Origin of the sequence: Streptomyces sp. NPDC001985 (assembly GCF_040296845.1) — a bacterium.
GTDB lineage: Bacteria > Actinomycetota > Actinomycetes > Streptomycetales > Streptomycetaceae > Streptomyces.
Window position 1 is genome coordinate 1 of the sequence record NZ_JBEOYB010000008.1, and the last position, 57,671, is coordinate 57,671.

Annotated in this window: 39 protein-coding genes and 1 pseudogene (1 of these 40 running past the window's edge); 16 read left to right on the plus strand and 24 right to left on the minus strand. The window is 75.2% G+C overall.

Annotation, left to right across the window (positions count from 1 at the left end):
* From ABT122_RS05090 to ABT122_RS05100, 3 genes are all read left to right on the plus strand, one after another.
* On the plus strand, positions 1–4,237 hold a 4,237-nt coding region (locus ABT122_RS05090), incomplete at its 5' end, for a non-ribosomal peptide synthetase (RefSeq protein WP_351545512.1).
* Positions 4,238–4,257: 20 nt separating this feature from the next.
* Positions 4,258–11,445 (plus strand): amino acid adenylation domain-containing protein, encoded by a 7,188-nt coding sequence (locus ABT122_RS05095; protein ID WP_502976100.1) that lies wholly within the window; start codon positions 4,258–4,260, stop codon positions 11,443–11,445.
* 119 nt (positions 11,446–11,564) lie between these two features.
* On the plus strand, positions 11,565–12,401 hold the full coding sequence (locus ABT122_RS05100) for a siderophore-interacting protein (RefSeq protein WP_351545518.1): 837 nt from the start codon (positions 11,565–11,567) through the stop codon (positions 12,399–12,401).
* A 77-nt stretch (positions 12,402–12,478) separates the two neighbouring features.
* On the opposite strand, the gene ABT122_RS05105 is transcribed toward ABT122_RS05100, so the two are convergent.
* Together ABT122_RS05105 and ABT122_RS05110 are read right to left on the minus strand one after the other, a co-directional pair.
* A complete protein-coding gene (locus ABT122_RS05105) occupies positions 12,479–13,657 on the minus strand; it encodes a FecCD family ABC transporter permease (protein ID WP_351545521.1) in 1,179 nt (392 codons plus the stop codon).
* Complete coding sequence (locus ABT122_RS05110; protein WP_351545524.1) at positions 13,654–14,658, minus strand: FecCD family ABC transporter permease; 1,005 nt, start codon at positions 14,656–14,658, stop codon at positions 13,654–13,656. Before ABT122_RS05110 ends, ABT122_RS05105 begins: the two co-directional genes overlap by 4 nt.
* A 386-nt stretch (positions 14,659–15,044) precedes the next feature.
* Here ABT122_RS05110 and ABT122_RS05115 point away from each other — a divergent pair, with 386 nt between their 5' ends.
* The 4 genes from ABT122_RS05115 (at position 15,045) to ABT122_RS05130 (ending at position 19,653) form a co-directional block, all read left to right on the plus strand.
* Complete coding sequence (locus ABT122_RS05115) at positions 15,045–15,866, plus strand: 2,3-dihydro-2,3-dihydroxybenzoate dehydrogenase (RefSeq protein WP_351545527.1); 822 nt, start codon at positions 15,045–15,047, stop codon at positions 15,864–15,866.
* 153 nt (positions 15,867–16,019) lie between these two features.
* Complete coding sequence (locus ABT122_RS05120) at positions 16,020–17,174, plus strand: isochorismate synthase (RefSeq protein ID WP_451066606.1); 1,155 nt, start codon at positions 16,020–16,022, stop codon at positions 17,172–17,174.
* Positions 17,171–18,907 (plus strand): (2,3-dihydroxybenzoyl)adenylate synthase, encoded by a 1,737-nt coding sequence (locus ABT122_RS05125; RefSeq protein WP_351545533.1) that lies wholly within the window; start codon positions 17,171–17,173, stop codon positions 18,905–18,907. Before ABT122_RS05120 ends, ABT122_RS05125 begins: the two co-directional genes overlap by 4 nt.
* Positions 18,908–19,029: 122 nt before the next feature.
* On the plus strand, positions 19,030–19,653 hold the full coding sequence (locus tag ABT122_RS05130) for an isochorismatase family protein (RefSeq protein ID WP_351545536.1): 624 nt from the start codon (positions 19,030–19,032) through the stop codon (positions 19,651–19,653).
* Positions 19,654–19,930: 277 nt separating this feature from the next.
* Here the strand turns inward: ABT122_RS05130 and ABT122_RS05135 are convergent, their stop codons facing one another.
* On the minus strand, positions 19,931–20,599 hold the full coding sequence (locus ABT122_RS05135; protein ID WP_351545539.1) for a hypothetical protein: 669 nt from the start codon (positions 20,597–20,599) through the stop codon (positions 19,931–19,933).
* A 719-nt stretch (positions 20,600–21,318) separates the two neighbouring features.
* Between ABT122_RS05135 and ABT122_RS05140 the strand changes: the two genes are divergently transcribed.
* Positions 21,319–22,050, plus strand: a complete 732-nt coding sequence (locus ABT122_RS05140) for a class I SAM-dependent methyltransferase (RefSeq protein WP_351545542.1) — start codon at positions 21,319–21,321, stop codon at positions 22,048–22,050.
* Positions 22,051–22,140: 90 nt separating this feature from the next.
* Here ABT122_RS05140 and ABT122_RS05145 read toward each other — a convergent pair whose 3' ends face one another.
* The 4 genes from ABT122_RS05145 to ABT122_RS05160 are packed head-to-tail and all read right to left on the minus strand — an operon-like array spanning position 22,141 to position 27,166.
* Entirely contained in the window at positions 22,141–23,295 is a 1,155-nt protein-coding gene (locus ABT122_RS05145) for an XdhC family protein (RefSeq protein ID WP_351545545.1), read from the minus strand.
* Between the two features lie 36 nt (positions 23,296–23,331).
* Entirely contained in the window at positions 23,332–25,716 is a 2,385-nt protein-coding gene (locus tag ABT122_RS05150; protein ID WP_351545548.1) for a xanthine dehydrogenase family protein molybdopterin-binding subunit, read from the minus strand.
* Positions 25,713–26,267: a (2Fe-2S)-binding protein gene (locus tag ABT122_RS05155; RefSeq protein ID WP_351545549.1), complete on the minus strand. Its 555-nt coding sequence runs from the start codon at positions 26,265–26,267 to the stop codon at positions 25,713–25,715. The genes ABT122_RS05150 and ABT122_RS05155 overlap by 4 nt, the downstream gene beginning before the upstream one ends.
* A complete protein-coding gene (locus ABT122_RS05160) occupies positions 26,258–27,166 on the minus strand; it encodes an FAD binding domain-containing protein (RefSeq protein ID WP_351545551.1) in 909 nt (302 codons plus the stop codon). The genes ABT122_RS05155 and ABT122_RS05160 overlap by 10 nt, the downstream gene beginning before the upstream one ends.
* A 269-nt stretch (positions 27,167–27,435) precedes the next feature.
* Between ABT122_RS05160 and ABT122_RS05165 the strand changes: the two genes are divergently transcribed.
* Positions 27,436–29,118, plus strand: coding sequence for a PucR family transcriptional regulator (locus tag ABT122_RS05165; protein WP_351545846.1), 1,683 nt, complete (start codon positions 27,436–27,438; stop codon positions 29,116–29,118).
* 223 nt (positions 29,119–29,341) lie between these two features.
* On the opposite strand, the gene ABT122_RS05170 is transcribed toward ABT122_RS05165, so the two are convergent.
* The 11 genes and pseudogenes from ABT122_RS05170 to ABT122_RS05220 all read right to left on the minus strand — a co-directional run bounded on the left by ABT122_RS05170 (position 29,342) and on the right by ABT122_RS05220 (position 42,100).
* Positions 29,342–30,991: an ABC transporter ATP-binding protein gene (locus ABT122_RS05170; protein WP_351545849.1), complete on the minus strand. Its 1,650-nt coding sequence runs from the start codon at positions 30,989–30,991 to the stop codon at positions 29,342–29,344.
* 77 nt (positions 30,992–31,068) lie between these two features.
* The gene (locus tag ABT122_RS05175) at positions 31,069–32,790 is read right to left on the minus strand and encodes an ABC transporter ATP-binding protein/permease (RefSeq protein ID WP_351545553.1); all 1,722 of its coding nucleotides are present in this window, start codon (positions 32,788–32,790) and stop codon (positions 31,069–31,071) included.
* Complete coding sequence (locus tag ABT122_RS05180) at positions 32,787–34,037, minus strand: nitroreductase (RefSeq protein ID WP_351545556.1); 1,251 nt, start codon at positions 34,035–34,037, stop codon at positions 32,787–32,789. The genes ABT122_RS05175 and ABT122_RS05180 overlap by 4 nt, the downstream gene beginning before the upstream one ends.
* Before the next feature lie 15 nt (positions 34,038–34,052).
* On the minus strand, positions 34,053–35,426 hold the full coding sequence (locus ABT122_RS05185) for a YcaO-like family protein (protein ID WP_351545559.1): 1,374 nt from the start codon (positions 35,424–35,426) through the stop codon (positions 34,053–34,055).
* Positions 35,423–36,925: a CocE/NonD family hydrolase gene (locus tag ABT122_RS05190; protein ID WP_351545561.1), complete on the minus strand. Its 1,503-nt coding sequence runs from the start codon at positions 36,923–36,925 to the stop codon at positions 35,423–35,425. The genes ABT122_RS05185 and ABT122_RS05190 overlap by 4 nt, the downstream gene beginning before the upstream one ends.
* Positions 36,922–37,941, minus strand: a complete 1,020-nt coding sequence (locus tag ABT122_RS05195) for a hypothetical protein (RefSeq protein WP_351545564.1) — start codon at positions 37,939–37,941, stop codon at positions 36,922–36,924. The genes ABT122_RS05190 and ABT122_RS05195 overlap by 4 nt, the downstream gene beginning before the upstream one ends.
* 131 nt (positions 37,942–38,072) lie before the next feature.
* Positions 38,073–38,216: a streptamidine family RiPP gene (gene amiA, locus ABT122_RS05200; RefSeq protein WP_351545567.1), complete on the minus strand. Its 144-nt coding sequence runs from the start codon at positions 38,214–38,216 to the stop codon at positions 38,073–38,075.
* An 88-nt stretch (positions 38,217–38,304) separates the two neighbouring features.
* Positions 38,305–39,121, minus strand: a pseudogene (locus ABT122_RS05205) (ABC transporter ATP-binding protein).
* On the minus strand, positions 39,118–40,188 hold the full coding sequence (locus tag ABT122_RS05210) for a FecCD family ABC transporter permease (RefSeq protein ID WP_351545570.1): 1,071 nt from the start codon (positions 40,186–40,188) through the stop codon (positions 39,118–39,120). The pseudogene ABT122_RS05205 and the gene ABT122_RS05210 overlap by 4 nt, the downstream one beginning before the upstream one ends.
* Complete coding sequence (locus tag ABT122_RS05215) at positions 40,188–41,135, minus strand: FecCD family ABC transporter permease (protein WP_502976097.1); 948 nt, start codon at positions 41,133–41,135, stop codon at positions 40,188–40,190. Before ABT122_RS05215 ends, ABT122_RS05210 begins: the two co-directional genes overlap by 1 nt.
* Complete coding sequence (locus ABT122_RS05220) at positions 41,132–42,100, minus strand: ABC transporter substrate-binding protein (protein WP_502976101.1); 969 nt, start codon at positions 42,098–42,100, stop codon at positions 41,132–41,134. Before ABT122_RS05220 ends, ABT122_RS05215 begins: the two co-directional genes overlap by 4 nt.
* 112 nt (positions 42,101–42,212) lie before the next feature.
* Here ABT122_RS05220 and ABT122_RS05225 point away from each other — a divergent pair, with 112 nt between their 5' ends.
* Together ABT122_RS05225 and ABT122_RS05230 are read left to right on the plus strand one after the other, a co-directional pair.
* Positions 42,213–43,493 carry a hypothetical protein gene (locus tag ABT122_RS05225; RefSeq protein WP_351545576.1) on the plus strand — a complete coding sequence of 427 codons (1,281 nt, stop codon included), beginning with the start codon at positions 42,213–42,215 and terminating at the stop codon, positions 43,491–43,493.
* Positions 43,494–43,609: 116 nt separating this feature from the next.
* Positions 43,610–44,383: a hypothetical protein gene (locus tag ABT122_RS05230; RefSeq protein ID WP_351545578.1), complete on the plus strand. Its 774-nt coding sequence runs from the start codon at positions 43,610–43,612 to the stop codon at positions 44,381–44,383.
* Between the two features lie 486 nt (positions 44,384–44,869).
* On the opposite strand, the gene ABT122_RS05235 is transcribed toward ABT122_RS05230, so the two are convergent.
* Positions 44,870–45,643, minus strand: coding sequence for a GntR family transcriptional regulator (locus ABT122_RS05235; RefSeq protein ID WP_351545581.1), 774 nt, complete (start codon positions 45,641–45,643; stop codon positions 44,870–44,872).
* Positions 45,644–45,792: 149 nt separating this feature from the next.
* On the opposite strand from ABT122_RS05235, the gene ABT122_RS05240 reads away from it, so the two are divergent.
* Both ABT122_RS05240 and ABT122_RS05245 read left to right on the plus strand, forming a co-directional pair.
* Positions 45,793–46,641, plus strand: a complete 849-nt coding sequence (locus ABT122_RS05240) for a (2Fe-2S)-binding protein (RefSeq protein ID WP_351545584.1) — start codon at positions 45,793–45,795, stop codon at positions 46,639–46,641.
* A 232-nt stretch (positions 46,642–46,873) separates the two neighbouring features.
* Entirely contained in the window at positions 46,874–47,968 is a 1,095-nt protein-coding gene (locus ABT122_RS05245; RefSeq protein ID WP_351545587.1) for a DUF2637 domain-containing protein, read from the plus strand.
* Positions 47,969–48,032: 64 nt separating this feature from the next.
* Here the strand turns inward: ABT122_RS05245 and ABT122_RS05250 are convergent, their stop codons facing one another.
* The 3 genes from ABT122_RS05250 to ABT122_RS05260 all read right to left on the minus strand — a co-directional run bounded on the left by ABT122_RS05250 (position 48,033) and on the right by ABT122_RS05260 (position 51,800).
* A complete protein-coding gene (locus tag ABT122_RS05250) occupies positions 48,033–48,494 on the minus strand; it encodes an ATP-binding protein (RefSeq protein ID WP_351545590.1) in 462 nt (153 codons plus the stop codon).
* A 203-nt stretch (positions 48,495–48,697) separates the two neighbouring features.
* Positions 48,698–50,440, minus strand: a complete 1,743-nt coding sequence (locus tag ABT122_RS05255; protein ID WP_351545593.1) for a pyruvate dehydrogenase — start codon at positions 50,438–50,440, stop codon at positions 48,698–48,700.
* A 115-nt stretch (positions 50,441–50,555) separates the two neighbouring features.
* The gene (locus ABT122_RS05260; protein ID WP_351545596.1) at positions 50,556–51,800 is read right to left on the minus strand and encodes a protein phosphatase 2C domain-containing protein; all 1,245 of its coding nucleotides are present in this window, start codon (positions 51,798–51,800) and stop codon (positions 50,556–50,558) included.
* Positions 51,801–51,961: 161 nt separating this feature from the next.
* Between ABT122_RS05260 and ABT122_RS05265 the strand changes: the two genes are divergently transcribed.
* Both ABT122_RS05265 and ABT122_RS05270 read left to right on the plus strand, forming a co-directional pair.
* Positions 51,962–52,900 (plus strand): helix-turn-helix domain-containing protein, encoded by a 939-nt coding sequence (locus ABT122_RS05265; protein WP_351545599.1) that lies wholly within the window; start codon positions 51,962–51,964, stop codon positions 52,898–52,900.
* Positions 52,901–52,948: 48 nt separating this feature from the next.
* Positions 52,949–53,431, plus strand: coding sequence for a DUF456 domain-containing protein (locus ABT122_RS05270; RefSeq protein WP_351545602.1), 483 nt, complete (start codon positions 52,949–52,951; stop codon positions 53,429–53,431).
* A 37-nt stretch (positions 53,432–53,468) separates the two neighbouring features.
* Here the strand turns inward: ABT122_RS05270 and ABT122_RS05275 are convergent, their stop codons facing one another.
* Together ABT122_RS05275 and rsgA are read right to left on the minus strand one after the other, a co-directional pair.
* Positions 53,469–54,758 carry an SGNH/GDSL hydrolase family protein gene (locus ABT122_RS05275; RefSeq protein ID WP_351545604.1) on the minus strand — a complete coding sequence of 430 codons (1,290 nt, stop codon included), beginning with the start codon at positions 54,756–54,758 and terminating at the stop codon, positions 53,469–53,471.
* 382 nt (positions 54,759–55,140) lie between these two features.
* Positions 55,141–56,256 carry a ribosome small subunit-dependent GTPase A gene (gene rsgA, locus ABT122_RS05280; RefSeq protein WP_351545606.1) on the minus strand — a complete coding sequence of 372 codons (1,116 nt, stop codon included), beginning with the start codon at positions 56,254–56,256 and terminating at the stop codon, positions 55,141–55,143.
* Positions 56,257–56,728: 472 nt separating this feature from the next.
* Between rsgA and ABT122_RS05285 the strand changes: the two genes are divergently transcribed.
* Positions 56,729–57,671, plus strand: partial view of a flavin-containing monooxygenase gene (locus tag ABT122_RS05285; protein WP_351545609.1) — the 5' portion only. 356 nt of this gene lie beyond the right edge of the window; 943 of the gene's 1,299 nt are visible here — the first part of the coding sequence; the start codon lies at positions 56,729–56,731; the stop codon falls past the right edge of the window.

Here is a 57,671-nt window from a genome sequence, read left to right on the forward strand (position 1 = left end):
CAACGGCCGGACACCCCACTACACCCCCCTCCCCGTCCAGTACACCGACTACGCCCTCTGGCAGCACCACCTCCTCCACAACACCCAACTCACCACCCGCCAGACCCACCACTGGCACACCACCCTCACCGGCCTCCCCGACGAACTCACCCTCCCCACCGACCGACCACGCCCCGCCCTCCCCAGTGGCGCCGGCGATGTGGTGACGTTCGCGGTGCCGGAGGCGACGGCGGAGGGTCTCGCGCGGATCGCCCGGGAGAGCGGCGCGACCATGTTCATGGTGGTGCACGCGGCGGTCGCGGCCCTGCTGCACCGGCTCGGCGCGGGCGACGACATCCCCCTCGGCAGCCCGGTGTCGGGGCGGAGCGACGAGGCGCTGGACGGTCTGGTCGGCTTCTTCCTCAACACGCTGGTGCTGCGGGCCGATGTGTCCGGGGACCCGACCTTCACCGCGCTGGTGACACGGGTCAGGGACGCCGGTCTCGCCGCGTTCTCCCATGCGGATCTGCCGCTGGAGAGCGTGGTGGAGGCGGTGGGCCCGGCGCGCTCGCAGTCCCGGAATCCGTTGTTCCAGACGATGGTGACGTATTACGCGACCGGTGAGGGGAGACGGGAGCTGCTGGGTCTGCCGGCGGTGGAACTGCCGCTGGAGACCGGCGGCGCCAAGCTGGACCTGGAGGTGGCGTTCGCCGCGTCCGGGGACGGGGCGCTCTCCGGCGGGGTCCGGTACGCCATGGATCTCTTCGACCGGGCCACGGCGGAGCGGCTCACCGGCCGGCTGCTGCGGCTGCTCGACGCGGTCGCCGCCGATCCGGGCGTCCCGGTGTCGGAGGCGGCGCTGATGGACGAGGAGGAGCGCGAGCGGATTCTGTACGGCTGGAACGACACCGCCAGGGAGCTGGACGGGCCGGAGACCCTGGCCGGCCTGGTGGCGTCCGGTGCGGCGCGCGGGCCGTCGTCCGACGCGCTGGTGCACGAGGGCGAGGTGGTCTCGCGGGCGGCGTTCGACAAGCGGGTGAACCGGCTGGCGCGGCTGCTGATCGTGCGGGGCGTGGGCCCCGGGTCGGTCGTGGGGGTGGCGCTGCCCCGCTCGGTCGCGCTGCTGGTGGCGGTGCACGCGGTGGTGCGGGCCGGTGGCGCCTATCTGCCGCTGGATCCGGCACTGCCCGGGGACCGGCTGGCGTACATGGCGGAGACGGCGGGGCCGGTCTGCGTTCTTACCAACAGTGCGTCGGTATCCTCGCTGCCGCCGGGGATCACCGCCGAACGGGTCGTGCTGGACGACCCGGTGACGGTGGAGCGGCTGGCCGCGCTGCCCGGCTCCGAGGTCACCGACGGGGACCGGCGGGAGGCCCTGCTGCCCCGCCACCCCGCGTATGTGATCTTCACTTCCGGCTCCACCGGACGGCCCAAGGGCGTGGTGGTGGAGCACGCGGCCATCGTCAACCGGCTCCGGTGGATGCAGGGCGCCTACCGCCTCACGGCGGCCGACCGGGTGCTGCACAAGACTCCGGCGAGCTTCGACGTGTCGGTGTGGGAGCTGTTCTGGCCGCTGGCGGAGGGGGTGCCGCTGGTGATCGCCCGGCCGGACGGGCACCGCGACCCCGAGTATCTGGCGTCGCTGATCCGCGCCGAGCGCGTCAGCGTGCTGCACTTCGTGCCCTCGATGCTGGCGGCGTTCCTCGGCGAGGTCGCGGTGGCGTCCTGCCCGAGCCTGCGGCTGGTGGTGTGCAGCGGTGAGGCGCTCCCGGGTGAGCTGGTGACGCGGTTCCACGCCTCCGCCGGCTCCCGCGCGGTCGCGCTGGAGAATCTGTACGGGCCGACCGAGGCGGCCGTCGATGTCACCGCCGCCTCCTGCCCGCCGGGCACCGGCGCCACCGCCGCCCCCATCGGCTCACCGGTGTGGAACACCCGGGTGTATGTGCTGGACCGCGCGCTGCGGCCGGTGCCGGAGGGGGTCGCGGGAGAGCTGTATCTCGCCGGGGCGCAGCTGGCCCGGGGGTACGCGGCCCGGCCGGGGCTGACGGCGGAGCGGTTCACCGCCGACCCGTACGGGCCGCCCGGGGCGCGGATGTACCGCACCGGCGATCTGGCCCGGCTGCGGAACGGCCGGCTGGACTATCGGGGCCGCTCGGACGACCAGGTGAAGATCCGGGGCTTCCGGATCGAGCCGGGTGAGATCGAGGCGGTGCTCGCGGCGGCGCCGGAGGTGGCGCGGGCCGTGGTCGTGGTGCGCGAGGACCAGCCGGGCGTACGGCGGCTGGTGGCCTACGCGGTGCCCGCCGCCGGTGCGGCGGTGGACGCGGCGCGGCTGCGGGCGCTGGCGGCCGAACGGCTGCCGGAGTACATGGTGCCGTCGGTCTTCCTGGAGCTGGAGCGGGTGCCGCTGTCGCCCAACGGCAAGCTGGACCGGCGGGCGCTGCCCGTCCCGGAACCGGCCCCGGCCCCGGCACCGGCCGCCCCGGCGGCCCCGGCGGCCCCGGCGGCCGGACCCGCCCCGGGTGAGAGCCCGGTGGAGGTGCTGGCCCGGCTGATGGCCCGGGTGCTGGGCCGGCCCTCGGTCGGCGCGGACGACAACTTCTTCGAGCTGGGCGGGGACAGCATCGTCTCCATCCGGCTGGTGAGCCTGGTCCGCAAGGAGGGGCTGACCATCACGGCCCGGCAGATCTTCCAGCAGCCGACCCCGGCGGGTCTCGCCTCGGTCGCCAAGGGGGCGGCCGCGGCTGTGGTCCGGCCGGTGGACGACGGGGTGGGCCCGCTGCCGCTGCCGCCGATCGCGCGCTGGCTGGCCGGGCGCGGCGGACCGTTCCAGCGGTTCTGCCAGGCCCGGCTGGTGCGGCTGCCCGCCGGGGTGCGGGACGAGGATCTCGTACCGGCGCTCCAGGCCCTGTTCGACCACCACGACGGGCTGCGGCAGTCGCTGACGGTGGCCCGGCCGGGGGTGTGGGCGGCCCAGGTGCGGCCGCGCGGGGCGATCGGCGCGGGCGCTGTGCTGCGGACCGTCGACGCCGCCGGGCTGAGCGGCGCCGCGCTGCGGGAGCTGGTCGGGCGGGAGTCCGCGCGGGCGGCCGGGGAACTGGACCCGGTCGCCGGGGAGACCGTGCGTGCCGTGCGGTTCGACGGCGGCCCCGGGCGGGCCGGGCGGCTGCTGCTGGTCGCGCACCATCTGGTGGTCGACGAGGTGTCCTGGCAGATCCTGCTGCCGGATCTGCGGGCCGCGTGGGAGGCGGTGGCCGCGGGACGGCCGCCGGTGCTCGATCCGGTGGGGACCTCGCTGCGGACCTGGACCACCCATCTGCTGGCGGAGGCGGAGAGCGGGCGCAGGCTCGCCGAGCTGGACCGCTGGCTGGAGGCCGAGGTGCCCGGCCGGGTGCTCACCGCCCGCCCGCTGGACCCGGCGCGCGACACGGTGGCGACGGCGCGGGAGCTGACCGTGCGGCTCTCCGCCGAACGGACCGCGCCGCTGCTGGAGGCGGTGCCGCAGGCGTTCCACGGCACCGTCAACGACACCCTGCTGACCGCGCTGGCGCTGGCGCTGGGCGACTGGGCCGCCCGTGCCGGGCAGGTGGTGCCGGGCGGTTTCGCGGTGGAGCTGGAGGGCCACGGCCGGGAGCAGGAGCTGCTGCCGGGCGCGGATCTCTCCCGTACGGTCGGCTGGCTGACCAGCCTGTATCCGCTGCGGCTCAGGGGCCGTCACGATCCGGTGGCGGTGCTCGCCGGGGAGCAGGACGCCGGCGGGGCGCTCAAGGAGGTCAAGGAGCTGCTGCGGGCCGTCCCCGACGGCGGGGTGGGCGCGGGGCTGCTGCGGTACGCCAACGCGGCCACGGCTCCGCTGTTCGATCCGGCGGCCCGGCCCGAGGTCCTCTGGAACTATCTCGGCCGCCACACCGCCGACGCGGTCTCGGCGGAGTGGGGCCCGGCCGCCGAGGCGGACGCCCTGGCCGTGGCGCCCGATCCGGCGACTCCGCTCTCGCATCCGCTGGAGATCAACGCGGAGATCGAGAACGGCCCGGAGGGACCGCGTCTCACGGCCTCCTTCGTCTGGGCGGGCGAGGCCCTGAACCAGGCCACCGTCGGCGACCTGGCCGACGGCTGGCTCGCCGCGCTGGACGCGCTCGCCGCCTGGGCGGACGCGCCGGCCGGCACCGGGGGCCACACGCCCTCGGACCTCGACCTGGTCGATCTCGACCAGGACCAGATCAGCATGGTCGAAGCAATGTGGAGGGATCAGCAGTGACGCAGGCTCGAATCGAGGACATGCTCCCGCTGTCCCCGCTGCAGCAGGGCATGCTCTTCCACTCCGTGTACGACGCCGAGGCCACCGATGTGTACACGGTGCAGGTGTCCGTGGCGCTGACCGGCCCGGTGGACGCCGGGCGGCTGGAGCGGGCGGCGGGCGCGCTGCTGCGGCGGCACGCCAATCTGCGGGCCGGGTTCTGGCACGAGGGGGTGCCGCAGCCGGTGCAGTTCGTCCCCGCCGAGGTGCGCGTTCCGGTGGGCCGGGTGGATCTGACGGCCGGGGCGGGCGGTTACGGCGGGGCGGTGCCGGAGGAGCTGCGGCGGGTGGAGCGGGCCGAGCTGGCCCGCCGGTTCGAGCTGCACCGGCCGCCGCTGCTGCGGCTGCTGCTGGTGCGCCTCGGGGAGAACGATCACCGCCTGGTCGTCACGGTCCATCACATCCTGGTCGACGGCTGGTCGATGCCGCTGCTGGTGGGGGATCTGCTGGCGCTGTACGAGAGCGGCGGCGACGCCTCCGGGCTGCCGGCCGTGCGCCCGTACCGGGAGTATCTGAAGTGGCTGAGGCAGCAGGACGGGCCGGCCGCCGAGGCCGCGTGGCGGGGTGCGCTGGCCGGGGTCGAGGGGGCGACGCTGGTCGCCCCGGCCGATCCGGCGCGTACCCCGGTGCGGCCCGGGACGGTGGCGGCCGAGCTGTCCGTCGAGGCGTCCGGGCGGCTGGTCGCCACCGCGCGCCGGCTCGGCACCACGCCGTCGACGCTGATCCAGTGCGCGTGGGGCCTGCTCATCGGCGCGCTGACCGGGCGTCAGGACGTGGTGTTCGGTCTGACGGTGTCGGGGCGGCCGGACGAGCTGCCGGGCGTCGAGTCGATGGTGGGGCTCTTCATCACCACCGTGCCGGTGCGGGTGGCGCCGCGTCCCGGCGAGAGCGCGGAGGACTTGCTGCGGCGGTTCCGGGACGAGCAGAACGGGCTGCTGGCCCACCACCACCTGGGGCTGCGGCTGATCCAGAAGCAGGCGGGCGGCGGGGAGCTGTTCGACACCCTGGTGGTCATCGAGAACTATCCGGTGGACCCGGACGCCGGGCCGTCGCTCTCCGGCGGGCTGAGTGTCGCCGGGGTGGAGGCCCGGGACGCCACGCACTATCCGCTGACCCTGGCGGTGGCGCTGGAGGAGCGGGTCCGGCTGGAAGTGGAGTACCGGCCCGATCTCTTCGACGCCCGGCGGGCGGAGCTGATCGCGGACCGGCTGGTGGCGGTGGTGGAGCAGTTGGCCACCGCCCCGGGCACGGCGGTGGGAGCGCTGGCGCTGCTGCCCCCGGCGGAGCGGGACCGGCTGCTGGCCGGGGCGCGGGGCCCGGGTCTGGAGGTCCCCTCGGGTACGGTCGCCGACCGGTTCGCCGAGCGGGCGGCCGGGTCCGGGGCCGAGCGGGCGGTGGTCTCCGGCGCCGCTGAGCTGAGCTTCGCGGAGCTGGACGCCCGGGCCGCGCGGCTGGCGGCGCTGCTGGCGGCGCGCGGGGTGGGCCCCGAGTCGGTGGTGGCGCTGGCGGTGCCGCGCTCGGCGGATTCGGTGGTGGCGATCCTGGCGGTGCTGCGGGCGGGCGGCGCGTATCTGCCGCTCGATCTGGACTATCCGGCGGACCGGATCGGGTACATGATCGAGGACGCCTCGCCGGTGTGTGTGCTGACCACGACGGCGGCGGCGGGGCTGCTGCCGGAGGGCGGCGGCCCGGAGCGGATCGTCCTGGACAGCGAGTGGACGGCGGCGCAGCTCGCCGCCTTCGGGACGGGGTTCGACGCGCCGGCGGTGCGGCCGGACCACCCCGCGTATGTCATCTACACCTCCGGCTCCACCGGACGGCCCAAGGGGGTGGTGCTCACCCACGGCGGGCTGGCGAATCTCTACGCCAACCATCTGGGCGCGGTCCTCGGCCCCGTGGTGTCCGCCGCCGGGGGGCGGCGGCTGCGGGCGCTGCACACCGCGTCGTTCAGCTTCGACACCTCGTGGGAGCAGCTGTTCTGGCTGATCGCCGGGCATGAGCTGCATGTGCTGGACGAGGTGGCGCGGCGGGACGCCGAGTTCGTCGTCCGCTATGTGCGCGAGCGGCGGATCGACGCCATGGATGTGACACCGGCCTACGCGGGTCAGCTCGTGGAGTGGGGGCTGCTGGACGGCGCCGCGCACCGGCCGGCGCTGCTGCTGCTGGGCGGGGAGGCGGTGCCGGACGCGCTGTGGGAGCGGGTGCGGGCGGCGGCCGGGGTCATGTCGGTAAATCTGTACGGGCCGACCGAGTACACCGTGGACGCGCTCGCCGCCGATCTGTCGCGGAGCGCGACGGCGGTGGTGGGCCGGCCGATCGGCAACACCTCGGCGTATGTGCTGGACGCGGCGCTGCGGCCCGCTCCGGCGGGCACGGCCGGTGAGCTGTATCTCGCGGGCCGGGGCCTGGCGCGCGGCTATCTGGGCCGGTGCGCGCTGACCGCCGAGCGGTTCGTCGCCGACCCGTACGGCCCGCCGGGGACCCGGATGTACCGTACGGGCGATCTGGTGCGGCTGCGGGCGGACGGCGAGCTGGAGTATCTGGGCCGGGCCGACGACCAGGTGAAGATCCGGGGCTTCAGGATCGAGCCGGGCGAGATCGAGTCGGCGCTCACCGCGCTCGCGGGGGTGGGCTCCGCCGCCGTGGTGGTGCGCGAGGACACTCCGGGCGTGCGGCGTCTCGTCGCCTACACCACCGGTGCGGCGGAGCCGGAAGCGGTGCGCGCGGAACTCGCCGCGACTCTGCCGGAGTACATGGTTCCGGCGGCGGTGGTGGTCCTGGACGCGCTGCCGCTGAATGTCAACGGCAAGCTGGACCGGGGAGCGCTGCCCGCCCCCGTGCTGGGCGGCGGGGAGGTCTCGCGGGCGCCGCGCGGACCGGTGGAGGAGACACTCTGCCGGGTCTTCGCCGAGGTGCTGGGGCTGGCGTCGGCCGGGGCCGACGATGACTTCTTCGCGCTGGGCGGGGACAGCATCGTCTCGATCCGGCTCGTCTCCCGGGCGCGCAAGGAAAAGCTGACGCTCACCCCGCGCCAGGTGTTCGAGCAGCGGACGCCGGCGAGGCTGGCCGCCGTCGCGGGCGCGGGGCCGGTGGCCCGGGCGGCCGTGGCCGAGGGCCCGCTGGTGGTCCTCGACGACGCCGGCCGGGCGGTGATCGGGCGGGCGTTCCCGTCCGCCGGGGAGGTGCTGCCGCTCTCCCCGCTCCAGGAGGGGCTGTACTTCCACGCGGTGTACGACGACCGCGCGCTCGATGTGTATCTGATGCAGAACTTCCTGGAGCTGCTGCACGCGGTGGATGTCCGGGCGCTGCGGGCGGCGTTCGGCGCGCTGCTGCGCCGGCACCCCCATCTGCGGGCCGGTTTCTGGCACGAGGGCCTGGACGGGCCGGTGCAGGTGGTGCCGGAGCGCTGGGAGCTGCCGTGGCGGGAGCTGGATCTGACCGGGCTGGACCGGGCGGCGCAGGACGAGGCGCTGCGGGAGTTCTCCCTCGCGGACGCGGCGGCCCGGTTCGACCTCGCGGCGCCGCCGCTGATCCGGGTCACGCTGATCAGGTTCGCCGCCGAGCGGTGGATGCTCTGTGTGACCCAGCACCACATCCTCACCGACGGCTGGTCGGAGTCGCTCTTCTTCGAGGAGCTGTTCGCGCTGTACGGGCGGGGCGGCGAGGTCGACGGGCTGCCGCCGGTCACCCCGTACCGCGAGTATCTGCGGCTGCTCGCCGGTACGGACACGGAGGCGTCGGCGCGGGCGTGGCGGGACCATCTGTCGGGCCTGGACCAGGCGACGCTGGTGGCCCCGGCCGACCCCCTCCGGCAGCCGGTGACGGCCGAGGTGGTCGAGATGGTGCTCGACGAGAGCACCAGCGACCGGCTGCGCGCCTTCGCCCGGGGGTGCGGTGTCACGCTGAACACGGTGCTGAGTTCGGCGTGGGCGCTGGCGCTCTCGGGGCTGACGGGCCGGGACGATGTGGTGTTCGGGGCGACGGTGTCGGGGCGTCCGGGGGAGCTGCCCGGTGTCGATCAGATGATCGGCATGTTCATGAACACCCTGCCGTTCCGGGTGACGCTGCGGCCCGGGGAGCCGCTGCGGGAGCTGCTGGTGCGGGTGCAGCGGGAACACGCGGAGCTGCTGCCGCACCACGCTGTGGGCCTGGGCCGGGTTCAGCAGGTCAGCGGGGTGGGGCAGCTCTTCGACACGCTGTACGTCTTCCGCAACACCCCGCTGGACGACGCGGCCCGGGAGGAGGCCGAGGCCCGCTACCGGATCGGCTGGACGCACAGTGTCGACGGCACCCACTATCCGCTCACGCTGGCGGTGACCCCGGAGCGGGAGCTGGAACTGAGCCTGGCGTACCGGCCCGATCTGTACGACCGGGAGACGGCGGAGCGGATCGCCGGGCGGCTGCGGCTGCTGGTGGAGCAGCTCGCCGACGGCGGGGCCGAGCCGGTGGGCCGGCTGCGCACCCTGGCGGACCGGGAGCGGGCCGGACTGCTCGCCCGCGGCGACGACCTGGGCCATCCGGTGCCGGACACCACGGTGGTGGAGCTCTTCGGCGAGCAGGCCCGGCGCACCCCGGACACCACGGCGCTGGTCTTCGACGGGGAGCGGCTGAGCTACGCGGAGCTGGACGGGCGGGCCAACCGGCTGGCGCGGGCGCTGATCGCCCGGGGGGCCGGTCCGGAGCGGGTGGTGGCGCTGGGGCTGCCGCGCTCGGCGGAGTTCGTGGTGGCGCTGTTCGCGGTGCTGAAGACGGGCGCGGCCTATCTGCCGCTGGATCTCGGCCATCCGGTGGAGCGGCTGGCGGCGATGACCGGCGACGCGTCGCCGCTGACGCTGGTGACCTCGTCGGCGGTGGCCGGGCGGGTGCCGGACGGCTGCGACCGGCTGGTGCTGGACGCCCCCGGGACCGTCGCCGAGCTGGCGGCGCTCCCCGCGGGGCCGGTCGCGGACGCGGAGCTGACGGCCGCGCGCGACGGCCGCCACCCGGCGTATCTGATCTACACCTCGGGCTCGACCGGCCGCCCCAAGGGGGTGGTGGTGCCGTACGCGGGGCTCACGAACATGCTGCTGAACCACCGGGAGCGGATCTTCGCCCCGGCGGTTCGGCTGGCGGGCGGGCGCCGGCTGCGGGTGGCGCACACCGTGTCGTTCGCCTTCGACATGTCGTGGGAGGAGTTCTTCTGGCTGGTGGACGGGCACGAGGTGCATGTCATCGGCGAGGAGCTGCGGCTCGACCCGGCGGCGCTGACCGCGCACTACGACCGGGTGGGCGTCGATGTCGTCAATGTGACCCCGTCGTACGGGCAGCAGTTGATCGACGCCGGGCTGCTGGCGCCGGAGCGGCACCGGCCGGTGCTGGTGCTGCTGGGCGGTGAGGCGGTGCCGGACTCGCTCTGGTCGCTGCTGCGGGAGACCGAGGGGACGCTCGGCTACAACCTGTACGGTCCGACCGAGTACACGATCAACGCGCTGGGCGCGGATGTCGGCGGCAGCGCCGGCTCCTGTGTCGGGCGCCCGATCCACAACACCCGCGCCTATGTGCTGGACAGCGCGCTGCGGCCGGTTCCGGCCGGGGTGCCGGGCGAGCTGTATCTCGCGGGGGCGGGTCTCGCGCGGGGCTACTTCGAGCGGCCCGCGCTGACCGCCGGGCGGTTCGTCGCCGATCCCTTCGGCGCGCCGGGGACGCTGATGTACCGCACCGGCGATCTGGTGCGCTGGCGCGGCGACGACGCGGGGATCGACTATCTGGGCCGGACCGACCAGCAGGTGAAGATCCGGGGCTACCGGATCGAGCTGGGCGAGATCGAGTCGGCGGTGGCCGCCCTGCCGGGGATCGCCGCCGCGGCGGTCGTCGTCCACACCGGCCCGTCCGGTGTGCGGCGGCTGGTGGCCCACACGGTGCCCGCGGCGGGGACCGCGGGCGCCGACCCGGTGCGGCTGCGCTCCGAGCTGTCGGCCGTGCTGCCCGAGTACATGGTGCCCTCGGCGTTCGTGGAGCTGGCGGCGCTGCCGCTGACCGTGAACGGCAAGGTGGACCGGGCGGCGCTGCCCGCGCCGGACTTCGGTGACGCGGGCGGCGGGCGCCCGCCGAAGGACGCCCGGGAGGAGCTGCTCTGCCGGGTCTTCGCCGAGGTGCTGGGCGTGGAGCGGGTCGGCGCCGAGGACAACTTCTTCGAGCTGGGCGGGCATTCGCTGCTCGCGATGCGCCTGGTCGGCCGCATCCGGGCCGAGCTGGGGATTCCGGTGCAGGTGGGGACGGTGATGTCGGCCCCGACGGTCGCGGATGTCGCGGCCCGGATCGGCACCGACGCCCGGCGGGACGCCCTGCGGGTGCTGCTGCCGCTGCGGGAGCGCGGGGGCCGCGCGCCGCTGTTCTGCTTCCACCCGGCGTCCGGGTTCGGCTGGCAGTACACGGGTCTGCTCCGCCATCTCGACCCGGAGCGGCCGGTGTACGCGCTCCAGTCGCCGGGTCTGACCGGTGAGCTGCCGGATGTGGCGGATGTGGCGGCGCTCGCCGAGCTGTATCTGGCGGAGATCCGCGCCGTGCAGCCCGAGGGGCCCTACCACTTCCTGGGCTACTCCTTCGGCGGCACCGTCGCGCAGACGCTGGCGGCGCTGCTCCAGGAGCGGGGCGAGGAGGTGGCGTTCCTGGGGCTGCTGGACGCCTATCCGCCGGAGAACGACGACTGGTCGTATGCCGACGCGCCGGACTGGCGGGAGCGGCTGGAGCGGGAGGAGAGCGGCTTCCTGCTCGCGGTCGCGGGGGTCACCGCCCGGGGCGGGGAGCGGATGTCCGACGGCGGGGAGCCGCTCCCCGGGGGCGGGCCGAGCCGGGAGGAGGCCGTCGCCGCGATCCGGGACAGCCAGGGTCTGCTGGCCGGGTTCGACGACGCGCTGCTCGCCGCGATCGTGGAGACCAATGTGCACTGTGTGCGGCTGCTCTCGCGCAGCCGGACCCGGCGCCACCGGGGCGATGTGCTGTTCTTCACGGCCGCCCGCAGCACCGAACCCGAGGACGAACCGCTGAAGGTGTGGCCGGAGTTCGTGGACGGCCGGATCACCGAGCACGTGCTCGACTGCTCGCACGACGAGCTGATGGACGCGGGCCGGCTCGCGGAGATCGGGCCGCTGCTGGACGCGGCCCTGACCGCCGCGGGCCGCCGGTCCTGACGGCCGGGCCCCTCCCGCCGGTCCGTGTGCCGGGGCCACCGCCCCGGCACACGGACCGGCCTCCATGTTATGCAAGGCTTACCTAAGTTCATCCTCTTGTCGGAAGTGAGAACACCACCGTGGAAACCAGGAAGCTGCCGGAGATCGAGGTCGTCTACCACGACATCACGGTCCGTACGCTCGACGTGCTGCGGGTCACCCGGCCCACCCCCCGGATGGTCCGGGTGACCCTGGGCGGCCCCGAGCTGGCGGGCTTCGTGGACCGCTCCCCCGCCGACCATGTGAAGTGCTTCTTCCCTGAGCCGGGTGCCGAACTTCCGGTCCTGCCGAGGGTCGCCGACGACGGGGACGGTCTCGAATTCCCCACCGAGCCGCCGTTCCCGGTCTCCCGGGACTACACCACGCGCCGCTACGACGCCGAGGCCGGCGAACTGGACCTGGACTTCGTCCTGCACGGCAAGGGGGTCGCGTCCGTCTGGGCGGAGCAGGCCGCCCCGGGCCAGAAGCTCGGGGTCGCGGGCCCGCGCGGCTCCATCCTGGTCCCGTGGGAGTTCGACTGGTATCTCTTCGCGGGCGACGAGACCGCGATCCCGGCGATCTGCCGGATGCTGGAGGATCTGCCCGAGGGCGTGCCGGTGAAGGCGTTCCTCCTGGTCGACGACGCCGCCGAGGAACACCCGATCGACACCCGTGCCGACGCCGAGATCGTCTGGCTGCACCGGAACGGGCTGGCGCACGGCGAGGGCGATCTGATGGAACGGGCGGTCAAGGGCGTGGAGTTCCTGCCCGGGAGCCCCTTCATCTGGATCGCCGGTGAGGCGGGCGAGCTGAAGCCGATCCGCCGCCACCTCCACAAGGACCTCGGCCTGGACCGCGACTACACGGACGTGGACGGGTTCTGGAAGCGCGGAATCGTCAATCTGGACCACCACGAGCCCCAGGACGAGGACGACTGATCCCCGTACCGCCGCGAAAACGGCCCCGGCTCCCGCGAGGGGAGCCGGGGCCGGGCCGTTGGCGGCCGTACGGCGGCTCAGCGGCGGCCCGCCCGCCACTCGTGGGTCAGCAGCCACATCAGATAGAGGCCGCCGATCGCGGCGGTCATGATCCCGACGGGGAGCTGGACCGGGGCCAGCACCCGCTGGGCCGCGAAGTCGCTCACCGTCAGCAGCAGGGCGCCCATCAGCGCGGCCGGCACCAGGGTGACGCCCGCGCTGCGGGTGAGCCGGCGGGCCAGCTGCGGCGCGGCGAGCGCCACGAAGGCGATCGGTCCCGCGGCGGCGGTCGCGGTGGCGCAGAGCAGCACCGCCAGCACCACCAGGGCCAGCCGGGAGCGCTCCACCGGCACCCCGAGGGACTTGGCGGAGGCGTCGCCCGCCTCCATCATCCGCAGGTGCGGGCCGAGCAGCAGCGCCGCCGGGAAGAGGAGGGCGACGGCGACCAGCGCGGGCACCAACTGGTCCCAGCCCCGGCCGTTGAGCGAGCCGGTGAGCCAGACGGCGGCGGCGTGCGCCTCGTCCAGCGACGCCTTGATCATCAGATAGGAGTTGACCGAACTGAGCAGCGCGCCCGCCGCGATGCCGACCAGGATCAGCCGGTAGCCCCGCACGCCGCCCCGCTTGAAGGAGAGCGCGTACACCACCAGGGCGGTGGCGAGACCGCCCAGCACCGCGCTGACGGCGACGGCGCCCGCGCCGCCGCCGAAGACCAGGATCTGGAAGAGCGCGCCGGTCGCGGCGCCGGTCTCGAAGCCGATGATGTCGGGGCTGCCGAGGGGGTTGCGGGCCAGGCTCTGGAAGATGGCGCCGCTGACCCCGAGGGCCGCTCCGACGACGACACCGACGAGCAGGCGCGGCAGCCGCAGGGTGTTGACGACGTAGTCGGTCGCGGTGGTGCCGGCCCCGGCCAGGGCGCGCAGCACATCGGGGGGCGAGACGGTGAAGTCGCCGGTGCCCAGCGCCAGGACGGCGACCGTGAGCAGGGCGGCGAGCAGCACGGTGCCGACGGCCAGGGGCCGTCCGGCCAGCCGGAGGGCGATCCGGCCGCCCGCGAGCCGGACGCGCAGCCCGGGGACGACCTGTTCGGCGGAGGGGCGCTTCCGCGGCTCCGGCCCGCCGCCGGGTGCGGCGGCCCCGGGCGCTCCGGGCGCATCGGGTGCTCCGGGCGCATCGGGTGCTCCGGCGGGGGCGATGGTCGGGGAGTCAGCGCTCATAGCTGGGGCACCTTGCGCGTACGGACGAGGGCGACGAGGACCGGGGCGCCGATGGCGGCGGTGACGATGCCGACGGCCAGCTCGTCGGGGCGCACCACGAGACGGCCGAGGACATCGGCCCCGAGGAGCAGGACCGGGGCGAGGACGACGCAGTAGGCGAGAATCCAGCGGTGGTCGGGGCCGGTGATGAGCCGGGCCGCATGGGGCACGATCAGCCCGACGAAGCCGACGGGCCCCATGGCGGCCGTGGCGGCGCCGCAGAGCAGCGTCACCGAGAGCACGCCGAGGACCCGGGTGCGCACCACACGGGCGCCGAGCGCCTTCCCCGTCTCGTCGCCGAGGGCCAGGGCGTTGAGGGAGCCGCTGAGCGAGAGCGCGATCACCGCCCCGAGGACCAGGAACGGCGCGACCTGCCCCAGGACGGCGCCCTCACGACCCGCGAGCGTGCCGACGGCCCACATCCGCAGCTCGCCGAAGGCCTCCTGGTCGAGGAAGGTGACGGCGGTGATCGCGGCGATCAGGGAGGCGTTGACGGCCGTTCCGGCGAGGATCAGCCGCACGGGTGTCGCCGCGCCCCGGCCGGAGGTGCCGAGGACGTAGACGACGACGGCGACCACGACGGCTCCGGCGAAGGCGAACCAGACATAGCCCAGCAGGGAGGTGATCCCGAAGCCGCCGATGGCGATGACGACGGCGGCGGACGCCCCGGACTCGATGCCGAGGAGCCCGGGGTCGGCGAGCGGATTGCGGGTGAGGGCCTGCATCACGGCCCCGGAGAGGCCGAGTCCGACGCCGACGGCGATACCGAGCAGGGTGCGGGTGAGCCGGTAGTCCTGGACGATGACGGCGTTCTCGGAGCCGTCGGGGTCGAGCAGCCCCTGGACGACATCGCCGAAGGGGATGGACTTGGCGCCCAGGGAGATGCTGAGGACGACGACGAGCGCGAGGGCGGCGCCGGCGGCGAGCAGCCCGGCGAGCCGCACGGCGAGGGAACGCCGCACGGGCGAACGCGCCCCGCGCTCCCTCCCGGTCGCCGCCCCGGGCGCGGAGCCCGGGGGGCGGAAGGCACCGGCGGTGCCGCCGGTCCGGGCGGTGCCGCCGGTTCGCCGGGGGGCCGGGGATTCCCCGGGGCCCGGGGGGTCCTGGGGTGCCCGGGGGTCGGTCGCGCCGATGCGCGGGGGGACCGTGGCCACGTCACCTACTCCCACTGATGCCAGGGAAACGCTCACGGCCCCACCTGGCGAAGAACTAAGGTAAGCCTATCTTAAGTAGATAAAGGGAAATCTCCGCGACCTCAACGGAGTTCACCGGCGGAACCACCGCCGGGACAAGGGTGGGCCCCTCAGGAAAGTTAGGTTAGGCTCACCTAAGAATGAGGAGGTTGCTCATGCCTGACCCCAGTGCGTCCGCCGGGGAGTTCGCCGGACGCGTGGCACTCGTCACCGGTGCCGGACAGGGCATCGGCGCGGCCGTGACCGAGGCGCTCACCGCGCTCGGCGCCACGGTCGCGGCCACCGACCGCGCCGCGGGCCCGGTCTCCGCCGTCGCCTCCGCGCTCACCGGGAAGTTCGCCGGCGACCCCGGGGCCGGGCGGGTGCGGGCCTACCCGCTGGACGTCACCGACGCCCGCGCGGTCGAGGACACCGTCGCCCGGGTCGAGGACGAACTCGGCCCCGTCGGCGTCCTCGTCAATGTCGCCGGTGTGCTGCGCACCGCCCCCGTGGTGGAGATGACCGACCGGGACTGGGCCGACACCTTCGCCGTCAACACCACCGGCGTCTTCCACCTCTCCCGCGCCGTGGTCGCCCGGATGACACCGCGCCGCTCGGGCTGCGTGGTGACGGTGGCCTCCAACGCCGCCGGCATCCCCCGTCCCCGGATGGCCGCCTACGCCGCCTCCAAGGCCGCGGCCGTGATGTTCACCAAGTGTCTGGGGCTGGAGAGCGCCCGCGACGGCATCCGCTGCAATGTGGTGGCCCCCGGCTCCACCGACACCCCCATGCAGCGCTCGCTGTGGACCGACGCGTCGGGCCCCGCCCGGGTCATCGACGGCGACCCCTCCCCGGCGGCGTACCGCACCGGCATCCCGCTCGGCCGGATCGCCGAACCGGCCGACATCGCGGACGCCGTGGTCTTCCTCGCCTCCGACCGGGCCCGGCAGATCACCATGCACGATCTGTACGTGGACGGCGGCGCGACCCTGCGCTGACCGGCCCCCGGCTCGCACGGGGCGTTCGCCCGCCCGCCGCCCGGCCCGCACCACCTCGACCGCCCCGGAACGCGATCCGTATCCGCCACCCCCACTTCGAACAGAGGAGTCACCGTGTCGACGGCTGCCCATGAAGTCGCCACACACCGCACGATGGACGAACCGGCGCACCCCGCCGTGGGAGCCGCCACCGCACTTCTCGACGACTACCGGCCGGACACCCGCTTCCTCGCGACGCCCACCCGCACCCTGCTGGCCGGCGGGGTACGCCACGAGATATCCCCGGGCGACGGCCCCGTCGCCCGGCGCGTGGCCGCCGCCCTCGCCCGGCACCCCGGCTCCACGGTGATCGGCGCCATCCCCTTCGACCCGTCCGCCGCCCCGGCGCTGGTGATCCCGGAAACCCTGCGCAGCGCGCCCGCGCTGACCGCCGATCCGCTGATCGCTCTCCCGGCCGCCAGTCCGCCGCCCGGGCGCTGGGAGATCAGACCCGAGCCCGAACCCGAGGTGTACGCGCGGGGTGTGCGGTCCGCCGTCGACCGGATGTGGCAGGGCGAGTTCAGCAAGGTCGTCCTCGCCCGGACGCTCGCGCTGACCGGGCGGGACCCCCTCGACATCCCCGCCATGCTCCAGCGGCTCGCCCGCCGCGACCCGGCCGGCTACACCTTCGCGCTGCCGACCCGCCCCGGCCGCACCCTGCTGGGCGCCAGCCCCGAACTGCTGGTCTCGCGCCGGGGGAACCTGCTCGTCTCCAACCCGCTCGCGGGCTCCACCCCGCGCAGCCCCGACCTCGCCGAGGACGTACGGCGCGCCGCCGCCCTCCTCCAGTCCGCCAAGGACCTGCACGAGCACGCCGTCGTCGTGGACGCGGTGCACCAGGGCATGGCACTCCACTGCTCCACGATCGAGGTGCCGGCCCGGCCCACGCTCATCCGCACCGCCGCCATGTGGCATCTGTCGACCACCGTCACCGGGGTGCTGAAGAGCCCCGAGGTGTCCGCGCTGGAACTCGCCTGCTCGCTCCACCCCACCCCCGCCGTCTGCGGCACCCCCACCGCACTGGCCCGCTCCGTCATCCGGGAGACCGAACCCTTCGACCGGGGCTTCTTCACCGGAGTCGTCGGCTGGGGGAACGCCGACGGCGACGGCGAGTGGGTCGTCACCATCCGCTGCGCCGAGGCCGAGGGGCGGACCCTGCGGCTGTACGCGGGCGCCGGGGTGGTCTCCGCGTCCGAACCCGGGGCGGAGACCGCGGAGACCGCCGCGAAGTTCCGCACCTTCCTCAACGCCGTGGGAGCGGAACTGTGACCACCGAGACCCCTCGCGCACGGACCACAGGGACCCCCGGGCCCCCCGGTGTCCCGCGTGTTCACGATGGCCCGCGTGTTCACGATGGCCCCGACGGCGCTCCGCCGGCCGCCGCCGAGGCGCCCACCTGGCCCGCCGAGTTCGCCGCCCGCTACCGCGCCGCCGGCCACTGGCGCGGCGAGACCTTCGGCGAGATGCTGCGCGACCGGGCCGCGGCCCACCCCGGCCGGATCGCCGTCGTCGACCCGGCGGGCGGCCCCGGCGGCGGCCGGCGCGCCTGGAGCTACGGAGAACTCGACGAGCGCGCCGACCGGCTGGCCGCCGGATTCGCCGCCCGGGGCATCGGCAAGGGCGACAAGGTCGTCGTCCAGCTCCCCAACATCGCCGAGTTCTTCGAGGTCATCTTCGCGCTCTTCCGGATCGGCGCCCTGCCCGTCTTCGCGCTGCCCGCCCACCGCAAGACCGAGATCATCCACTTCTGCGCCTTCACCCGCGCGGTCGCCTACGTGGTCCCCGCCGTCCACGACGGCTTCGACTACCGCGAACTCGCCACCACGGCCCGCGCCCACTGCCCCGCGCTCCGGCATGTCTTCGTCGTCGGCGGCGACGCCGGGTACTTCGAGAACCTGGCGGACGTGCCGGCCGAGCCGGCCGCCGCGCTGCCCGGACCCGCCGCGCACGAACTGGCCTTCCTCCAGCTCTCCGGCGGCAGCACCGGTGTGCCCAAGCTCATCCCGCGCACCCACGACGACTACCTCTACTCCCTGCGCGGCTCCAACGAGCTGTGCGCGGTCGACGAGAACAGCGTCTACCTCTGCGTACTGCCCGCCGGGCACAACTTCCCGCTCTCCTCCCCGGGCACCCTCGGTGCGCTCTGCGCGGGCGCGCGGGTGGTGCTCTGCCCGAGCCCCGCGCCCGATGAGGCCTTCCGGCTCATCGAGAGCGAGGGCGTCACCATCACCGGGGTGGTTCCGCCGCTGGCGCTGGTGTGGACGGAGGCCGCGCCCCGCAGCGCGTACGACCTCAGCAGCCTCTCCGTGCTGCTGGTCGGCGGGGCGAAGTTCAGCGAGGAGACGGCCCGCCGGGTGCGCCCGGCGCTGGGGTGCGCGCTCCAGCAGGTCTTCGGGATGGCGGAGGGGCTGGTGAACTACACCCGGCTCGACGATCCGCAGGAGACCGTGGTCACCACCCAGGGACGGCCGATCTCCCCCGACGACGAGATCCGGGTCGTCGACGACGAGGACAACGACCTGCCGGTGGGCGAGACCGGGCATCTGCTGACCCGGGGTCCGTACACCATCCGCGGCTACTGGAACGCGCCCGAGCACAACGCCCGTTCCTTCACCGAGGACGGCTTCTACCGCACCGGCGATGTCGTCCGGCTCACCGCGAGCGGCCATCTGGTGGTCGAGGGCCGGGCGAAGGACCAGATCAACCGGGGCGGCGAGAAGATCGCGGCCGAGGAGGTGGAGAACCACATCCTGGCCCACCCCGCCGTCCACGACGCCAATGTGGTCGCCGAGCCCGATCCGTATCTGGGCGAGCGCACCTGTGCGTACGTCATCCTGCGGCCGGACGCCGAGCCGCTGCGGGCGCCCGCCGTGAAGACGTTCGTACGGGAACGGGGGCTTGCCGCCTACAAGGTGCCGGACCGGGTGGTGTTCGTGGACGCCTTCCCGAAGACCGGGGTCGGGAAGGTGTCGAAGAAGGACCTCCGCGCCACCGCGCCGTAACCCTCTCCCGCCCCTCGCCCGCACCCGCACGGCCGGCCCTCCCGCGCTTCCCGCGTACGCGGGGGGCCGCCCCGCCCGCGCCGCCGCTCCGCACCCGCACCCCGCTCTGAAACGGAACTCCCATGGCCCTGCCCGCCATTGCGCCCTATCCGATGCCCCGGCCGGACGAACTGCCCGCCGGGCGGGTCGACTGGGAGGTGGACCCGGCCCGCGCGGTGCTGCTCGTCCACGATCTCCAGAACTACTTCCTGTCGGCCTTCGACCAGGGGGCGGAGCCGGTGGCCACCCTGCTGCACCAGGTCTCCCGGTTGCGCGAGGAGGCCGAGCGGCTCGGGGTGCCGGTGGTCTACACCGCCCAGCCGGGTGGCCAGAGCGCCGCCGAGCGCGGCCTCCAGCAGGACTTCTGGGGGCCGGGGCTGCCCGCCGGCCCCTGGGCGGCGGCGATCCCCGAGCCGGTGGCGCCCGGGCCCGGGGACACCGTGCTGACCAAGTGGAAGTACAGCGCGTTCGTCCGGACCGATCTGCTGGAGCGGCTGCGGGCCCTGGGACGCGACCAGGTGATCGTCACCGGTGTGTACGCCCATATCGGGGTGCTGATGACGGCCTGTGACGCCTGGATGCGGGACGTCCAGGCCTTCGTGGTCGCGGACGCCGTCGCGGACTTCTCCGAGCGGGACCACCGGATGGCGCTGGAGTGGGCGGCGGGCCGCTGTGCGCGGGTGCTGCCGACGGACCGGGTGTTCTGAGAAAAGGGAATTCCTCCGGTGCCGGCGGACCATGCCGCCGGCCATCGATGGATTCCTCGGGGATTCCTGGGTGATTCCTCGGGGATTCCACGCGGCTCCGCCGGAATCCGCTCGGCTCCGCTCGCCTCCGGCGGATTCCGCCGCATGCCCGCATTCCACTGGATTCCCCGGGGGCCGGCCGCCGGAATCGATCTCCCCGGGCTCCCGGCTCCGCCGGACCGGGTGAACGGAGGAGAACGCTTTTCCGGTGGCCCGCTCGCCCGTGGCGCGGCGCGCTCTACAGTGCGCGCGCCGCGACCAGCCGTTCGGCGACTCCCAGCCGGTTCGCCCATTCCAGCGCGGTGGGCAGCCGGGACTCCCTCGGCAGGGAGCCCGGGTCGGTGGCCGCCGAGTCCATCAGGTCCATGAGGGCCGCCTCGTTGACGGTGCCGGCCTCGACCCGGGCGATGAAGCGCGCGGCGGCCGCCCGGTCCCGGTAGCCGGCGTCGGCGAGGCTGTCGGCGAGCGACTGGTCGTCGAAGATGCCCGCGTAGCCGTCGCAGGAGGCGACCAGGCCGTCGTCCGCGATATGCGCGGGATAGGGCGCCCGGTCCCAGCGACCCCCTTCCCACCAGTACAGATAGCCCAGCTCACAGCCGTCGTTCAGCTCCCTGAGCCGGTTGAGCGGCAGCCAGTCCGGCGCGTTCACCAGCAGGTCGACCGGCTTGTCCCCCAGGTAGCTGGTGTCGCTGCAGTCGACGTCCTGGCCGTAGAAGGCGGCTCTGCCCTCCGGCCCCAGGACCAGATTCCAGCCGCCGTTGGAGTGCGAGCACGACAGCTCGCGGTCGCCCAGCCGGAAGGCCGGCCGCGCGGTTCTGGTGACGGCGATCAGTACGAGGACAACGGCGCGTTCCCACATCCGCTCGGGCCTGCCCAGCTGTGGTGGAATTGCCGGCTCGTTGGTCATTTCTGTCCCTGCTGTCAACGCTACGTATTGCTGACCGAACATTCAGCGCTACCGAACCATACGACCGGAGCGAGTGGTGACGCCAATGCGCGGCACGGCGATCACGGTGAGCACCGATCTCGTCCTGGGTTGTGCTGATTCACTGTCATGGATAGGCATGCGAAGCACCAAGGGAAGATTGTTCTGCGACGGGCGGTCGGGGAATTCCAGGCACGTCCGGCCGGTGGCACGCGTCAGCGCGTCACGGGCGCCGGCGGAGGCGGGGAGGTGAGCCCGGCGACACTGCCGGGAGCCCGGTGGTGCGGACCCGGCGACACGACCCGGGGACGGCCGGGCGCACCGCGCCACGGCCCGTACGGAGGCGAGGAACCTCAGTCGGACTCATGGAGGTGAACGTATCCCCAGTCGTCGATCCAGTGTTCGCATTTGCTTATCGTTTACCGAGTCCTCATATGACGACTGGCCGGAATGATGCCCCGGGGAGCCAACGGAAGCTGTCCTTCCGGTCATCCGCCGCTCTGGCTCACCAGGCCGGTGGCCCGCGCCGCCGTGGGCCCGGCCCCCGGCGCACACCGGCGCGCACACCCGACCGGGAAGGTTGCGTGAATGCTTCGACTCATCCGGAGAAAGGCCGGATACATAGATCGCCCCGGAGTTGTTGGTGCAATCCGCAACGATTTTCCGGGAGCCGGCCGGGCCCCGAGAGTACTGTGAAGCCGATGTTCTCCTCATCCGGCCCCACCGTCCGCGAACTCACCGTGCAGGCGCTCTCCTCGGTCGAGCGCGGATACGACCTGCTGGCCCCCTCCTTCGACGCGACCCCGTTCCGCACCCCGGACCGGCTGCTCGGTCCGGTGACCCGCGCGCTGCGGCCCCTGGGACCCTTCCGTTCGGGGCTCGACGTCTGCTGCGGCACCGGGGCGGGGGTGGAGGTGCTGCGGGGACTCTGCGAGGAGCGGGTGACCGGCGTCGACTTCAGCGCGGGCATGCTGGAGCGGGCCCGGTCGGCCCTCCCGGGGGCGGCGGGCGCCCCCGGTGTCCACTGGGTGCGCGCGGACGCCCGGGCGCTGCCCTTCGCCCCGGCCTTCGATCTGGTGACCAGCTTCGGCGCGTTCGGCCACTTCCTGCCCGGGGAGCGCCCGGCGCTCTTCTCCGGTGTGCGCCGGTCCCTGCGCCCCGGGGGCGTGTTCGCCTTTCCGCTGCCCGCGCCGCCGCCGGTGGGCTCGCGGCTCTACTGGTCGCTGTGGGCGTTCGACGCGGCGATGCGGGTCCGGAACGCGGTGTGGCGGCCCTCCTTCGTCATGTACTACCGGACCTTCCGGCTCACCGGGGTGCTGGACGACCTCGCGGGCGCGGGCTTCTCGGTGGAGCTGCGCGCGCTGGAGGAGCTGGGCCGGCGCCCGGACGGCAGCCCGCGCTGCCGTCTGGTGGTGGCCCGCCGCCCCGTCTGACCCCGGCCCGGCCGCCGCCCCGGCTCCCGGGCGGCCGGCCTCCCCGGCACCCGGCCTCACGGGCTCCCAAGCTCCCAGGCTCCTAGGCTCCTAGGCGACCGAGCCGATGCGGCCGGGTGCCGGGCGCGGGCCGTCGTGGTGGATGGGGACCCGCGCCCCGGTCAGGGGGACACCGCTGCCACCGCGCCGCTCGGCGACGATCTCGGCGGCGACGGAGAGGGCCGTCTCCTGCGGTGTGCGGGCCCCGAGGTCGAGCCCGATGGGGCCGCGCAGCCTGGCCAGCGCCTCCTCGGGGACTCCGGCCTCGCGCAGCCGTCGCCGGCGGTCCTCGTGGGTGCGGCGGGAGCCCATGGCGCCGATGTAGGCGACGGGCAGCGTCAGCGCGCGGGTGAGCAGCGGGATGTCGAACTTCGGGTCGTGGGTGAGCACGCACAGGACGGAGCGGGCGTCGGTGCGGGTGGCTGCGAGATACCGGTGCGGCCAGTCGACGACGACCTCGTCCGCGTCGGGGAAGCGGGCCCGGGTCGCGAAGACGGGCCGGGCGTCGCAGACGGTGACCCGGTAGCCGAGGAAGCGGCCGGCCGAGGTGAGCGCCGCCGCGAAGTCGACCGCGCCGAAGACGATCATCCGGGGGGCGGGCAGGGCGGTCTCCACCAGCAGGACGGAGCGGGAGCCGCGGCGGTCGCCGTCCGCGCCGACGGCGACCGTACCGGTGCGGCCGGCGTCCAGCATCGCCCCCGCCTCCCGCGCGGCGCGGGCGTCGAGCCCGGCGGACCCGCCGAGGGTGCCCTCGTACCCGCCGCCGGGCCGGACCAGCAGGGCGCCACCGGCCGGTGCCGCGGCCCCCTCGGCGACACGGACCAGGGCCAGGGCCTCGCCCCGGGCGGCCGAGGCGAGGGCGCGCGCGAGGAGTTCCCTCGTACCGCCGCCGGCCGCGGGCACCGGGGTGACGAGGATGTCGATGGCACCGCCGCAGGTCAGCCCGGCCGCCAGGGCGCTGTCGTCGCTCCGGCCGAAGCTCTCGCGCAGGGGTTCGCCGTCGCGCAGGGCCTGTCGGCACAGTTCGTACACCGCGCCCTCGACACAGCCGCCGGAGACCGAACCGATGACCTCGCCGCCGGCGTCCACCGCGAGGGCGGCGCCCGGCCGGCGCGGGGCGCTGCCGGTGACGGCGGCCACGGTGGCGACGGCGAAGGCACGGCCCTGCCGGACCCACCGGCTCAGCTCGTCGGCGATGTCCAGCATGGCGGTCTCCTCGGGGTGCGGCCGGCGCTGCGGTGCTCAGGTGCCGGTGAGGTGCTCGGGCCGGACCGGGGTCCGGTTGAGTTCCAGTCCGGTGGCGTCGCGGATCGCCGCGAGGACGGCCGGGGTGGAGGACAGGGTCGGGGCCTCGCCGACGCCGCGCAGCCCGTAGGGGCTGTGGCTGTCGGCGAGTTCGAGGATGTCGACGGGGATGGCCGGGGTGTCGAGGATGGTGGGGATCAGATAGTCGGTGAAGGACGGGTTGCGGACCCGCGCGGTCTCCGGGTCGATCAGGATCTCCTCCATGACCGCCATTCCGACGCCCTGGGTGGTGCCGCCCTGGATCTGGCCGGCGACGGCGAGCGGGTTGAGCGCCTTGCCGACGTCCTGGGCGCAGGCCAGTTCGACCACCTTCACCAGGCCGAGTTCGGTGTCGACCTCGACGACCGCGCGGTGGGCGGCGAAGGAGTGCTGCACATGGCCGTGGCCCTGTCCGGTGACCCGGTCGAAGGGCTCCGTGGGCCGGTGCCGCCACTCCACCTCCGCCTCGACCACCGCGTCGGCGAGGACCTCGGCGAGATCGGCGAGCGGTTCGCCGCCGTCGGTGACGACCCGGCCGCCCTCCAGGCGCAGTCCGGCGGTGGCCCAGGCGGGGTGGGCGGCGCCGAATCTGCGCCGGCCCAGCTCCAGGACCTGCTCCCGGACCCGCTCGCAGGCGTGCCGGACGGCCCCGCCGGTGACATAGGTCTGGCGGGAGGCGGAGGTGCCGCCGGCCGATCCGATACGGGTGTCGGCGGGCTCGATGGTGACCTGGGCGATGCCCAGTTCGGTGCGGGCGATCTGGGCGTGGACGGTGACTCCGCCCTGACCGACCTCGGCCATCGCGGTGTGGACGGTCGCCGCGGGCACCCCGCCGACCGCGGCGACGCGGACCCGGGCGGTGGAGTAGTCGTCGAAGCCCTCGGAGAAGCCGACGTTCTTGATGCCCACCGCGTAGCCGACGCCCCGGACGACGCCCTCGCCGTGGGTGGTGTTGGAGAGGCCGCCGGGCAGGGCGCGGACATCCGGGGCTCCGCCGGCGACCTCCCACGGGCGCTCGGGCGGCAGCGGGCGGGCCTTGACCCGGCGGAGCAGTTCGGCGACGGGCGCCGGGGAGTCCACGGGCTGTCCGGTGGGCAGCAGGGTGCCCTGTTCCATGGCGTTGAGCCGGCGGAACTCCACCGGGTCCAGGCCCAGTCTCGCCGCGACCCGGTCCATCTGGGCCTCGTACGCGAAGCAGGCCTGGACCGCGCCGAAGCCGCGCATGGCCCCGCAGGGCGGGTTGTTGGTGTAGAGGGCGAGGGCCTCGATGTCGACGTGGTCGACGGCGTAGGGGCCGATGGAGAGGGAGGCGGCGTTGCCGGTGACGGCGGGGGACGAGGAGGCGTAGGCGCCGCCGTCGAGGACGATCCGGCAGCGGACGTGGGTGAGCCGGCCGTCGCGGGTCGCGCCGTGTTCGTAGCTGAGGCGGGCGGGGTGCCGGTGGACATGCCCGAAGAAGGACTCGAACCGGTTGTAGACCATTTTGATGGGTCTTCCGGTGCGCAGGGCGAGCAGACAGGCGTGGATCTGCATCGACAGATCCTCCCGGCCGCCGAAGGCGCCGCCGACGCCGGAGAGGGTCATCCGCACCTTCTCCTCGGGCAGTCCGAGGACGGGGGCGATCTGGGCGAGGTCGGAGTGGAGCCACTGGGTGGCGATGTACAGCTCCACGCCGCCGTCGTCGGCGGGGACGGCGAGCCCGGACTCGGGGCCCAGGAACGCCTGGTCCTGCATGCCGAAGACGTACTCGCCGCGCACGATCACATCGGCGCGGAGCGCGGCGGCCCCGGCGTCGCCCCGGACGATGGGCTGGCGGTGGACGACATTGGGGTGCGGCACATGCGGGGCGTGGTGGTCGGTGCGGTGCTCGTGGACGAGGGGCGCGCCGGGCGCGGTGGCGGACGCCTCGTCGGTGACCAGCGGCAGCGGGGCGTACTCGACTCTGATCCTCGCGGCGGCCCGGCGGGCGGTCTCGGGGTGGTCGGCGGCGACGAGGGCGACGGGTTCGCCGTGGTGGCGGACCTTGCCGTGGGCGAGTACGGGGGTGTCCCGGATCTCCAGTCCGTAGTGCTTGACCGGTGCGGGCAGGTCGTCGTGGGTGAGGACGGCGTGCACCCCGGGGGTGGCGAGGGCCTCGGAGGTGTCGATGGCGCGGATGGCGGCGTGGGCGGTGGTGGAGCGCAGGGTGTGGCCCCAGAGCATGGACTCGTGCCACATGTCGGAGGCGTAGGCGAACTCGCCGGTGACCTTGAGCAGGCCGTCGGGGCGGAGGGTGGACTCGCCGATGCCGCCCGTGGTGGGGGTGGACTGGGTGAGGCCGCCGGGGGTGCCGCCGGGGTTCACCGGTCGCCGCCTTCCTGGCGCGCGGCGGCGAGCCGGACGGCGTCGAGGATCTTCTCGTAGCCGGTGCAGCGGCAGAGGTTGCCGGAGAGGGCCTCGCGGATGTCGGCGTCGGACGGCCGGGGGGTGCGTTCCAGCAGGTCGTCGGCGGCGACCAGCAGGCCGGGGGTGCAGAAGCCGCACTGGACGGCCCCGGCGTCGATGAAGGCGCGCTGGACGGCGGAGAGGGGGGCTCCCGGGTCGGTGGGGGTCCACTGCCGGGCGTCCTGGAGGCAGGTGCCGGGGGCGGTCCGCCCGGCGCGCCGGGCGGCGTGGTCGGCGAGCCCTTCGACGGTGACGATGTCACGGCCCTCGGCCTGGCCCGCGGCGACCAGGCAGGAGCAGACGGCCACTCCGTCGAGCCGGACCGTGCAGGAGCCGCACTCGCCCTGCTCGCAGGCGTTTTTCGAGCCGGGGAGACCGAGGCGCTCACGCAGGAGGTAGAGCAGGCTCTCGCCCTCCCACACATCGTCGGCCCGCTGGGGGCGGCCGTTGACCGTCAGATTCACCCGCATGGGGCACTCCCCTTCCCGCTGTTCTCCCCGCTGTTCTTCCCGCCGTACGACGCCCAGGTCCAGGTCAGGGTGCGGCGGGCCATGACACCCACCGCGTGGCGGCGGTAGGCGGCGGTGCCGCGCACATCGTCGATGGGCCGGCAGCCGTCGGCGGCGAGCCGGGCGAACCGGCGGGTGATCGAGGGGGTGAGGGGTTTGCGGCTCTCCCAGAAGCCGCCGTCCTCCAGGGCGGCGCCGAGGAACTCCTCCGCCGCCGCGGCCCGCACGGGGGTGGGGGCCGCGGAGCCGATGCCGGTGCGGACCGTGCGGCCGCGGGGATGGAGGGCGAGGCCGAAGGCGCAGACGGCGATCACCATGGCGTTGCGGGTGCCGACCTTGGAGAACTGCTGGGGTCCGTCGGCGGTGGCGATGTGGACGGCTCTGATCAGTTCGTCGGGGGCCAGCGCGTTGCGTTTGACGCCGGTGTAGAAGGCGTCGATGGGGATGCGGCGGCTGCCGCGCACCGACGCGGCCTCGACCTCGGCGCCGGCCGCGAGCAGCGCCGGATGGGCGTCCCCGGCGGGGGAGGCGGTGCCCAGGTTGCCGCCGACGCCGCCCCGGTTGCGGATCTGCGGGGAGGCCACGGTGTGCGCGGCGAGCGCGAGCCCCGGCAGCGGGGTGCGCAGCTCCTCCAGGATGCGGGTGTACGGGACGGACGCGCCGAGCCGGACGGTGGACTCGCCGGTCTCCCACTCCTGGAGTTCGGTGATCCGGCCGAGGTCCAGGAGGTAGTCGGGTCTGCGGTGGTCGAAGTTGATCTCGACCATCACATCGGTGCCGCCCGCGATGGGCACGGCGGTGGGGTGCGCCGCCTTCGCGGCGAGCGCCTCCTCCCAGGTGGCGGGGCGAAGGAAGTCCATGAAGGCTCATTTCTGCGTCACCGCGCGGCGGCAGTCGCCGCACCGGGGCCGGCCCCGCGCTGCCGGTGTGATCCGGGTCTCCGTCCCTGTATCAGTACACAGCGGGCGCCGGGCCCGGAGCAGTCACCGAAACCATGAAGGAATTGGCTGGCCACCACGGGCATCTTGTAGATTCGAACGAAAAGCGGGGTTCGGTCGTGGAGCTGATCCCCCAGGGACACCGTGGCCACACGCCACTGGCGAGAACACGACGGATCGGCGAGGGCGAGATGCGGCTGCGCGCACTGCTGGAGAACGACGCGCTGGGGCTGCGGCTGCTCGGCGGCGGGGACGAGCTGGACCGCGGGGTGCGCGGGGTGATGACCACGGATCTGCGGGACCCGAGCCGCTATCTGTCGGGCGGGGAGCTGGTGCTGACGGGGCTGGCGTGGCGGCACTCGCCCGAGGACTCCGAGCCCTTCGTACGGATTCTGGCGGCGGCGCAGGTCGCCGCGGTGGCGGCGGGCGAGGCGGAGCTGGGCGCGGTCCCGGAGGATCTGGTGGCGGCGTGCGAGCGCCACCGGCTGCCGCTGTTCGCGGTCAACGAGTCCGTGGCCTTCGCGACGATCACCGAGTACGTGGTGCGCCAGGTCTCCGGCGAGCGGGCCGGGGATCTGGCCGCGGTGGTGGACCGGCACCGGCGGCTGATGACCTCCGGTCCGGCGGGCGGGGGACCGGACGCCGTCCTCGATCTCCTCGGCTCCGATCTGGATCTGCGGGCCTGGGTGCTCTCGCCGACGGGGCGGCTGATCGCGGGGGCGGAGGGGCCGCCGCCCGCACCGGTGCGGGCGGCGCTGGCGGGTGACCATCTGGCGGCGGTCCGGGGAGGGCGGCCGGGGCCGCACCGGGCGGTGGTGGAGTCCACGGCGTACTCCCTCTTCCCGGTCGGCGGGGCGGCCGGGAAGGGCGCGGTGCCGGGCGCGGCCGATGCGCGCGGAAGCGTGCTCTCCGGCTGGCTGCTGGCGGTGGAGGCCGACGCGGGCGACTGGCCCGCCGAGCGGCTCGACCTGCTCCAGGGGGTGACCCAGCTGATCGCGGTGGAGCGCGAGCGGCGGGAGGCCGACCGGACGGTCCGCAGAAGGCTCGCCCAGGAGGTTCTGGAGCTGGTCCAGACGAGTGCGGCGCCCGCCGAGATCGCGGCGCGGCTGCGGGCGGCGGCGCCGGTGCTGCTGCCGGGGCTGGAGGCGGCCCCGCACTGGCAGGTGGTGGTCGCCCGGGTCGAGTGGGAGTCCGGGGGGGCCGGGGCGGAGACGGGAGCCGCCGCGCAGGCCCTGCTGGAGGAGATCCTGGTCGACCCGGCCGCCCCGGGGCCGGAGCCGGCCGACCGGATCGCGGTGGCCCGGGCCGGGGGCGAGGCGATCGCCCTGCTGCCGCTGCCGCCCGCTCCTTCGGCGGAGGGTGCCCCGGCGGTCCATGAGGGGCTGCACGCGGACGCCCTCCTCGCCTCGGCCGGGGAGCCGCTGACGGCCGGGCTCGCCGGGGACGGGCGGCTGACGATCGGGGTGAGCGCCTCGGTCAGCTCGGCGGAGGGGCTGCGGGGGGCGCTGGAGGAGGCGCGGCACGCGCGGCGGGTGGCGGCGGCGCGCCCGGGGCGGGTCTCGGCGGCCGGTCACCACGAGCTGGCGTCGCATGTGCTGCTGCTCCCGTTCGTCCCGGACGATGTGCGGCGGGCCTTCACGGCCCGGCTGCTGGACCCGCTGCGGGAGTACGACCGCCGCCACCGGGCGGAGTTGGTACCGACGCTGGAGGCGTTTCTGGAGAGCGACGGGTCGTGGACGCGGTGCGCGCAGCGGCTCCACCTGCATGTGAACACCCTGCGGTACCGTGTCGGCCGCATCGAGCAGCTGACGGGCCGTGACCTCTCGCGACTGGAGGACAAGCTCGACTTTTTCCTGGCCCTCCGCATGAGCTGACCCCACCCCCTCCCGCGCCTCAACCCCCGGCGGGGCGGGCCTTCCCCAGCCCGTCCGGGGGCATCTCCCAGAGGCAGCTCCGCGGGAGATTGAGGACGGACCCCGCCCCCCGGGCGCCCGGGCCCGACACAGCAGCCCGCCCGGCGCATGAGCTGACCCCACCCCCTCCCGCGCCTCAATCCCCGGCGGGGCGGGGTCCCGTGCGGCGGGGGGGGCGCCGGGGTCATGAGGTGGCGGAGGTCAGGCTTCGGAAGGGGCCCTCCCGGGCCGACAGCTCCTCCCACTCCCCCTCCTCCACCACCCTCCCCCCCTCCAGCACCGCCACCCTCCCCGCCCGCCGGATCGTCCGCGCCCGGTGCGCGATCACCACCGTCGTGCACGACGGCAGCCCCGCCGCCACCTCCGCCTCCCCCACCCCGTCCAGCCGGGCCGTCGTCTCGTCCAGAATCAGCACCCTGGGCTCGGTCAGCAGCGCCCGGGCCAGCGCCACCCGGGCGCGCTGGCCGCCCGAGAGCGTCGCCCCCCGCTCACCCACCGGGGTCCCGTACCCCTGGGGCAGGGCGAGCGCGATCCGGTCCACCCCGGTCGCCGCCGCCACCTCCCGCAGCCGCCCGTCGCTCGCGTCGGGCGCGCCGAGCCGGAGGTTGTCCGCCAGGGTTCCGTGGAACAGCGGCGCGTCCTGCCCCACCACGGCCACCGTCCGCCGCAGCTCCCGCTCCGGGATCTCCCGCAGATCGACGCTCTCACCGCCCTCCCCCACCAGCTCCACGCTCCCCTCCACCGGGTCCCAGAACCGCGCCAGCAGATGCGCGCAGGTCGACTTCCCCGCCCCGGAGGCCCCGACCAGCGCCAGCGTCCGGCCCGCCGGGACGGACAGGTCGAGTCCGTCGAGCACCGGCGCCCCGCCGTAGTCGAAGCGGACGCCCCGGAGCCGTATCCCGAGCGGCCCCGGCGGCACGGCACCCGGCGCCGACGGCTCCGGCGCCCCGGCGGGCGCCCGTACCGCCGCGCCCACCCGCGCCGCCGCGGCCCGCAGCCCGGCCGCCTGCCCCAGCGCCGCCGCCGAGTCGGCCACCGGGGCCAGCACCCCGAGCGCCAGCGCCATCGCGGCCGGCGCCCAGGCCCCGGGCACCCGCCACCCGGCGACCACGACCACCCCCACGACCGCCGCCACCACCAGCAGATCGCGGACCGCCGCCGCGTCCGCCTCCCGGGACTGCTCGGCCCGCTGGGCCTCCCCGAGCCGCCGCCCGGCGGCCCGCAGCCGCGCACGCCGCGCCTCCAGCGCCCCGAAGGCGAGGAGTTCCCGCAGCCCGTCGACGCTCTCCACCGCGTCGGCGGAGAGCCGGGCCGCCGCCTCCCGGGTGCGGGCCGCCCGCGCCGCGCGCCCCCGTCCCTCCAGCAGCGGCCCGAGCGCCAGCAGACCGGCGACCGGCAGCACGGCCGCCGCCAGCCATGGCTCCACCGCCGCGAGCACCGCCACCCCGCTCCCGAACACCACACCCGAGGCGAGCAGTTGCGCCACGGCGTGGGCGTAGAAGAACTCCAGCGCCTCCACATCCCCCATCGCCGCCGACGCGAGATCCCCGCTGCGCCGCCCGGCGATCCGCGCGGGCGCGCTCCGCGCCAGCCCGTCGAAGACCCGGATGCGCAGCTCGGCGAGGACCCGGTAGGCGAGATCGTGCGAGAGGTCCATCTCCCACCAGGTGGCGAACGCCCGCAGCAGCACCAGGCCGATGAGCGCGGCGAGCACCCCGGGCCCGGGCGGCGCCGACTCCAGGACCGCCGTGCCGACGGTGTGGGCGGCGAGGGCGACCAGCGCCACGAGCGCCGACTGCCCGGCGAGCGCGGCACAGACCGTCCGTACGGTCATGCCCCGGTGCGCCCCGAGGACCGGCAGCAGCGCGCGCAGCGCACCGGACGGGGGCGTGGGTGTCTGAAGGGTGGCGCTCACGCGGCCCGCACCGCCTCGACCAGCCGTGCGTACACCCCGTCGCGGGCGAGCAGTTCGCCGTGCCCGCCGACCGCCTCCACCCGTCCGCCGTCGAGGACCACGATCCGGTCGGCGTGCCGCACGGACGCCAGCCGGTGGGCGACGACCAGACAGGTCCGCCCCTCGGCCGCCCGTATCAGCTCCCGGACGATGCCGGCCTCCCGCCGTTCGTCGACCGCGCTGGTCGCCTCGTCCAGCACCAGGACGGGCGCGTCGGCCAGCAGCGCGCGGGCCAGGGCGAGGCGCTGGCGCTGCCCGCCGGAGAGCGTGGAGCCGCGCTCGCCGATCACCGTGCCGTATCCGCCGGGCAGCCCGAGTATCTCGTCGTGGATGCCCGCGGTCCGCGCCGCCGTGCGCAGTTCGGCGTCGGTGGCCTCCGGCCGGCCGAGCCGGAGGTTGGCGGCGACGGAGTCGTGGAAGAGATAGGTGTCCTGGGAGACGACGGCGATCCGGCGCCGGAGCGTCGCGAGGGTGTACGCGGTGGTGGCGGCGGTGCCCACGGCGATGTGCCCGCTGTCCGGGTCGCCGTGGCGCAGCAGCAGCCCGAGGAGGGTCGACTTGCCGGCGCCGGAGGGGCCGACGACGGCGGTGGTGCGTCCGGCGGGCGCGGTGAAGGTGACCCCGGCGAGCGCGGGTTCCCCGGCGCCCGGGTGGGTGAAGTGAACGTCCTCGAAGCGGACTTCGGGGGCGGTCGCCCAGTCGGCGGCGAGCACGCCCTCGTCGGGGACGGCGTCCGGCGCGGTGCGCAGCCGGGCGATGCCGTCCGCCGCCGAGATGCCCAGATAGCCGGCGTGCCATTCGCGGGAGAGGTCGCGTACGGGCCGGAAGCACTCGGACGCCAGCAGGAGTACGAGGTAGGTGCCGGTCGCGGCGGTCTCCCCGGAGGCCGCGGAGGCGCAGGCGACGAGGACGGCGGCCACCGTCCCGCCCTGGACGGCGAGATCGGTGATCCCGGTGTCCACGAGCGAGACCCGGAGCTTGGCGACGGTCGCGCGGTGGAGCGTCCCGGAGCGCTCCTCCAGCCGGGCCCTCACCCGGCCCACCGCTCCGGCGGCGCGGAGTTCGGGCATGCCCTGGAGGTACTCCAGATAGTCGGCGGAGAGGGCTTCGTAGGCGCCCCAGTGCTGTTGGCCGCGCCGCTCCAGCAGCCGGTCCCACCAGCGGGGCGCGAGGAGCGCGAGGACCACGGCGGGGGCGAGGACGGCCGCGGCCCAGGGTTCGACGGCGGCGACGGCGGCCAGCAGCAGGGGCGGGAGGGCGCAGGTCACCAGCGACTGCGGCAGATAGCGGGAGACATAGGCGTCGACGCCCTCCACCCCGTCCACGAGCGTCGCCCGCACGGCTCCGGCGCGGGCACCGGCCTGCCGGGGCGGCCCGGTGCGCCCGATCCGCCGCAGCAGGTCGTCGCGGAGTCCGGTGCGGACCGCCGCGCCGGCCCGGACGGCGGTGCGGCGCTGGAGCCGGGAGAGGACCGCCCGCAGCAGTACGGCCACGAGGACCCCGCCGAGCAGGGCGGGGAGCGGATCGGTGGCGCCGCGCGCGATGCCCGCGAGGGCGAGGGCGAGCAGCACGGCCTGGGCGAGATGGGTGGCGGCGACGGCGGCGAGGAGCGCGGTGGCCTGAAGCAGGGGGCGGCGGGCGGTCAGGCCCGCGCGCAGCAGCTCCGGGTGGAACATCATGAGGTCTCTTCTTCCGTGGTGGTGCGGCTGCGGCTCAGGGCGAGCCCGTGAACAACCCAGTCCCGGCCGGGCTCCTCACCGAGGGCGGCGCCCAGGTCGGCGCGTTGCCAGGAGCCGATGGGCCGGGAGGCGAGGCCGAGCGCGGTCGCGGTGAGCTGGGCCCGGCCGGCGCCGAGGCCGGCGAGGAGGTGATCCCGCAGGACGCGCCGGGGTCCGGCGCCGGAGGGGCAGCCCCGGGCGATGAGCACGGCGCCGGCCCCGGCGATCCAGCCCTGACGGGCGGCCCAGACGGCGAGTGTCGGGAGGACCTCCCCGGTGGCGATGGCGCGGAGGCCGCCGCCGGGCGCGGACTCGGCCAGGCCCGGTTCCGCGCCGCCGAGGGCGAGGCACCAGCGCGGCCCCCGGGGCCCCGCGCTCTCGGCGGCCCGCAGCACCCGCGCGAGCGCGGCCCGGCCGGGGGGCGCGGCGAAGGAGCCGAGCGCGGCGGGGCCGGCGCTCCGGCGCCGCCGGATCACCTCGGCGCGGACCCCCGCGGGTGGCGGAGCCGTCCACTCCCCGTCCGCCTCCTCGCCCAGCGCCCCCAGCACCCGCCGTGCCTCAGCCAACTCCCCCGTGCCCTCGCCTCCCCGGTCCCGGCCTCCCCCCACCGCTCTCCACCGCCCGCCTCCGCCCTCACTCACATCCACCTCCACCCGGAGCCCCGGCCCCACCACCCCGGCCGGCCCGGCGCCTGAGGGCCCGCCCGCGCCCCGGACGCCCGGGGATTCACCGCACCCCGCACCCCGGACGCCCGGGGATTCACCGCACCCGGCACCGGCGAGCACCCCCGCCACCGCGTGCCCCAGGTCCAGCACGCCCAGCACCCATCCCCGGTGCCCGTACCGCCCCACCAGCGCCTCCGGCCTCACTCCCAGCACCACGAGGGCCCCGGCGCCCGCGGGCTCCCCCGGCCCGCCCGCCCGGAACATCCGGTGACCGCGCGGGTCGTATCCGTACCGCCCCGGGGGGACCCCGTGCCCCGCGCCGAGGAGCAGGTGGGCCTCGACGGGGTGCAGGGCGCCCGCCGACGGGACCGGGCGCAGCCGGTCGCCCGCGAGGGACAGCCCGAGGACCCGGTCGAGCGGGGCGGGCAGGGCCAGAGGCTCCCCGGACCACCGGGGCCCCCCGCCCGCGTGCCCGCCCGTTCCCGGCGCGGGGACCTCCGCCGACCGCGCCCGCGCCAGTGCGCGGTGTATCAGCGACGACATGACGTCCTCCCCTTCTCACATGTGCGGCGGCGGCACGAGCGTGAAGTCCCCCGGGCCCCGCGGCACCCCGGTCCGCCACCCGCGCTCCACCCCCGCCCGGCCGAAGCGCGGCGAGCCGAAGTACCCGAAGGCGGCGGGGGCGTTCGGCACAAGCCCGGAGACCAGCACGCGGGCCACCCGCAGGGGCGTCTCGGCGATGTCCTCCGTCGTCAGGTCGAGCGTGATCACCCGGTGCCCGCCGGCCGCGAGGCGCGCGTCGAGCGCGGCCCGCCCGCCCGCCGCCACATCGCCGACGCCGACCACCCCGAGCGCGGGCCGGGTGAAGCGGCGGGCGAGCGGCGCGGTGCGCGGGTCCAGCCACACCTGCACATGCGCCCCGAGGTCGCGCACGGCCCCGAAGTCCTCGCCGCAGTCGTCCAGATAACGCCGGTCGGCGCGGTGGTCGAGATAGAGCCCCCGGGCCAGGGTCCCGGCCTCGACGGCCCGGAACACCCATCCGTCGGCGTCGATCGCGCCCTGGGTGAAGACCCAGGTGTGGACGGCCTCCAGGACGGCCTTGCGGGCGGCGTCGGCCGGGTCGTACCGGCAGGCGAACCCGGCGGCGTACAGGGAGCGCGCCGGATCGTGCACCAGCGCGGCCATGCAGGGCGCGAACTCCGACGGCAGCTCCACGATCCACACATCGAGCGCGGACCCCTCCAGATCCCGGGCGAGGCCGGGCACGGAGGCGGGGTCGATGCCCCGGGCGGGTCCGTCGAGATGCCACCACAGCTCCAGGGCGTCCCGCTCGACGACTTCGAGCAGCCCGCGCTCGACGGCGTCGCCGAGGCCCTGGCCGGTGGCGATGCCCGCGTAGTTGAGGTGGTGGGTACGGGGCAGTTCGCGCAGCGCTCCCTGGCGCCAGTTGAGGTGGGTGAGGGCGACGGGGGCCCAGCACTCCTCTCCGTCCTCCCGGGCCCGGGCCCAGAGCGCGGGGGTGTCCGGGGTGAGGGGGCGGTAGGGGAAGCGGGGGCGGGCGAGCTGCCAGTCGGCGTACGCGGGCAGCTCCCCGGGTCCGTACAGCCGGCGCCCCTCGGCGAGGAGTTCGGCGGCGGTGGCGCGGCGGGGGGCGTCCGGGTGTCCGGCCGGGGGCAGCCGGTTGCCGCAGTAGCGCTCGACGGCCTCGGCGACGGCGGCGGTCCTCGCGCCCGCCGGGTCGCCGAAGGTGGTGCCGAGGGAGACCCGGTCGGCGGGCCAGGCGCCGAAGCGGCGGGCGTCGGAGACCTCGGCGGTCATGGCGGTGTAGCGGGGCGGGGCGCCGGGCGGATGGGGTACGGGGCCGACCGCGCGGATCACTCCGCAGACGGGGTCCACGAGGTCGTCGGGGCTCAGGGCGGGCAGCGGGGTCATGTGCAGTTCTCCTGTACGGGGTTGACGCGCCGGCCGGGTCCGGTGGCGAGGAGCAGGGCGCTGCCGTCCATGCGCACGGACCGGTACGAGGGCAGCAGCCGGGTCGCGGTCACCGGGTCCTCCCCGGTGTGCGGGTTGCGGGCGTGGGCCGGGAAGTGGTGTCCGGCGATCTCCAGCCGGAGGCGGGTCCCGGGGGCGAGCCGGCGGGCGAGGTGCCCGAGGGGGACGGTGAACTCCGCGCTCCGGCCGGCCGGGTCGGCGCGGCGGGCGGTGCCGAGGGCGAGGGGCTGGGCGCGGCCCCGGGGGTCGAGGGCGGTGAGCCGGACGAACCAGTCGGCGGCCGGGGTGTCGGCGGTGGCGCGGAGCCGGGCCTCGGCGGGGCCGAAGAGGTCGAGGGGGCGGGGCAGCGGCGGGGTGAGGAGGAGGGCGCGGTCGGGGGCGCGGTGGGCGGGGATGTCCAGGCGGTCGGAGCGGACGGGGTGGCCGGGGTCGGCGAGGAAGTCCCCGCCGTGGAGGAGGCGGAGCCCCTCGGGATGGCCGAAGGGGCGGGACACGGTGGGCGGGGCGGGGTCGGGCGCGTACCAGTGCGGGCTGTCGCCGAGGGCGACGGCGCCGCGCCGGCCCGCCGCGAGGGTGCCGTCGAGGGCGGCCCTGGCCCAGCGGACGTACAGCCCGCCCAGGTTGATCCGGTGGGCGGCGCGGGCCTCGGGGGCCGGGTTCGCGGTGAGGGCGTGGCCCCAGGGGCCGAGCAGCAGCCGCGCGGGACCGCCCCAGGCACGCCAGAGGCGGAGGGTGTCGGCGGCGAAGGGGTCGCGGGTGCCGCCGACGGCGAGGAGGGGCGGCCGGGCGGCCGGGGCGCGGGAGACCAGCAGGTCGCGGGGGCCGGTGTGCCAGAGGGCGGGCCAGGAGGGCAGGGGCCGCCCGAGGCGCTCGGGGAGCGTGGTGACCGGGAGGTGTTCGAGCAGCCGGGGGTCGGAGGCGAGGGCCCGGTCGAGGGCGGCGGGGTCGGAGTCGGCCCGGTCGCCGTGCGCGGCCCACCAGCCGGCGCGGCCGAGCAGCCGCTCCGCCCCGGAGGGTTCGCGGGCGGTCTCGGCGGGGCCGAGCGCGGGTACGGCGGCGATCACGGCGTCGGGGCGTCCGGCGGGGTCGTCCGCCGCCGGGCCGCTGTGGTCGCCGAGGGCGGCGGTGAGGGCGCAGTACGCGGCGTAGGAGGCCCCGACGGTGACGATCCGCCCGTCGGACCAGGGCTGTTCGCGCATCCAGCGGAGGGTGGCGGCGGTGTCGGCGGCCTCGGAGCGGTAGGGGTGCCAGGTGCCGGTGTCCGCGGCCGTGTGCCGGCCGCGGACGTCCTGGAGTACGGCGGCGAATCCGCGGGTGGTCCAGGCGCGGGCTTCGGGGAGGTGGTGGCGGAGGTCGTAGGGGGTGCGGAGGAGGACGGCGGGGATGGCTCGGGCGCGGGTTTCGGGGAGGGTGAGGTGGGGGTGGGGGTGGGGGGTCATGGGTGTGCCGGTGCGGGCGCCGGCGAAACCCCGGGCGCCCCGGGTACGGGCCGGTCCACACACGCCGGACCGGCTGAAACGACCGGTGCGGGCGCCGGCGAAACCCCGGGCGCCCCGGGTACGGGCCGGTCCACACACGCCGGACCGGCTGAAACGACCGGTGCGGGGAGGTTCCCGAGTGCCGGATCGGTCGGTGGGACAGGGAGGACGGGGTGGGTGGTCAGGGCGAGGCGGGGGAGGGTGAGGAGGCGGAGGTGGCGGTGGGGGGTGTGCGGGGAGGCCGCCCAGGCGAGGAGATCGGCGGTGAGGAGTCCCGCCGTCAGGGCCGCCGACGCGGGGGTGTGGGCCGGGGCGGGGGACTCGGCGCGCGGGCCCGCCCAGTAGGCGGCGAGTTCGCGGTGGGCGGGGGTCGCGGCCAGCCGGCGGAGGCGCAGATGCGCGGAGGTCACATCGCCGGGGGCCGCCGCGAGGGGCTCCACATGGACCAGGGCGCCCTCGCGGTGGCAGCGCAGCCAGGCGATGCCCCGGGACGGCAGCAGGTCGGCCTCGTCCCAGAGCCCGGGTGGCACGGGCCCGTCCAGACACCACACCACGGCGGTGCGTCCGTCGCCGGGCGGCGGCCCCGGCGGCCCCGGCAGCGGGGAGTCCGGCCCGAGGTGCCGTATCTCTCCGCCCTCGGAACGGACTTGGCGGGCGAGCGGCTCGGTGAGCACCGGATCGCCCACGAGGTGGACCCGGTGCCCGCTCAGACCGCCCCGGTCCGGGGCGCCGTCCCCGGCGAGGTATCCGGCCGCCGCGAAGGCGGCCGTGAGCCGGGCGGCCCCCGGGTCCCGCCCGGCGGGCGCCCCGTCCAGCGCCGCGAGGAGCGCGGCCTCGCTCACGCCCCCCGTGTCGACCCGGAGGAACTCCCCCTCGGGAGTGCGGACCGCGAGCCCCCGCCCGGGGACGGAGAGCAGGGCGACTCCGGGGGCGAGCCGCTCACCGGACGGGAGGGGTGGAGGGGGCGGGAGGGACATGGGAGTGCTCCAGGGATCGGCGGATTCACCGGGAAGGGCGGAGGGCGGAGAGGGCGGACCCGCCCGGAAGCGGGAGAGCTGTCCGGGCGGGCCCTGGTGCGGACCGGCGGGGAGGCGGTCCGCCCGTACGGCTACTTGTCGCTGTCGGCGCCCGCGTCCACCGCCGCGTCGTCCCCGTCGAACGGGTTCTCCACGAGGGCGTTGGAGTGGGTCGCGGAGAGATGGGCGAGCTGCCCCTGCTCGGCGATCGGGGTGAACACCTTGTGCTGCTCCATGGGTTGAGCCTCCATTCGTCGGTTGCGCCCGCGCATGTCCATGCCCGGGCCCGCGCCGCCGGCCGTGACCGGCGCCGCACCACAGACACTAATGAATATGATTTTCATTCCGCAAGAGCTGCCGGACCGTCCATCGGGTGATCCGGGTAACAGACCGGCCAGCCGCCCTCGGGATCACGCCCCACCCGCCCCACCACACCCAGCACATCCGCCAGCAGCCCCGGCGTCACCACCTCCCCCGGCGGCCCGTCCGCCGCCACCACCCCCCTGCGCAGCGCCACGATCCGGTCCGCGAACCGGGCCGCGTGGCCGAGGTCGTGAAGGACCATCACCACGGTCAGCCCGCGCTCGGCGCGCAGCCGTACCACCGTGCGCATCACCTCCAGCTGGTGCCGCAGATCCAGATAGGTGGTGGGCTCGTCCAGGAGCAGGACGCGGGTGTCCTGGGCGAGGGCCAGGGCGAGGCGCACCCGCTGGCGCTCACCGCCCGAGAGCGCGTCCACCGGCCGGTCCGCCCAGCCGGCCACCCCGACATCCGCCATGGCCCGCAGGGTCACCCCGTCGTCGGCGTCCCGGAGCATCCCGAGCGGCCCCCGGACCGCGTACCGCCCCTGGCGCACCAGCTGGCGCACCGTCATCCCCGGCACGGCGGGCGCGGACTGGTGCAGCAGCGCCACCCGGCGGGCCGCCGCCCGGCGGCTGAGGCCCGCGAGGTCGTCCCCGTCGAGCAGAATCCGGCCGGCGCGCGGACGCAGCAGCCCGGAACAGAGCCGGAGCAGGGTGCTCTTGCCGCAGCCGTTGAGGCCGACGAGAGCGACCAGCTCCCCCGGCGCCACGCTCAGCCCGACCCCGTCGAGCACCGTACGGCCGGGGTAGCCGAAGCTCACCCCCTCCACCTGGATCATGTCTCCTCCTTCACGGAGCGGCGGGCCACCACCAGGAGCAGCACCGCGCCCACACAGGTCGTCAGCGCGCCGGTCGGCACGCTCAGCCGGTCGGTCTCCAGCGCCTCGGCGAGCAGCCGGGAGGCCGCCTGCGACACGGCGTCGGCGCCGCCGACCACGGCGGCCCCGAGCAGCGCCGCGCCCGGCAGCGCGACGCGCAGCTCCGCGCCGAGGAGGGCGAACGCGAGATGGGGCACGAGCAGACCGACGAAGCCCAGCGCCCCCACGCTCGCGACCGCCCCGGCCGTCAGCGCGACCGCGCACACCAGGGCGCCGGCCCGGGCCCGTCCGGTGCGCAGTCCGGCCGCCGCCGCCTGGTCGTCGCCGCAGCGCAGCAGGGTCAGCGGCGCGGCGAGCGCCAGCGACAGCAGGGACCAGCAGGCGGCCCAGGGCCACAGCAGCTCCCAGTGCGCCCACACCCGGCCCTCGGTGGAGCCGACCAGCCACTGCACCACGCTGCCGAGTTCGCCGGGGGCGACCAGCAGCACCATCGCGGTGAGCCCGGAGAGCACCGCCGAGGCCAGTACCCCGTGGACGGCGGTACGGACGGGGTCGGCGCTCTCCCGGCCCGCGAGCAGCCAGAGCAGGCCCGCCCCCGCGAACCCGCCGGCGCAGGCGGCGGCCACCACGGCGGCCGGGGAGTGCCAGCCCGCGATGCCGAGCCCGGTGGCGGCGACCGCGCCGAGCACCGCGCCGGGGGTGACCCCGGTGACCTCGGGCCCGGCGAGCGGATTGCGCAGCGCGGACTGGAGGACGGTCCCGGCCAGGCCGAGGCTCGCGCCCGCGACCAGGGCCACCAGGGTTCTGGGGAGCCTCAGCCGGAGGACGACATGGCGGGCGAGCGGGTCGCCGCCGCCCGTCAGCACCTCCCACACCTGGGCGGCGCCGAGCGCCCGCCCGGCCACGAGTCCGGCACAGCCGACGAGGACGACGACGGCGGCGAGGGCGACGAGCAGGGCGGGTGCGGGGAGCCGCCGTGCCCCGCGCCCGTCCCCCGGCGCGGCGACGGCCCGGGACGGGCGCGGCATCACCGCTCCCTCCCCCGGGCCGACTTGAGCAGGACCACCCCGGCGGGGACCCCCAGCAGCGCGGTCCAGGCGCCCACCGGGGTCTCCACGGGGGCGAGCGCCAGCCGCGCGGGCAGGTCGGCGAGGGCCACGACCAGCGCTCCCCACGCCGCCGACCAGGGCAGCAGCCGTACCGCTTCCGCGCCCGGCCGCAGCCGGCGGGCCAGTTGGGGGGCGAGGAAGCCGACCCAGGCGACCGGTCCGCAGACGGCGACGACCGGGGCGATGAGGACGACGGAGACGGCGAGCGCGGCGAGCCGGGCATGGCGCACCCGTACCCCCAGCGCCCGCGCGTCGTCGTCGCCGAGCCGCAGCACGGACAGGACCGGAGCGCAGAGCACCAGCGCGGGTCCGGCGACGGCGAGCCAGGGCCAGAGCCCGGTCACATCGGGCCAGGTCCTGGCGGAGAGACTGCCCAGCAGATAGCGGTAGATCAGCTGGAGATCGAGCTGATCGGCGAGGACCATCAGCACCAGCAGCGCGGACTGGAGGGCCGCCGCGACGGCGGCCCCGGTGAGCAGCACGGCGGAGGGGCTGCGTCCGAACCCGGCCGCGAGCAGGGTGAGCACACCGCCGGCCGCCGCGCCCGCGATCGCGAGGAACGGCTGCGCGGCGAGTGGCACGGGGACGGCGAGGACCAGCGGCGCGGCGACGCCGAGCGCCGCGCCGGAGGAGACTCCGAGCATCTCGGGGACGGCGAGCGGATTGCGCAGCGCCTCCTGGAGGACGAGCCCGGCCGCGCCCAGGGCGGCGCCCGCGATGAGCGCCAGCACCAGGCGCGGGAGCCGCAGTTCGGTGACGACGATCTCGCCGGCCAGCCCGGTGAGCGGCACCCGGGGTGTGCCCAGGGCGAGCCCGGCGAAGGCCGCCGCCAGGAGCAGGCAGAACACCGCGAGGGAGCGGCTCACTTCAGCCTGGCCGTCGCCTCGTCGAGCACGATCCCGAGCGAGCGCGTGCCGCGCCCCTTCGCCCAGACCTCGGCGTCGACCTCGTGCACCCTGCCGTCGCGGACCGCGGGGATCTTGGACCAGAGCGGGTTCCGTGCGAGCTTCCGCGACAGCTTGCCGTCCGCCGGGCCGCCGAAGGAGAGGGTCTCCACGAAGAGGACATCGACGTCCCGGGCGAGGATCTCCTCCATGCTGTAGGAGCCCTCGACGCCCCGGCTCCTCCAGGGGTAGTGGGAGATCTCGGGGAAGAGTCCGGCGGCCACGTCGTTGCCCGGGGTGGCGACGCCGAAGTTCTCGTCGCTGCCGAAGATGATCAGACTGGTGGCGTCGGACGCGCCGGTCTCGGCCCGGGCGAGCTTCTGCCGGAAGGTCCGCTCGGCAGCCTCGCCCCGGGCGGTCCGGCCGGTCAGCGCGGCGAGGTCGCGCAGATACTCCACGCTCTCCCGCCAGTCGCCGGGCTGTACGGGCCAGAAGACCGTGGCGCCCTCCAGCGCGGGGGCGAGCCGTCCGTGGGTGTCCTTCAGTCCGATGACGAGATCGGGCCGGTGGGAGAGGATCGCCTCGGCCTCCGGGCTGAGGAATCCCCCGGGGACCTCGGGGATCTGGCCGGCTTTCTCCTTGCCGAGGAATTTCGGGTGGGCGAGGAGCGCCGAGTTGGTGGCGGCCGGGGTGATGCCCAGTTCGGCCAGCATGTCGTCGCAGAGGGCGACCAGGCAGACGATGCGGCGGGGCGGTCGCGGGGTGGTGACGGTGGTGCCCCTGGTGTCGGTGATGGTGCGGGCCGCGGTAATGGGTTCCACCCGTATATCCGTTTTTTCGCCCTTTTCCCCCTTACCCCCTCCGGTCGCTCCGGTCGTTCCGGAGGTGCCGCATCCGGCCAACAGGGTTCCCATCACCGCGGCGGCGGCCCAGCGGCGGACGGTCATCAGTGCTCTGCGTGACATCGCTTCTCTCACTCCCGGCGAACGGACAACGAGGCCACATGATAATCATTACCAATAACGTTTCCGTCCCCCGCGCCCCTCCGGAGGAGCTGCCATGCCGGCCGAACCCGCACCGACGACCACCGGGCCCCGACTCCTCGTCGCCGACCAAGTGGCCGGAAACATCAGGGTGTTGAGCCTTCCGGACGGACGGGAGACCGGCCGGGTCGAGGGCCGCCATCTCGCCGAGCACGCCGGATTCCTGGCGCTGCCCGGCGGGCTCACCGCCCTGGTGGACGACCTCGCGGGCGAGCTGGTCGTCCTCGACGCCCACGGGCCCGAGCGCGGCGCGCCGCTGGTACGGGCGGCCGTGCCGGTGGCGGCACCGGCCGAGCACCTGGCCGCCGATCCGTCCGGGCGGCTGCTCGCGGTCACCACCGGGCTCGGGCTGAACAGCGAGGCCTGGAGCGATCTGCTGACCGTGGTGGACCTCGCGGCACCGGGCCGGCCCCGGGCGGTACGGGTGCGGACCCGCCGGGGCGAGCCCGGGGTGACCATCCTGGGGGCGGAGGGGACCAAGGGGGACGCGCTGGTGGTGCTGCGGCACCGCGAGCCCGGGTCGCTCACCGCGTACCGTCACGCCGGTCTGCTGGCCGCCGCGCCCTCGTGTCCGCCCGCGACCCCCGTCCACGAACTGCCGCTGCCGGACCACGACGGCCACGGCGACGCCTGCGATCCGCGCACCGGCCGGGTCTTCGCGGCGGCCGGCTCCGGGGTGCACCGCGCGCGCCGCTCCGGGCCGGCGCTGGTGGCGGAGGAGCCGCTGCCGTGGGGCGGGCCCGGGCGCGGGTACTACCTCCGGCTCGACCCGGTGCGGCGGATGCTCTGGTCCTGTGTGCGGGGCGGCCCGGCCGAGCCGGGGCGGTGGCCGGAGTGGACCAACGACGCCTGGTGGCACCGGCTGGACCCGTGCGGCGCCGAAGACCCCACCGGACGGCTGCCGCTCGGCCCGGGACTGGTGTTCCGGCTGGCGGTCACCGCGCGCGGGGTCGCCTTCGCCCGGGTGCACCCGGACGGCGACGAGTTGATCCTCGTCTCGGCCGGCCCCGGCGAGGAGCCGCGCGTCACCGGGCGGCTGCCGCTGCCCGCGATGGAGGGGGCGCCGCGCGCGGGCGGCACACCCTGGGACGGGGTGCAGCGCCGGGCGGTCGCGGCCTCGCCCGGCGGGGACCTGGTGGCCGTCACCCGGGGCGGCCACGGGGAGATCCACCTGGTGGACGCCGCCCGGGCGCGGACGGTGACGACGCTGCGGGTGCCCACGCCGCTCCACGAGGGCGGGCACCTGGCGCTGATCGGCCCCGGGGACGGGGCCGAGCGCGACCCCGTCGGCCGATGAGAGATTGTGAAATATTTCACCCAACCCCTTGGCCGGGCGCACTGATCCATGCTGAGATGCGATCTACTCAACAGCTCAATGGCGTGCTCGGGGAGGGCATAGTGGCGCATACCGCCATGTCTGGTTCCGGAACCACCGCAGGTGACGACCCCCTCCAGACCGCGGTATGGCGGCTGCGTTCGCGCGGCTGTTGGACCGACGCGGCGGCCTTGCTCCATCCACACGCGGCGGTTCCCGCCGCGGCGCTGGAGCGGGCCGGGCTCCTGGTCGAACGCTGTCTGTTCACGGGGGACGGGTGGGCGGAGGCGGAGGACGCGCTGCGCACGGCGGAGGCCGTCGCGCGGGACGACGAGGAGCGGGGCGGGGCGGCCTCCGAGCGCGGGAGGCTGGCGTACGCGGCGACCCGGCTGGGGGTGCGGGACCGGGCCGACGAGGCCAGGTCGGCGCTCGGCCGGGCGGCGGCGCTGCTCGCGCCCGGGTCGCCGCGCCGGCCGCTGCTGGACTTCCGGCGGGGGCTGGTCGCGGAACACATCGCGGCCTCGCCGCAGGCGGCCCGGGTGGCGTACCGCCGGGCGCACGAGGGCGCGGCGGGGCAGGGGGACAGCCTGCTGCTCTCCTTCACCTGGCAGCACCTGGCGGGGCTGGCGCTCCAGGAGGGGGAGTTGGCGGAGGCGCGGAAGGGGTTCTCGGAGGCGCTGCGGATTCGGGTGGAGCTGGGGTATCTGATCGGGACGGCGCCGACGCTGGCGGCGCTGGCGGAGTGTGAGCCGGAGCCGGAGGCGGGGAGGCTTCGGGCGGAGGCGGGGAGGTTGTTCCGCCTGCTGGGCGGGGTCCCTGTCTGGCTGGCGGCCCAACTCTCCTTCCCCACCCAACCGGAACCGGCCGCCTGACCCCCCGCGCCTCAACCCCCGGCGAGGCTCGGCGATTCCAGCCCCCCGCTCCCCGCGCCACAGGAATCCCGCACAAATCCAGCCCGTCCGGGGGCACCTCCCAGAGGCAGCTCTGGGGGAGTTTGAGGACGGACCCCGCACCACAGGTAGCCCGCACAAACCCAGCCCGTCCGGGGGCACCTCCCAGAGGCAGCTCTGGGGGAGATTGAGGACGGACCCCGCACCACAGGACACCCGCATCCCGCGGGCCACCGTCGGGGGCCAGCCCCCGAACCCCCGCTCCTCAATCGCCGGAGGGGCTGGATTTCGTGCCTCGGCACGCCCGGAAGGGCTGGATGCATGTGCCCCCGACAGGGGCGGGTGGACGTGCCCACGGCAGGGGCGGGTGAACGTGGGCCCGGCAGAGGCAGGTGGACGTGGGCCCGGCAGGGGCGGGTGTGTGTCCCGGCGGGGCGGGATTGTCACGCGCATCCCACCACGGGGAGGTCAGGGGGAGGAGAGGGCGAAGTGGGTGTTCAGGAGGGGGTGAAGGGTGTGGGGGTCCGCCAGGGGGAGGGCCTCCAGGAGGGCCGTGTGTTCGGCCGCGTCGGCGATCAGTTCGGCGCGGTGCGGCCCCGGCGCCGCCATCAGCGGCCACTGCGACCGCCGATGCAGATCCGCCGCCACCGCCACCAACTGCTCATTCCCCGACAGCGCCAGCACCGCGCGGTGAAACGCCCGGTCCGCCTCCGCGTACCCCGCCCGATCCCCCTCCTTCGCCGCGGCCATCCCCGCCTCCGCCAGCGGCCGCAGCTCCCCCCAGCGCCCGGCCGGCACCGTGCGCGCCAGCCGCAGGATCACCGGCACCTCGATCAGCGCCCGCAGCTCCGCGAGTTCGGCCAGCTCCCGGTGGCTCCGCACCGCGACCCGGAACCCCCGGTTGGGCACGACCTCCACCGCCCCCTCGGCCGCCAGTTGCTGCATGGCCTCGCGGACCGGGGTCGCGGAGACCCCGAAGCGCTCCCCGAGCAGCGGGGCCGAGTACACCTCCCCCGGCGCCAGTTCCCCGTCCGCGAGGGCGTTCCGCAGGGCGTGGAGGATCTGGCCGCGCACCGAGTGCCGCCGCACCGTGTGGGAGAGCGGGCAGGGCGGCTCGCTGTGGGTGTGCTCGCCCCTCGCCTGCTCCGGCGGCCGGGGACGGGCGGAGGAGGCGGTGGCGGGGGCGGCGGCCGTACGCGGACGAGGGGAAGCCGCCGCCTCACGCGCTCGCGCCTGCTCCATCTCGGTTCCTCCTCCGGCCGGATGCCGGGCCCCGCCGGCCTGCCCCGGGCCCAGGGTGCACGATAGGCGGACTGAACCGCAGTTCAAACACCGACCCGACGGGGTAAGGTAAGGCTTACCTGCTAACGATCGCGATTCGGTGGGCCCTCATGACCCCTCGTCCCGCTCTGCTCCCGCTCCCCGCGTCCCCCGTCGCGGACGCGTACGCCCGTCTGACCCGGGCCTTCCCGAGGCTGTCCGTGCGCGAGCCGGCCCCCGGCGAACGGGCGCCCGAGGACGACGGCTGGGTGAGCGGGGCGGAACTGGCGTCCGGGGGACCCGCGCTCGACTCCTTTCTCGCCTGGGACGAGGCACAGGTGCTGCGGGACCACGGCCGCCCCGGCCGCCCCGATGTGGTCGCCGGCTTCGGTCTGCACCGCTACGCCTGGCCGGCCGCGCTGCTGATCACCGTCCCGTGGTTCCTGGACCGGCGGGTCCCCCGGCTGGCCCCGGGCCAGTTCTCCTTCCGGCGGGCGCACGGCCTCGCCGTCGTCCGGGTCACGGAGTTCGCCTGTCTGCCGGACGACCCGGCGGCGCACCTCCCCGGCGCCCGGCCCGTCGCGGACGAGCAGGCCCTGCGCGACGAGGTGCGCGTCTCGGTCGCCGCGCACATCGGACCGGTCCTGGAGGGCTTCGCGACCCGGATGCGGCGCGGCCGCAGGGCCCTGTGGGGCATGGTGACCGACGATCTCGTCGAAGGGCTCTGGCACATCGGGAACCTCCTCGGTGAGGAGGAGCGGGCCATCGCGGAGCTGGAGCGACTGCTGCCCCGGACCACCCGCCCGTACGTCGGGACCCCGGGCTTCCGGCATCTGACCGGGCCTCAGGGCGAGCTGATGCCCACCCGGGACCGCGTGAGCTGCTGCCTGTTCTATACACTGCGGCCCGACGACTCCTGTGTCACCTGCCCCCGTACCTGCGACACCACCCGTGTGACACGACTGCTGCCGAATGCCTGACCCCCGCCTCCGGGCAGGTGTCACACTCCGGATGTCATGCCACCCTTCCGGGTGATATAAATCGTACGCAACTCACTCTGCCCGTACGGCAGTTCGAGTAAAACCCATCTATCCGTATGCCGTATGGCCCCATTGGCGTTCTCTTGCCACAAAACCCCCTGGGATCGCCGGGACTTCGGTCAATATGGCGGCCGAAACGCCCTACCGCGATGCAGATGCAAGGGACACCAACATGAGAGACATATCGCTAACCTGGCTGCTCCCCGGCGGCGTCATGGTCGTGGGAGTCCTGGTCGCGGTCGCCGTACTCGCACGCGGCAAGAAAGCCGCCGCCAAGACGCAGCCCGAGGACACCTGGGAGCGCAGCGAGGACCGCCGCAGGCGCAAGGAAGCCATATACGGTACGGCGTCCTATGTACTCCTCTTCTGCTGTGCGGCCGTCGCCGCCGCGCTCTCCTTCCACGGCCTGGTCGGCTTCGGCCGGCAGAATCTGAATCTCTCCGGCGGCTGGGAGTATCTGGTCCCCTTCGGTCTCGACGGCGCCGCGATGTTCTGCTCGGTGCTCGCCGTGCGCGAGGCCAGCCACGGTGACGCGGCGCTCGGCTCCCGGCTGCTGGTGTGGACCTTCGCCGGTGCCGCCGCCTGGTTCAACTGGGTGCACGCGCCCCGGGGTCTGGACCACGCGGGTGCCCCGCACTTCTTCGCCGGTATGTCGCTCTCGGCCGCGGTCCTCTTCGACCGGGCGCTCAAGCAGACCCGCAGGGCCGCCCTGCGCGAGCAGGGCCTGGTGCCCCGCCCGCTGCCGCAGATCCGGGTGGTGCGCTGGCTGCGCGCTCCCCGCGAGACCTTCAACGCCTGGTCGCTGATGCTGCTGGAGAACGTCCGCACGCTGGACGAGGCGGTCGAGGAGGTCCGCGAGGACCGCCAGGCCAAGAAGGAGAGCCAGCTCCGCGCCCGGGACCAGGCCAAGCTGGAGCGGGCGCAGATAAAGGCGCTCAACCGCCAGCACCGCGCCTGGGGCCGGGGCCGTGTCCTGCGCGACCCGGAGCTGCCGGTTCTCGCCTCCGGCCAGGGCGGCGCGAGCCCCAGCCAGTCGGGGAGTTCCGCCCAGGCCCTGACGGAGGGCTCGAAACCTGTCGCGGAGCCTGCCATAGAAACCGGACAGCTGCCTCCTCCCCCTTCGCGGCGCTCTCTCCGGTCCGGCGCCTCGGCCCCCGCCGCTGAGCCGATCACCGTCGACCTCACCGCCGAGGACGACACCCAGACCCTTCCGCGCCTGGACTCCCTGGAGCGCAAACTGAAGGACCTGGAGCAGCAGTTCGGCTGAGCCGGCCCGGGCGCGTGGCCCGGAGGCAGCCGACCCACAGCGACACCCGAGGCCGGTCCGAGATCTATCGGACCGGCCTCCGGTGCAGCTCGAACCAGACGACCTTGCCGACGTTCTGCGTCCGTACGCCCCAGGAGTCGGCGAGGCTCTCCACCAGCACCAGACCTCGGCCGTGGACATCGAGGGCGTCGCGCCGCCTGTCGGGCGGGTCCGGCACCGGCAGCCCGGCCATGAAGTCGCGTACCTCCACCCGCAGGGTCGAGGAGGCCACCGTCGCGGTGACCACCGCCCCGTGCCCGGTGTGGATGAGCGCGTTGGTGACCAGCTCGCTCGCCAGCAGCTGGGCCACATCCGCCGTATCGGCGCCGTCCCACTGCCGCAGCAGCTCCCGGAGCAGGCGCCGGACCTCGGGGACGGACTTGAGATCGGCGCACCCCAGTCTGCGGAGCAGCGGTGCGCGGGCCCCCGCTCCGTTTCGGTGGCTCCCCTGTCCTTTGCCGCCGGCCCCTGCCTGACGCCCAGTCATCATCCCCACCCGCACATCGGAGCTCCACACGACTGACGCTGTGTGTCGAACACTTTCACGGAGAGCACTGCCCCCGGTGGCCTCGGCCCACGCCTCCCCCACGGCCAACCGGTGCCAGGAGCCGGGGGCGATTCGTACCGACTGCGGACACCGGCTACGCCCGATGCGGGAGACGGGTGTCGCCGGGACCGGGGCGGTCCGGGTCAGGGCCTGGGCACATTGCGGAGATTGGACCGGGCCATCTGCACCATCCGTCCCACCCCGCCGTTCAGCACGATCTTGCTGGCGGAGAGCGCGAAGCCGGAGACCATCTCGGCACTGATCTTCGGCGGGATGGAGAGCGCGTTCGGATCGGTCACCACGTCCACCAGCGCCGGGCCCTTGTGCCGGAAGGCGTCCCGGAGCGCGCCCGCGAGCTGCCTGGGCTTCTCCACCCGTACGCCATGGGCCCCGGCCGCCCGGGCGAGTGCCGCGAAGTCCGGGTTCACATTGGTCGTGCCGTACGAGGGGAGCCCGGCCACCAGCATCTCCAGCTCCACCATCGAGAGGGAGGAGTTGTTGAACAGCACCACCTTCACCGGAAGGTCGTACTGGACAAGGGTGAGGAAGTCTCCCATCATCATGGTGAATCCGCCGTCCCCGGACATCGACACGACCTGCCGGCCCCGGTCGGTGAACTGGGCCCCGATCGCCTGCGGCAGCGCGTTCGCCATCGAGCCGTGGCTGAACGATCCGATGATCCGGCGCCGGCCGTTCGGCGAGAGATAGCGCGCCGCCCAGACATTGCACATTCCCGTGTCGACGGTGAACACGGCATTGTCGTCGGCCAGCTCGTCCAGCACGGCGGCCACGTACTCGGGGTGGATCGGCACATGCTTCTCCACCTTGCGGGTGTATGCCTTGATCACCCCCTCCAGCGCGTCGGCGTGTTTCCTCAGCATCCGGTCGAGGAATGTGCGGTTCGTCTTGGCCCGCACCCGGGGAGTGACACAGCGCAGGGTCTCGCGCACATCCCCCCAGACCGCGAGGTCCAGTTTGGAGCGGCGGCCGAGATTCTCGGGTCTGATGTCGACCTGGACAATCTTCACGTCGTCGGGGAGAAAGGCGTTGTACGGAAAGTCCGTGCCCAGCAGGATCAGCAGATCGCACTCGTGCGTGGCCTCGTACGCCGCGCCGTATCCGAGCAGACCGCTCATGCCGACGTCGTACGGATTGTCGTACTGAATCCACTCCTTGCCGCGCAGCGCGTGGCCCACCGGGGATTTCACCCGCTCGGCGAATTCCATCACCTCGGCGTGCGCGCCCGCCGTGCCGCTGCCGCAGAAGAGGGTGATCCGGTCCGCTTCGTCGATCATCCGCACGAGCTTGTCGATCTCGGCGTCGCCGGGGCGCACCGTGGGGCGGGTGGTGACCAGGGCGTGTTCGATGGACTTCTCCGGGGCGGAGCGGGAGGCGATGTCGCCCGGGAGGGAGACCACGCTGACCCCGCTGCGGCCGATGGCGTGCTGGATGGCGCTCTGGAGGAGGCGGGGCATCTGCTGGGGGTTGGAGATCAGCTCGCTGTAGTGGGAGCACTCGCGGAAGAGCTGATCGGGGTGGGTCTCCTGGAAGTAGCCGAGGCCGATCTCGCTGGAGGGGATCTGGGAGGCGAGGGCGAGCACCGGGGCCATGGAGCGCTGGGCGTCGTAGAGGCCGTTGATGAGGTGGAGGTTGCCCGGTCCGCAGGAGCCCGCGCAGGCGGCGAGCTTCCCGGTGATCTGGGCCTCGGCCCCGGCGGCGAAGGCGGCGGTCTCCTCGTGCCGGACCTGGATCCAGTCGATGGCGGAGTTGCGCCGGATGGCGTCGACCACCGGGTTGAGGCTGTCGCCGACGACTCCGTACAGACGCTGGACGCCGGCCCGGACGAGGATGTCCACGAACTGTTCCGCGACGTTCTGTCTGGCCATGGGATGGGCACCCTCTCTGCGGCGTGACGGCCCTCGGGTCCATCAACCCACGGGTGGCGCCGCCCCGCCTCCCGGTCGCGGCCGAGTGGGGTGGGGCCGGCCGGGCCCCGGGCGGTCAGCTCTCCCAGACGGCGGCGGCGGTGCGGTCGTCGGCGTACCCCTTCACCCGGAGCTGGGTGTCCGCCAGGAAGGCGGCGAGTCCGGGCGGTTCGCCGGGGCCCGCCCAGCGCCGGGCCAGCTCGGCAGCGAGCCGCGGCTCGGAGCGCAGGGGGTCGGCGAGGCCGGGGCCGCAGAGCAGCAGGGTGTCACCGGGGCGGGCGGCCGAGGCCCGGAAGCGGAACGGCTCCGGGGTCCGGGGTTCCGGGGCGGGCGCGGTGGGTTCGATGTCCTGCCAGACGCCGCCGCGGAGGCGGAGGAGGGCGCCGGGGCCGACGCCGAAGAAGATCCGGGTGCGGCAGTCCGGGTCGGCGGAGAGCAGCAGACAGCGCAGCCCGGCGGTGTACTCGGCGGGGTCGACCCCGCGCTCGGCGGCGGTGGCCCGGAGCTTGCCGAGGCCGCGCTCGGTGAGGCGCTGGAGGCCGGACCTGAGGTCTCCGCGCCGCCCGGTCCTGATGTCCTCCGAGAGCCGGGCGTGGCTGCGGCCGATCGCGCCGCCGATCCAGCGGCAGGCGTCGGCGGCGGCGAGATGCGCCCCGGCGGTGCCCCGCGCCCCGCTCCCCACGGCGACCAGCACCAGCGCGGCGCTCCCGCTCCCGAACCGGGCGGTGAGCAGCGCTTCCCGCCGCACCTCCCCCCGGTACCGCGCCGAGTCGCCGCGCGCGGACACGGCCCGGAGCGTGCAGGTGCCGTACCGGGCCCCGTCGAGCACGGTGTCGGCGACCAGGTGCGGGAGGTTCTCGGGCGTGGCGGAGGGGAGGGCCGTCGGCTCGGCCTCGTAGGTGGGAGGCCCCTCGCCGACGTACCCCGGGGGGTGCGCCTCCGGCGCGGGGACGGGGATGGGCCCGGGGGCGCCCGGGGGCTGGGCCGCCTCAGGCGGGGGCGGCCACGGGCGGGACCCGGGGGCGCCCGCGCTCGGGGGCGCGGCCGGCGGCTGGGGCGCCTCCGGCGCGGGTGGTGACGGGCTCGGTTCGGAAGGGGTCTCCGGGGGTGGGGGTGGTGACGGGTGGGGGTCGAGCGGGGGTTCCCAGGGGGCCCGGTGGACGGGTGGGCGTATGGGTTCCGGGGCGGGGGCGGACATCGCGCCGAGGGCCGAGTCGAAGCGCGCCTCCAGGCTGTCCCCGCCCGTCTCGGGCGGTTCCGTCCCCGGGGCCGACTCCTCGTACAGCCGGTTCCACCAGTCGTCTGCGGCCTGCTGACTCATGCCCTTTATTGTCCACCGGGAGCGGGGTGGAGAAACAAGATCGCCCCAACTGGCCCCGGAACGCGCCCTCTTGTGCTCGGGGCCGCCCCGGGGTGCCCTCCCCCGGCCGGACGGGTGCCCCGGGCGGGGCATGATGTGCGGATCGGGAAGGGGAGGTCCGGGTGCTGGGAGCGATTGGTCTCGACGCGAGGCAGGAGTCCGCGTACCGCGCGCTGGTCGCGCTCGGAGCGGCGGAGGTGGCGGATCTCGCGCACCGTCTCGCCCTGCCGGAGACCGATACGGAGCGGGCGCTGCGCCGGCTGGAGCAGCAGGGGCTCGCGGCGCGGTCGTCGGCCGGCGCGGGGAGGTGGGTCGCGGCGCCGCCGGGGGTGGCGCTGGGGGCCCTGCTGAGCCGGCAGCGGCAGGAGCTGGAGCGGGCCGAGGTCGCGGCGACGGCGCTGGCCGAGGAGTACCGGGCCGAGGCCGCGGGGACGGCCGTGCACGATCTGGTGGAGGTGGTGACCGGGGCGAGCGCGGTCGCGCACCGGTCCGCGCAGTTGCGGCTGGGGGCGGCCGACGAGGTGTGCGCCCTGGTCACGGCGGCGGGCGCGTGGCCCGACCCGCCGCCCGGGGTGGCCTGCCGGGTGGTCGCCGAGCGGGACGCCCTGCCGGCCGGTCCCCCGGCGCCCGGCGGCCGGGGCCGGGTGCGGGTGGTGGACCGGGTGCCCAGCGCGCTGCTGGTGGTGGACCGGGCGCTGGCGATGATCCCGCTGACCCCCCGGGACGCGGAGCCCGCCGCGCTGGTGGTGCACGGCTGCGGGCTGCTGGAGTCGCTGCTCGGCCTCTTCGAGGCGGTGTGGCGGGAGGCACTGCCGCTGCGGCCCACGCCCGGCGGGTACGAGGAGACGGCGGCGGGCCCCGACGCGACGGATCTGGAGATCCTGTCGCTGCTGCTCGCCGGGATGACCGACGCCCGGGTGGCGAAACGTCTGGACCTGGGGCTGCGGACGGTGCAGCGCCGGGTGAAGGGGCTGATGGAGCTGACCGGGGTGACCACCCGGCTCCAGCTGGGCTGGCACGCGTACGCCCGGGGCTGGGTGGCGCGCGATCCGGCCGGGTGACGCCGGCCCGCCCCTGCGGGAACCGCCGGTTTCCCGCACCCTTGGCAGATGGGCGTGTGGCAGCTTCTGCTGGTCGGCCTGGTGATGGTGCTGGGCCTTGTGGGGGTCCTGGTGCCCGGTGTGCCCGGGCGGTGGCTGGTGTGGGCGGCGATGCTCTGGTGGTCGCTGCACGAACTCTCCCCGGCGGCCTGGGTGCTGCTGGTGGCCTCCACCGCGCTGCTGCTGGTGGACCAGGTCGTGGTGTGGCTGCTGCCGCCGCGGCGGCTGCGGGGCACCGGGATCACCCGGCGGATGGCGGTCTTCGCCGGGCTGGGGGCGGTGGTGGGTTTTGTCGTGCTGCCGGTGGTGGGGGCGATCCCCGGTTTCATCGGCGGGATCTACGGCACCGAGCGCCTCCGCCTCGGCGGCCACGGGCAGGCGGCGGCCTCCACCCGGGAGGTGATGCGGGCGGCCGGGACGAGTGTGCTGGTCGAGCTGTTCGCCTGTCTGGTGGTGGCGGGGGCGTGGCTGGTGGCCGTCCTGTGGACCTGAGCCCGGGAGGGCTGTGGGTCCGGTGGGGTCAGTCGGGTCAGTGGGACTCGGCGCGGACCCGGAGCCGGTCGAGGTCGACGGCGTCGGCCAGGGCCCGCATCCCGGCGTCGTTGAAGTGGAGATGGTCCCCGGGGTCGTAGGCGGGGTGGATACGGGTGGGGTGGGCCGGGTCGCGGACGGCGGCGTCGAAGTCGGCGACCGCGTCGAAGACCCCGCCGGTCCTGATGGTGTGGTTGATCTGCCGGCGGACCGCCTCACGGTCCTCGGTCCAGGCCGGGTTGCCGCCGAACGGGGCGATGGTGGCGCCGATGACCTGGATGCCGCGGGCGTGGGCCCGGCGGACGAGCTGCCGGTGGGCGGCGTCGAAGACGGCGGGGTCGCTCTGGACGGGGGTGTTCTTGATGTCGTTGACGCCCGCGAGCACGATCACGGTGCGCACCCCCGTACGGGAGAGCACATCGGCGTCGAAGCGGGCGAGCATGCTGGGCCCGGTGCCGTCCAGCAGCAGCCGGTTCCCGGCGATCCCCGCGTTGAGCACACCCGGGCGGCGGTGCGGGGGCAGTTCGCCGAGCCGGGCGGCGAGCCGGTCGGGCCAGCGGCGGTTGGCGCTGTTGGTGGAGCCCGAGCCGTCGGTGATGGAGTCGCCGAGTGCGACGACGCTGCCCGGGGTGCGGGGGCTGAGCACATCGACACCGGTGACGTAGTGCCAGGACCCGGTGGTGGTGGTGTAGGCCGCGCCGCCCTCGTCGGCGGTGCGGTCGCCGGCGCCCGGGGCGAGGAAGTTGGTCTGGACGGCGGACCGGTGCTGGGTCGCGGGGCCGGCGGCGGTGGGTGTGTAGACCGTGATCAGGAGGTTGGCGCCGGCGGGCACCGTCATGGGCACGGGGTCGGTGACCAGGTCCCGGCCGGTGGGGACGGTGACGGCGCGGGCGCCGTCGAAGTACGCCCGGCGCATGGTGCCGGGGGCCGCCTCGGGGCTCTTGGGCAGGCCCGGCCGCTGGAGGGCGATGGTGACCGCGCCGATGGGCAGGGGCGCGGTGCCGAAGCGGTTGGTGACCCTGACGCGGGCGGCCCCGCCGCCGACGCTGGTGTGCACCACATTGCGGATGGAGGTGCCGGGGAGCGCGGGGACGGCGTGCGAGGGCGAGGCCTGCCAGGTCCCGGCCCAGCCCCGGTGGTGCGCGGCGGCGGAGGCCCGGCCGGTGCCGCTGCCCGCGCCCTGGCCGTCCCGGGTGCCCGGTCCGGCGGAGAGGGTGCCCGACGGGGTGAGCAGAGTGAGTGTCACCGCTGCCACCGCAGTGGACAGCAGCCGCCGGGACGTGGTCATCAGCTCCGCCTGTTCGCCTCGGGGCCGACGGCCCGCAACCTCACCCGACTATACGAGTTCCACCGCGCGGTCGCGGTCACCGCCGGGACGGGCGGGGCGGCCGGTTCACCCGCTCCCACCTGGGGCGGAACGGACAGGAGCGGACTCGCGTATGACTGATGTCACGGGCCGGTACGGGCGGGACGGCGGTGCGGCGGCGGGACGGGGGCCCGGGGAAGCGGGTGGGGACGGCGGCCCCTCAAGACCCCCCAAGACCCCCCAAGACTCTCCAGGACCCCCAAGAGCCCGCACGGGCCCCGAACATGGGCCCCGAGGGCCCCGGGGTCCCGGGGAGGGCGGCGGGGCCGCCCGGGGAAGCGGGCGCTCCCCCGGGCGGGAGCCCCTACCGCAGCCGGCCGCGCTTGGCCTCCATCGCCGCCCGGCCCTCCGCGCCCTTGCGCCGCCACTCCCTGCGGAGTTCCGCGCGCACCCGGGCGTCGGTCTTGGCGACGATGTGCTGGTTCTCCCGCAGCAGCTTGCGGTAGCTCTCCAGCCGGCGTGCTCCGAGCGACCCGTCGGCCGCCGCGGCCAGCACCGCGCACCCCGGCTCGGCCTCGTGGGCGCAGTCGTGGAAGCGGCAGTTCCGGGCGAGTTCCTCGATCTCCGCGAAGACCTGCCCCACCCCGGCCCCGGCGTCGTAGAGCCCGACGCCCCGCAGTCCGGGCGTGTCGATGAGCACCCCGCCGCCGGGCAGGACCAGCAGATTGCGGGTCGTGGTGGTGTGCCGCCCCTTGCCGTCGATGTCCCGGATCGCCTGAACGTCCATCACATCGGTGCCGGTCAGCGTGTTGGCGAGGGTGGACTTGCCCGCGCCGGAGACTCCCAGCAGCACACTCGTGCCGCCGGAGACGGCCCCGGCCAGCTCGGCCGTCCCCTCGCCGTTCAGCGAACTGACGGCCAGCACCCGCACCCCGGGGGCGGTGTGCTCCACATCGCGGACCAGATGGGCCAGGCCCGCCGCGTCCGGGACGAGGTCGGCCTTGGTGAGCACGACGATCGGCTGGGCGCCGCTCTCCCAGGCCAGGGCCAGAAAGCGCTCGATCCGTCCGAGGTCGAGTTCGACGGCGAGGGAGACCGCGATGACGGCGTGGTCGACGTTGGCGGCGAGGATCTGCCCCTCGGAGCGCTTGGACGAGGTGGAGCGCACGAAGGCGGTGCGGCGCGGCAGATACGTCCGTACGAAGAGGGGGTCGCCGGCGGGGTCGACGGCGGCCCAGTCACCGGTGCAGATGACCCGCAGCGGGTCGTGCGGGGTGACGAAGGCGGTGTCGGCGCGGACCGGTCCGGCGGCGGTGAGCACATCGCAGTGCCCTCGGTCGACGCGGACCACCCGGCCGGGCAGCAGCCCCTGGGCGGCGTACGGGGCGAACGCGGCGGCCCACCGCCCGTCCCAGCCGTAGGGGGCGAGGGCGTGCGGGGTGCCGGGGCGGGACGGCGCGTCGGAGGAGGTGTGGGACAAGGGGAGACCCTTCGGAGGGTGGCCCCGGCGGCGCGCTCGGCGCGCGGAGTGTGTACGGGTGTCAGCCGGAGACCACGGGGATGGGAACGATGAACTCCTGAATACGGGCGGAGCCCGTCACCGTGACAGTCATCACCGTCGTCACCTCCTGCTTTCCGCTGTGGACCGATGAACCGGACCCGGGGCGGCACAGAGCCTCCCGGGGGGAACGGAGTGAAGGCTAACCGTGCCGGCGCACGGGTGCCAGTCATTTCCCGGGAGCGGGCTTTCGTCACGCGGGGCGGGGCCCGCTCCGGATTCCGTCACGCCGCGGCGTTCCGTCGCGTGGCTGGCCGAGGGCCGCGGGCGGCCCGGCCGGCGGGCGGTTCCTTTGACATCGAGCCGACTTCACGGGCCAGGATCTGAGCCGGACCGGCCCAACCGCGGGGGAGCACGACAGCGATGTGCAGGAACACGGCAGAGAGGTTCGATCGTGGGAACAGTGGAGTACACGGAGACCGTGGTGATCGGCGGTGGCCAGCAGGGGTGCGGCGTGGCCGCGGCCCTCGGGGAGGTGGGCCGGGAGGCGCTCGTCCTGGAACGGGGCGAGATCGGTCAGGCCTGGGCGCACGAGCGCTGGGACAGCCTGCTCGTGGGCAGCGGCAATCGAACGGTCCGCTTCCCCGGCTGGGAGTACGACGGCGACGATCCCGACGGTTTCATGCCGGGGCGGGAGCTGGCCGGGCATCTGCGGGACTACGCGAAGGAGCGGAATCTGCGGGTGCGGGAGCACACGGCCGTCCGGGAGGTCGAGTGTCCCCCGGACGCCGGTGACCGCGACGAGGTGCGGTTCAGGGCGCGGCTGTCCTCGGGGGATGTCGTCGAGTCCCGCAATCTGGTGGCGGCGATGGGCGGATACGCGGCCCCCCGGGTGCCCGCTCCCGCGTCCGATGTCGACCCGTCCGTGCGGCAGATGCACTCGCGGTTCTACCGCAACCCCGGGTCCCTGCCGGGCGGGGCGGTGCTCGTGGTGGGCGCGGGCATCAGCGGTCAGCAGATCGCCGACGAACTCGCGGACGCCGGGCGCGAGGTGTTCCTGTCGGTCGGCCGGCACCAGGCGTGGCCGCGCCACTACCGGGGCCGCAGCCTCCACGAGTGGATGTTCGTGTTCCCTCTGTACGAGGAGTACATCACCCCGGAAGGCGTCGACTCGGGCGCGCTGCCGGGTCTGGGGGTGGCCTCCGTGAAGGCCGGGAGCAGCGATCTCAATCTCGGCACGCTGGCGGAGAAGGGAGTCGTCCTCGTCGGTTCGGTCCGCGCGGCCGACCGGCGGGTCCTGCGGCTGGAGGACAATGTCACCGCGATCGCCCGGGAGTCGTCCCGTTCGTTCCGGCGGGTCATCGACACCATCGACGCCGGTATCCGCGGCCGGGGTT

Bases quoted from the DNA above. Each gene is read 5' to 3' on its own strand.
- ABT122_RS05220 (WP_502976101.1), bottom strand. From the start codon at position 42,100: ATGACCGTCCGCCGCTGGGCCGCCGCCGCGGTGATGGGAACCCTGTTG.
- ABT122_RS05270 (WP_351545602.1), top strand. From the start codon at position 52,949: ATGGGCGTGTGGCAGCTTCTGCTGGTCGGCCTGGTGATGGTGCTGGGC.
- ABT122_RS05095 (WP_502976100.1), top strand. From the start codon at position 4,258: ATGCTCCCGCTGTCCCCGCTGCAGCAGGGCATGCTCTTCCACTCCGTG.
- ABT122_RS05190 (WP_351545561.1), bottom strand. From the start codon at position 36,925: ATGACCCCCCACCCCCACCCCCACCTCACCCTCCCCGAAACCCGCGCC.
- ABT122_RS05130 (WP_351545536.1), top strand. From the start codon at position 19,030: ATGGCCCTGCCCGCCATTGCGCCCTATCCGATGCCCCGGCCGGACGAA.
- ABT122_RS05235 (WP_351545581.1), bottom strand. From the start codon at position 45,643: ATGGAGCAGGCGCGAGCGCGTGAGGCGGCGGCTTCCCCTCGTCCGCGT.
- ABT122_RS05255 (WP_351545593.1), bottom strand. From the start codon at position 50,440: ATGGCCAGACAGAACGTCGCGGAACAGTTCGTGGACATCCTCGTCCGG.
- ABT122_RS05155 (WP_351545549.1), bottom strand. From the start codon at position 26,267: ATGCGGGTGAATCTGACGGTCAACGGCCGCCCCCAGCGGGCCGACGAT.
- ABT122_RS05240 (WP_351545584.1), top strand. From the start codon at position 45,793: ATGACCCCTCGTCCCGCTCTGCTCCCGCTCCCCGCGTCCCCCGTCGCG.
- ABT122_RS05260 (WP_351545596.1), bottom strand. From the start codon at position 51,800: ATGAGTCAGCAGGCCGCAGACGACTGGTGGAACCGGCTGTACGAGGAG.
- ABT122_RS05230 (WP_351545578.1), top strand. From the start codon at position 43,610: ATGTCTGGTTCCGGAACCACCGCAGGTGACGACCCCCTCCAGACCGCG.
- ABT122_RS05170 (WP_351545849.1), bottom strand. From the start codon at position 30,991: ATGACCGTACGGACGGTCTGTGCCGCGCTCGCCGGGCAGTCGGCGCTC.
- ABT122_RS05140 (WP_351545542.1), top strand. From the start codon at position 21,319: ATGTTCTCCTCATCCGGCCCCACCGTCCGCGAACTCACCGTGCAGGCG.
- ABT122_RS05135 (WP_351545539.1), bottom strand. From the start codon at position 20,599: ATGACCAACGAGCCGGCAATTCCACCACAGCTGGGCAGGCCCGAGCGG.
- ABT122_RS05165 (WP_351545846.1), top strand. From the start codon at position 27,436: ATGCGGCTGCGCGCACTGCTGGAGAACGACGCGCTGGGGCTGCGGCTG.
- ABT122_RS05105 (WP_351545521.1), bottom strand. From the start codon at position 13,657: ATGAGCGCTGACTCCCCGACCATCGCCCCCGCCGGAGCACCCGATGCG.
- ABT122_RS05175 (WP_351545553.1), bottom strand. From the start codon at position 32,790: ATGATGTTCCACCCGGAGCTGCTGCGCGCGGGCCTGACCGCCCGCCGC.
- ABT122_RS05115 (WP_351545527.1), top strand. From the start codon at position 15,045: ATGCCTGACCCCAGTGCGTCCGCCGGGGAGTTCGCCGGACGCGTGGCA.
- amiA (WP_351545567.1), bottom strand. From the start codon at position 38,216: ATGGAGCAGCACAAGGTGTTCACCCCGATCGCCGAGCAGGGGCAGCTC.
- ABT122_RS05245 (WP_351545587.1), top strand. From the start codon at position 46,874: ATGAGAGACATATCGCTAACCTGGCTGCTCCCCGGCGGCGTCATGGTC.
- ABT122_RS05160 (WP_351545551.1), bottom strand. From the start codon at position 27,166: ATGGACTTCCTTCGCCCCGCCACCTGGGAGGAGGCGCTCGCCGCGAAG.
- ABT122_RS05145 (WP_351545545.1), bottom strand. From the start codon at position 23,295: ATGCTGGACATCGCCGACGAGCTGAGCCGGTGGGTCCGGCAGGGCCGT.
- ABT122_RS05225 (WP_351545576.1), top strand. From the start codon at position 42,213: ATGCCGGCCGAACCCGCACCGACGACCACCGGGCCCCGACTCCTCGTC.
- ABT122_RS05250 (WP_351545590.1), bottom strand. From the start codon at position 48,494: ATGACTGGGCGTCAGGCAGGGGCCGGCGGCAAAGGACAGGGGAGCCAC.
- ABT122_RS05185 (WP_351545559.1), bottom strand. From the start codon at position 35,426: ATGACCCCGCTGCCCGCCCTGAGCCCCGACGACCTCGTGGACCCCGTC.
- ABT122_RS05275 (WP_351545604.1), bottom strand. From the start codon at position 54,758: ATGACCACGTCCCGGCGGCTGCTGTCCACTGCGGTGGCAGCGGTGACA.
- ABT122_RS05195 (WP_351545564.1), bottom strand. From the start codon at position 37,941: ATGTCCCTCCCGCCCCCTCCACCCCTCCCGTCCGGTGAGCGGCTCGCC.
- ABT122_RS05120 (WP_451066606.1), top strand. From the start codon at position 16,020: ATGGACGAACCGGCGCACCCCGCCGTGGGAGCCGCCACCGCACTTCTC.
- ABT122_RS05210 (WP_351545570.1), bottom strand. From the start codon at position 40,188: ATGCCGCGCCCGTCCCGGGCCGTCGCCGCGCCGGGGGACGGGCGCGGG.
- ABT122_RS05180 (WP_351545556.1), bottom strand. From the start codon at position 34,037: ATGTCGTCGCTGATACACCGCGCACTGGCGCGGGCGCGGTCGGCGGAG.